Consider the following 57671-nt stretch of genomic DNA (forward strand, 5'->3'; position numbering starts at 1 on the left):
TATTGAAAAGGAAAATACACACCACAATTGGGATTAGTATTAGGAGATATAAATATTTTTTTTCGTCTAATTCCATTTTCTAATTCTAGTTTTCAGTCGCAATTTTCAGTCGCGGTTTTCAGTTGTAAACTGTAAACAGTGACTGCGACTAAAATATTAAATAAAGCTTCTATAAACCGTATTTCTTAATCCAACTTCTAATAACAACATTAACCCTGCAAACAAAACAAAAAATCTGTATTTTTCATCATAATCATAGAATTTCAGTTCTTCAATTTCTGTAGTTTCCAGTTTGTTGATTGAGTTGTATATTTCAGCTAATTTATCGTTGCTGGTTGCTCTAAAGTATGTACCGTCTGTTTTTTTAGCAATGCTTCTCATTAGCTTTTCGTCGATTTCAACTTTCTGCATTTTGAACATCAAACTTCCGTTTGGAGCGTATTGATATGGAGATTCTGCCATTCCATTTGTTCCAAGCCCGATTGTGTATACTTTAATTCCGTATTGTTTTGCAATGTCTGCAGCAGTTTCAGGTTCAATAAATCCAGCATTGTTTACACCATCGGTAAGAAGGATAATTACACGGCTTTTTGCTTTACTGTCTTTCAGACGATTTACAGCAGTTGCCAATCCCATTCCAATTCCAGTTCCGTCTTGTAATGTTGTATCGTATTTAATTCCTTTAATCGCTTCCAAAATAATCGCTTTGTCGCTCGTAACTGGAGTTTTGGTATACGCTTCAGAAGCATACAAAACCAATCCGATTCTATCGTTTGGTCTTTCTCCAACGAAATCGGCTGCTACTCTTTTTAAAGCTTCCATACGGTTTGGCTTTAAATCTCTTGCGAGCATAGATCCTGAAACGTCAATTGCCATTACAATATCGATTCCTTTTGTTGTTTTGGTCTGGTTGCTAATGTCTACCGTTCTTGGTCTTGCCAAGGCAATAATTAGTGAACATAAAGCAAGTATTCTGAAAACGTATAATGCAGGCTTTAATTTCGTAAGCAACGATTCGCTATTTTGGAAACCTGCTGTCGAACTCATTTTTAAAGTAGCCGACTGCTGATTGCGTTTCCAGAAAAACCAAATTATTGCAATCGGAATTAATAGAAACAACCAAAGAAATTCTGGATTTAAAAAACTGATATTACCCATTAGTTGTTTGCTCTTTGAAGTTCAACAGAATTTAAGATTCGAGTTGTAATCTCGTTAGCATAAGTATCGCCTTCTTCATGTAAAATCATAATTTGCTGTAAACCCTGATCTTGTTTGAAAAGTAATAATTCATAGTATGCTTTTGTACTCGTTTTAGTTGCTGGATTCAGAATAGTCATTGTTCCGTAACCTTTAACTCCTTGAATACCTTCATTTGTTTGAAAATCTTCTTGTTTTACAATAATATTTTGTGCTCCTTGAGCTTCCATTACTTTTAATGAACCTTCAAGTGCTTTTGCTAAATCAATATCTGTTGGCTGTTTGAATTTGGCTGTAGAAACAGTGATATAGAAATTATCAATCATACTGCCGTATACAAAAAGCTGCATTTCTTTAATCAAAGCCATAGTTTCTTTTGGAAGCACTTTTTCAGTGTCCATTCTTTTTAAAACTTTTGGCGTTTCAATAAGAACGGCTGGACTTCCATAAGCACTTTTTACCCATTCGCCTTCTAATAATTCTTTAGAAGGATGACCAATTACATTGTCTTTTACGTAGTTGAAACCTTTTGTAACGATAAAGAAAGTTGTTGTAGCAAATAATAAAAGAATTACAGCCGCGACAGAATATCCAATACGTGCATTTCGTTTTTTGCGAAGTTGTTCCTTAATTTGTTTTTGTCTTTGTGCTTCATTCAACAACTGATCTTCAATGTCTTCTGGAACTTCAGTTGGAATCGCATTATCAAGAGTTAAAATTACTTTCTGAATTTTATTTCTGTCTTCTGTAATTTCAAATTCAAGCGGTTTAGATTTCGCAAACTTTACCAAATCGGCTTGACGTAAAACGCGTTCTAGATTTTCAACCGTTTCGGGAGTCAGCGTCATTTTCTTTTTGGTAGAAGCTTCTCTAATTGCTGTAATTAACTCAGAAGTTGTGCTTTCCATTGCTGGAATATGAATGGCTTCTTCAATATAATTTCTCGCAATATCCGTTAATTCACTATAATATTCTTTGACTTCGCCTTTTTGAACAAGCTCTTTTTTCTCTAGGTTGTTTAGTAAACTGGTTGCTTTTTCGATAGGTGTTTTATAAACTTCTTCTTCGATTTTTTTCAGCTGACGTTTTTTGACATACCAATAAACGAAAGCTCCAATTCCGATAATCGCTAAAACAATTAAAACGTAAATCCACCAATTTCCCATTCCTTCATCTACCGAAGCAATATCTTTGATATCGTACATTTTTTGTTGTAAAGTATCCACTTTTACAGGAGCTACTTCAACTTTGATAGAATCGCTGTAAAAAGCTTTTTTATCAATTAAAATTTTAATGCTTGGAATTGTATAACGCCCAGAATCAAATTGCGTTAAACCATATTTTTTTACAAGTTCATAAGTACCGTCTTTCTTAACCGTATCAATTGGATAAGACTGAATTACTTCTAACGGACCAATATTTTTAAGTTTTGGAAATTCAACTTTCGCTGTTGAAGTCACCACTGTTTTAAGCGTCAGTTTGAACTCGGCACCAATCTTGTTTTTGGTCGTATCAATACTTGTTTCTACTTGTTTTTGAGCAAAAACAGTAGAAGTAAGTAAAAATAAAAATATATAAAACTTTAATTTCATTTGATTTGGATTTTAGATTTTAGTCTAAAATGATTGCTTTAATGGCATTAATTTGTCAGAATTTAATTCTCAATTTTAAAAAAATTAAAATCTAAAATCTGCAATCTAAAATTATATTTATCGTGATTTGAAATAGCCTAATAGTTTAGTAACGTAATTTTCGTCAACTCTGGTATTGACAACTCCGGCTCCTGATTTACGAAATGTATCTTTAAAATAATTCAACTTTTCCTGATAATGTTTTTCGTAATTCAGACGAACTGTTTTGGAATTAGTATCAACTAATTGAATTTTTCCTGTTTCAGCATCCAGCATTTGAACCATTCCTAAATTCGGAATCTTTTCTTCGCGCATATCATAAACACGAACACCTGTAATATCATGTTTTTTAGAAGCAATTTTTAAAGTTTGCTCATAAGAATCAGACATAAAATCGGAGATCATAAAAACGATGGCTTTCTTTTTTTGAGTTCCAGATAAAAACTTCAACGCCTGTGCGATGTCTGTTTTGTGACTTTTTGGTTCAAATTCGATCAATTCACGAATGATGCGAAGTACGTGTGAACGTCCTTTTTTTGGCGGAATATATAATTCTACTGTATCAGAAAATAAGATTAAACCAATTTTATCATTGTTTTGTGTAGCCGAAAAAGCCATCGTTGCCGCAATTTCGGTTACGATGTCTTTTTTGAATTGATTTTTAGAACCAAAGGATTCAGAACCCGAAATATCAACCATTAAAACCATGGTCAATTCGCGTTCTTCTTCAAATACTTTAACGTGAGCTTCGTTGTAGCGTGCGGTTACATTCCAATCGATGTTACGAATATCATCTCCGTATTGGTATTGACGCACCTCGCTAAACGTCATTCCTCGTCCTTTAAATGAAGAGTGGTATTCTCCCGAAAAGATATGATTGCTCAGTCTCTTCGTTTTGATTTCTATTTTCCGTACTTTTTTTAAAAGCTCTTTTGTATCCATTTTTTTAGTAATTAGTGATTAGTGGTTAGTGAATAGTAAAAGCAAAAGCTAATTACTAATCACTATTTACCATTCACTATTATGGTACCTCAATCTCGTTAACGATTTTGTTGATAATGTCTACAGAAGTAATGTTTTCTGCTTCTGCTTCGTAAGTAATTCCAACTCTGTGACGTAATACATCGTGAACAACTGCACGAACGTCTTCTGGAATTACATAACCACGACGTTTGATGAAAGCATAACATTTTGCGGCATTAGCCAAGTTGATACTTCCACGAGGAGAAGCTCCAAAACTGATAAGTGGTTTTAAATCGGCTAATTTGTATTTTTCTGGGTAACGTGTTGCGAAAATAATATCAAGGATATATTTCTCGATTTTTTCGTCCATATAAACCTCACGAACAGCTTCCTGAGCACGTAAAATCTGATCTACAGAAACTACAGGGTTTACTTTTTCGTAAGATCCTTTTAAGTTTTGACGAATTACAAAACGCTCTTCGTCAATTTTTGGATAATCAATAACAGTTTTCAACATAAAACGGTCAACCTGTGCTTCAGGAAGTGCATACGTTCCTTCTTGCTCAACTGGGTTTTGTGTTGCTAATACTAAAAACGGACGATCTAATTTGAATGTAGAATCACCAATAGTAACTTGTTTTTCCTGCATCGCCTCTAACAAAGCTGACTGAACCTTTGCAGGCGCACGGTTAATCTCATCGGCAAGTACGAAATTGGCGAAAATTGGTCCTTTTTTAATAGAGAACTCGTTTGCTTTAATATTGTAAATCATGGTTCCGATAACATCGGCAGGTAATAAATCCGGCGTAAACTGGATACGGCTGAAAGAACCTTGAACCGCTTGAGAAAGCGTATTAATTGCCAAAGTTTTTGCAAGACCTGGAACTCCTTCCAACAAAATATGCCCTTGTCCAAGCAATCCGATCAATAAACGCTCGACCATATGTTTCTGACCCACAATAACTTTGTTCATTTCCATTGTAAGAAGGTCTATAAAAGCACTTTCTCTTTCAATTTTTTCATTTATCGCTCTAATGTCTAAAGTCGTTGTATTTTCTTCCATATAAATATTTTTAAAACCTTGATTTTAACGCCTAATTTTTGAGAGTGCAAATTGACTATTTTTTAAGAAGTAAGATGTTAAAGAATGGTTAAAACTTCGACCAAAGACCTAATTTTAAGGACTAATTGTGAATCTATTTTTATATTTTTAAGAACTTTGATGATTATGTTTTATTAAAGCATAATTATTACCAAAAATAACGCATAACTATTATGAGCAAAACAGTCTTATCGCCTATTATTTCAGGCACTATGAATTGGGGATTTTGGGATAAAAACCTTACAACCAAAGAAATGGAAAACATGATACAAGTGAGTATCGAAAACAAAATTACGACTTTTGATCACGCGGATATTTACGGTTCGTATACGACCGAAGCCGATTTTGGAAAAGCCTTTCACGCTAGTAAAATTGATCGTGAAAAATTACAATTAATTACTAAGTGCGGTATTCAGATGATTGCTGATAAACGTCCTGAAAACAAAATCAAACATTACGATTATTCTAAAGACTATATTATTAAGTCGGTTGAAGGTTCTTTAAAGAATTTAAAAACAGATTATGTTGATGTTTTTTTACTACACAGACCAAGTCCATTAATGCAGGCTGACGAAATTGCTGAAGCTGTAGAAAAATTAAAAGGAGAAGGAAAAATCATTGATTTTGGACTTTCGAATTTTACAAGTTCACAAACGGAATTAATTCGTCAGAAAACAGAAGTTAGCTATAATCAAGTGCAATTTTCTGCGACACATTATGAAGCGATGACGGACGGAAGTTTAGATTATATGCAGACTCACGGAATTCGTCCGTTATCATGGAATCCTCTTGGAACTGTTTTTAGAGAAGATACCAAACAAACACGTCGTTTGAAAAAACTGTTTTCTACTTTATTAGAAAAATACCATTTAGGTGCAGATACACTTTTATTGTCTTGGATTTTAAAACATCCGGCAAAAGTAATTCCGATTGCAGGAACGGTTAACGTTGCAAGAATTCAATCTTTATCAAAAGCAATCGAATTGGAAATGGATAAAGAAGACTGGTTCGCGATCTGGACAGAAAGTATGGGCGACGATGTGCCTTAATTTTTAAGTATTCAGTCTCAGTTTTTAGTTTTCAGTTTTGTTCTGAAAAAATAAACACATAGAAACATAGATTTCTTATGCTTTTAAAGAGGTTTTTTTAGCGTTTCACTTTCACATAGCTATGTGAATTGATGCAAATGAAATGCCTTTTTAAGAAAGTAATACTATGTTTCTATGTGTTAAAACAAAATATTTACAATGAAAAAAACAGTTTTAATTACTGGTGCTACGAGCGGAATTGGAAAAGCAACCGCTCAGATTTTAGCAAAAAACAATTATAAAGTGGTGCTTTGCGGAAGACGTAAAGACCGTTTAGAAGAACTTCAAAAAGAACTTTCTGCTTTTACTGAAGTGCATTCTTTAGCATTTGATGTTCGTGATAAAAAAGAGGTTTTAGAACAAATTAATTCTTTGCCATCTGATTTTGCTAGTATCGACGTTTTAATTAATAATGCAGGAAATGCTCATGGTTTAGATCCAATTCAAAATGGAGATTTAGACGATTGGGATGCGATGATTGATATTAATGTGAAAGGACTTTTGTATGTTTCAAAAGCGATAATTCCGCAAATGGTGGAGAGACAATCTGGACATATCATAAATATTGGTTCAACTGCTGCAAAAGAAGTGTATCCGAACGGGAATGTGTATTGCGGTTCTAAACATGCTGTTGATGCCATTACTGCCGGAATGCGAATCGACTTAAATCCGTTTGGAATTAGAGTTGGCGGAATTCACCCAGGAATGGTGGCAACAGAATTCAGCGAAGTTCGTTTTAAGGGAGACGCAGAAAGAGCGGCAAATGTGTACAAAGGATTTGATCCGCTTCAAGCTGAAGATATTGCAGACATCATTCATTTTGTGGTTTCAAGACCGTATCATGTAAATATTGCCGATCTGGTTGTCATGAGCACTGCACAGGCGTCTTCGACCATTGTGAAGAAAAATAATTTATAGTTGCAAAGTGACAGAGAAACAAAGTTTCAAAGTTTACTTCGATTAGTTTTTTTTAACACATAGAGACATAGATTTTCTTTGTGTTTAAGGCATTTTATTTTGCATCAATTCACATTGCTATGTGTATTAAGTAAAAGTGAAACGCCTTTTTTACAGGTTTCAATGATCTATGATTCTATGTGTTTAAAAATAAATTAGTGAAAATTAGTGTAATTCGTGGCAAACTAAAAACGCAAAAATGATAAATAAGCGCCTTTTAATTAAGAATCTTCTCGCTCATAATGACGAAAGCAGTTTTTATGATAAGAAAAGGCAATTGAATCTTCATTCCAGAGAAGGAAAAGGCAAGTTTCTCAAACACATTTGTGCCTTGTCCAATTCCAACCCAAATAACAATTCTTATATTGTAGTTGGAGTAGAAGATCAGGATAACGAAATTGTCGGCGACGATTTTTTCGATGATAGCCGAATTCAGAATCTGGTCAATGCTTTTTTAGAAAATCCTCCAAAAATTCAATACGAAAACGTTCCTTTTCCGAATCTTCCAAAAGACAAAGTAATCGGTCTGGTTACAATCAAGCCTAAAAGCAAAATCTCTTACTTTAAAAAAGGAATTCATACTATTCTTGCGAATAGTGTCTTTGTTAGGCGTGGTAGTAATTCTATTCCGCTAGAAGAGCACGAGGAAGTTGAAAAAAACAATCAAAATACAGAAACGGTAATTGGGATTGAAAATAGTTCTCGAAACAGCATTCAATATACTTTAGACGGTGTTATCGATTTTATGAATTTCAGACATAAAGATATGTCTCCGAAATATCGTGTTTTCAAAGAGTTGTTTGTGATTTGTTGGGCTGGAGTTCCAAAAACAAATCGAGAAAAAACTTTCCTTTCAAGAGTTGATATTGAATTAATCAACGAACAAATTAAGCTTTTCTATTCGGCACAAGATGTTGTTACGATTGAGTATAATGATGATACTTTTACCATTACAGAATATGTGCCGCTTGGGTTAAATGACAAAACGAGTTATTATCCATTAGAAGAACAAACGATTCATTTCTTTGATAACGGTTATTATAAAATTGATCGTCAAATGCTTTTTCAGCCACCAGAATTCAACCGAAAAATGCTTCATCATATTTATAATTCAAATATAACTTTGCTTAGAAAATTAGAAAAAGAGATTTCTTTATCTGAACGCGAAATGAAAGATCTAGAAAATCTTCCGTCAACTTTTATGATTTGTTATTTGAATGGGTTTGAAGATGCCAGACAAAAATTGATTGATGCAAAAATGCTTTTAAAGCCTTATAAACATGTTTATTCTTCTTTTAAAGAGGCTTTGAGGGTTTTGCGTAAGATGAAGTATGATGTTCAGTAAAAGTTACAAAGGAGCAGAGTTACAAAGTGACAAAGTTTTTTTTGTAGAGACGAATTGCAGTTGGTGTAATTCTTGTTTTTATTGAAAATTCAAATACTGCTTTACTTCTTCATACGGAAATATAAGTTCTTTTGGGCCGTCGGCATACGAAGCGGCTTCATAGGAGTTGTAATATAAAAGTAAACCTTGTGACGTATAAAAAATGTTTTGTGGCAATTGAAATTTGTCGTTTTCAAACATTAAACCAGTGGCATTTATATTGGCAGTTTCTGGAATTTTGTATTTCGCTCTGAAAGCTTTTTCGGCAAAAGCTTTAAACTCTTTTTCATTTTTAAATAATTGCTTGTTGAAAATCGTTTTTCCAGTTGTGCGATTAAATAATAAAGAGCGATAACCTTGATAACCGTGAGCGCCACCAGTAAAGGTGTAATGATCAATTTTTAGGTTTAAAATCTGATCAGACTGAAATTCTACATTCCCAATAATTTTTGCTTCCCAGCCAAAAGTATCCTGTGGAAATTTTTGATGCATTTCTTCGTAGGAAGCAATAAACGATTTAGCCAATGATTTATAACCATCGACTTTTACTGAATCTTCTTCAAAAAACACAATCTCTTTAATAACAGCAAATACTTTTTTGTTAATGCTGTCTGATATTACTTTAAGATTTTTGGCAACTGGAACTTCTATTGTGATATTCGGACAATCGTTTTTGCACGGAATAGTAGATTTTTCTTCAAACGTTTCATTTTCAAATGAAAGCTCTTTTTTGCAACTTGTAAAAATCAAACACAAAAAGATTGTAAATATGTAATTTTTCATATCAAAAAGTGTTAATTATCTACAAAGATAAGCAGTTGTATCCCGATAAAATAAATTAAGCGGTAAATTTGTAAAAGAATTAAGGATTTAAAATTTATAACTATATGAAATTCAATACAAAAGTAATACATGGTGGACAGCATCATGATCCAAGTACAGGTGCCGTTATGCCGCCAGTGTATCAAACTTCAACATTTGTGCAGACAAGTCCGGGAAAACCTTTGGCAGATTACGAATATAGCCGAGCTTCAAATCCGACTCGTACGGCTTTAGAAGAGGCTTTGGCAAGTATTGAAAATGGAACTCGCGGTTTGGCATTTTCATCGGGTCTTGCAGCTACAGATTGTGTTTTGAGGTCTTTTAAAGCTGGAGACGAAATTATTGCCATGGACGATTTGTATGGAGGAACATATAGAATGTTTTCGAGAGTGTATAAAGATTCAGGTATTAAATTTCATTTTGTTGATATGACGAATATCGAAAAACTGAAAAGTTTGATCAATGAAAATACGAAATTAATCTGGGTAGAAACACCAACCAATCCGTTGATGAAATTGGCAGATATTCAAGAAATAGCAAAAATTACTCAGGAGAAAAAAATTCTTCTTGCTGTTGATAATACTTTCGCGACACCTTATTTACAAAAACCTTTAGATTTAGGAGCAGATATCGTAATGCACTCTGCAACAAAATACCTTGGAGGACATTCTGATGTTATTGCAGGAGCACTAATTGTAAAAGATAAAGCACTTGGAGAACAATTGCATTTTCAACAATTTGCAACTGGAGCAACTCTTGGTCCAATGGATAGTTTTTTGGTTTTAAGAGGAATTAAAACTTTAGCTTTAAGAGTTCAAAGACATTGTGAAAATGGAGAGAAAGTGGTTGAATACTTAAGTAATCATCCTAAAATTAAAACCGTTTATTATCCGGGTTTAAAAAATCATCCCTTTCACGAAATTGCTAAAAAACAAATGAAGGCTTTTGGAGGAATGGTTTCTTTTGATTTTAAATCAGGAAAAAAAGAAGATTCTATTGCGTTCTTGGAAAAACTAAAAGTGTTTACGTTGGCAGAATCTTTAGGTGGAGTAGAATCATTAGCGAATCATCCAGCTTTAATGACACACGCATCAATTCCTGCCGATAAAAGAGCAGAAGTTGGTATTACAGACGATTTAGTTCGATTAAGTGTTGGTATCGAAGATGCAGAAGATTTAATTGCAGATTTAGAACAGGCGCTTTCTTAAGGAAAGAAATTCCAATATAAAAAATCCCAAATTCCAACTTTAAATTGGAATTTGGGATTTTTTATATTGTAAATTTTAATAAAGGTTTAAAATTCTAAGTAATAAATATATCCGAAGTTAAACCAAACCTGCCAGTCGTTAGATTTGTTTTCTTTGTAAATGTCTTTATTAGGATTTAATCCGTCGATCCAGTCTGAATTGTACATCTGAAAACGAGTTTCAAACATTAAATCGCTCATGTCTGTTAGTTTGTAATGTACTCCAACAGCAGCTGTTGCTGATACAACTACGCCAGATTCTGTTGAAAATCCATGTGCACGTCCATCAGAAGGTGTTAAATATTTTACTGGAGTCACTGTTGGAAGTGTAATGTCTCCTAAATGAGAACCTACTTTTGTTGAATAATAACTTACCTGAAAACCTAAACTTCCATACGGGCTGAAGCTACCAATTGCGTTTTCGAAGTCATGAATTTTCATAAATGGAGAAAATTCCAATTGAGCACCTAAACCTAAAATGCTAGAAGTTGCATACATGTTTTTTAACTGCTGAGCAAATAATCCATCAGGTTTTCTTTCTACCCATTGTCCAAAATGTTTTAAAGAAGTTCTACTGAAAGAAAGGTCCGATCTTACTTTAAAATGCTCTGTAAAATAGCTTTCTCTGTTATTGTTCGCAGAGAAGTTAATAAAGTGCATGATTCCAACGCCAAAACCAGTGTTTCCTGCATTAGTTTTAAAGTTATGTCTTTCACCAAAATCAGACTGTAAAGTAACTGGTCCGGCATAGATTCCAATCTCTTGTGCTAGTCCTTGCGCTGATACTGCAGTTGATATGCCGAACAAGGCAAATAATGTGATAAATAGGTGTTTAGACATTTTCTAGGGCTTACAAATCACGGCAAATATATAAAAAACATGAACGATTCAAAATATTAAATTGATGTATTGAAAAATAAGTAGCAAAATACATAATTTACTAACTTTTAGTTGGCGATTTGCATGTAAAGACCTACATGTAAAATGTCTTTTTTAACAATGTTTGAAAAAAACACAAATCGATGCAAAAAAGTGAAAAATGTAACAGCGAATCATTATTTGATATATCTTTGTGTGTTTAAACGAAAACGTTTTCTTAAACTGTTTTCGCATTTAGAAAAAGCAAAATATAAATCAAATTATCTGAAAATTTATTTCAAATATGGAAGAAAAAATAAATGAATTTATGGCTCTAATTGAGTCAAAAAATCCAAACGAGCCAGAATTTCTTCAAGCGGTTAGAGAATTTGCAGAAACTGTAATTCCTTTTATTTCTGAGAAAAAAAAATATGATGGTAAGAACATTCTTTTAAGAATCGCTGAACCAGAACGTTCCATCATTTTTAGAGTTCCTTGGGTAGATGATAAAGGAGAAATTATCGTAAACAGAGGTTTTAGAATTCAAATGAACTCTGCAATCGGACCTTATAAAGGAGGAATCAGATTTCATCATTCTGTGAATTTGTCTGTTTTGAAATTTTTAGCTTTTGAACAAGTTTTCAAAAACAGTTTAACAACACTTCCAATGGGTGGTGGAAAAGGTGGTTCTGATTTTGATCCAGAAGGAAAATCTGATGGAGAAATTATGCGTTTCTGTCAATCATTTATGACAGAATTATGTCGTCATATTGGCCCAGATCTTGACGTCCCTGCTGGAGATATTGGTGTGGGAGCTAGAGAAATTGGATATTTATTCGGACAGTACAAAAGAATTAGAAATGAATTTACAGGAGTTTTAACTGGAAAAGGTTTGGCTTACGGTGGTTCATTAATCAGACCAGAAGCTACTGGATATGGAGTAGTTTATTTTACAGATCAAATGCTTCGTACAATTGGTCATGAAATTAAAGGTAAACGAGTGGCAATTTCAGGATTTGGAAATGTGGCTTGGGGTGTTGCTTTAAAAGTAAATGAACTTGGTGGAAAAGTAGTTACCATTTCTGGTCCTGACGGATATATCTATGATGAAGAAGGAATCTCAGGAGAAAAAATCGATCATATGCTTGAAATGAGAGCTACTGGAGATAATAGAGCAGAAAGATATTTAGAGAAATATCCAAACGCTGTTTTTCATAAAGGAAGAAGCCCTTGGGAAGTAAAAGTAGATATTGCTATTCCATGTGCGACTCAAAATGAATTAAATGGAGAAGATGCGCAAAAACTAATTGATAATGGTGTTTTATGTGTAACAGAAGCAGCAAATATGCCTTCTACATTAGATGCAATTAAACTTTTCTTGGATAATAAAGTTTTATTTGCTCCTGGTAAAGCGGCTAATGCTGGTGGTGTTGCAGCTTCTGGATTAGAAATGACTCAAAACTCAATTCGTTTAAACTGGACAAGTGAAGAGGTAGATTTGAGATTAAAGGAAATTATGGTTGGAATTCATAACCAATGTAAAAAATACGGTGCTGAAGAAGACGGATATGTGAACTACGTAAAAGGAGCAAACATTGCCGGATTTGTTAAAGTTGCCGATGCTATGCTTGCACAAGGTGTAGTGTAAAAATAAATTTTAGAATGATAAAAATGCCTTCGATCAAAAGTCGAGGGCATTTTTTATTAGTACCAAAAATTAAATATGCCGTTTGTAGTATATTTGTCTATCCGAATACATTCAATGATGAAAAAGCTAGTTTTCTGTGTTTTGTTTTTAATATTCATTCCATTTTGTCAGGCACAGAATAAATCGTCCTGGCAAGGTTATTTTTCATTTAATGAAATCAAGGATGTTTCAGAATCTTCAGTATCTGTTTTTGCAGCTTCAGAGAATGCTCTGTTTTCTAAAAATACTACGACAAATGTTTTAAAAACTATAACAACGGTTGACGGATTGTCTGGTCAGACGATTTCTGCGGTTTATTATAGCGAAGCATTCAAAAAAACTTTAGTTGGTTATGAAAATGGCTTAATGATTTTAATCAATGAAAGTGATGGAAAAATGATTAAAATTGTCGATATAATTAATAAACAGCTTCCAGCAAATGCAAAAAAAATCAATCATTTTATGGAGTATAATGGTTTGGTTTATGTTTCTTGCGATTTCGGAATAGTGCAGTTTAATTTGACAACTTCTCAATTTGGCGATACTTACTTTATAGGAGATAATGGTGCAGAAATCAGTGTTAAACAAACTACTTTGTATAATGGATTTATTTTCGCAGCAACTTCAAATGGCATCAGAAGAGCAAATAGTACAAACGCAAATTTGATCGATTACAATCAGTGGACGGTTGTAAGTGCGGGAAATTGGTCGAGTGTTGAAGCTTTGGATACAGACCTTATTGCAATAAATGATTCGGGAAATGTACAGCGTTACAATTCAACTACATTTATAAGTTTTTTTCAGTTGCCTCAGGCTTCTGTTGATATGCGGGCAAAAAATCACAATTTGTTTGTTACGACTGCAAATACAGTTTATGTATACAATAACCAAATGGTTTTAAATCGTCAGATTTCTAATTCGCAGGTTTTGGATAATACTTTAAATTTTACGTGTGCAACTGCAGTTGGCGATCGAATTTTTATTGGAACAAAAGAAAAAGGAATGTTTTTTTCTACGCTAAGCAACGCAACGACTTTTGAAAATAACACACCAGCCGGACCTGTAAAGAATAATATTTTTTCGATAGATGTAAGTCCGAATAATTTATGGGCAGTTTATGGTGATTACGATACGTCTTATGATCCGTATCCTTTAGATAGTTATGGAGTGAGTCATTATAGTTATAGTGTTTCCGGTTGGTTGAATATTCCATATACTGAAGTTTATGGTGCCAAATCCATAACTAGAGTATTGATCAATCCGAGTAATGAAAAGCAGGTTTATGCGAGTTCGTTTTTCTCTGGATTATTAAAGATTGAAAATGATGTACCTAATTTTTTATATAATGAAAAAAATAGTGGACTCGAATCGATTACAAATGCAGGAGCAGATTATATAGATGTTCGTATTAATGCAAATGCTTACGACAGGTCAGGAAATCTCTGGGTTACCAATAGCCGAATCAAAAACGGTTTGAAGGTTTTAAAAACAAATGAGCAATGGGGAAGTTATTCCATGACTCCAATTTTTGATATTGCAGAAAATATTAGTTATTCCAGTTTAGTTGTCGATCGAAATAATGTAAAATGGCTCGGAACGAATAGAGATGGCGTTGTAGGTTTTAATGAAACAACTAATACATTTAAAAAAATAACAGTCGGTGCGGATTTAGGAAACTTGCCAATTGCAGATGTTAGAGCAATTGCTTTGGATACAAGAAATCAGCTTTGGATTGGAACCACAAAAGGTTTGAGAGTATTGTCTAATGTTGGGAGTTTTCAGTCGGAAAACCAGTTGAAAGCCAATCCGATTATTATCATGGAAGATAATCTGGCACAGGAATTACTTTATGAGCAGTTTATTACGGCTATCGCGGTAGACGGCGCCAATAATAAATGGATTGGAACAGCAGATTCGGGTGTGTTTATGGTTTCTTCAAATGGTCAGGAAACCAAATATCATTTTACAATTAACAATTCTCCGTTGCCAGGTAATTATGTAAATGATATTAAAATAAACAGCAAAACAGGGGAAGTTTTTATTGTTACGAATAAAGGAATGGTTTCATTCAATGGAATTTCAACTGGAGCAAACGATAACCTTAATAATGTTTACGTTTATCCAAATCCAGTTCGTCCTACTTATTCAGGAACCGTAAAAGTTGCTGGATTAATTGATAAAGCCAATATCAAAATCACAGACATCGAAGGAAATTTGGTTTATGAAACAACATCAGAAGGAGGAACAATCGAATGGGATACCACTGCTTTTGGAAAATATAAAGTAGCTTCAGGTGTGTACATGGTTTTTATTTCTGCTCAAGATGGAGGTGAAACTAAAGTTAAAAAAGTTATGATTATTCGATAATTGTTCCGTCTTAGTCTCGGTCGCAGTTTTCAGTCTCAGTTAGTTTAGGATTCTTCAATCTAAAATCTTCAATCTAAAATTATTTCGTGCAAGTCAAAACAAAAGCCATAGTAATCTCATCATTAAAATTTCAGGAAAAAAGCCTGATTGTAAAATGTTTTACACTATCAAGCGGACTGAAATCTTACTTTGTGCGTGATGCTTTTTCAAGTCGAAAAGCAAGTCAGAAGATTGCTTATTTTCAGCCGTTTTCGATATTAGAAATTGAAGCCGTTCATAAAAATAAAGGCACTTTGGAAAATTTTAAAGAAATAAAAAGCGCCGTTCCGTTTCAGAGTATTCATACTGATATTGTGAAAAGTACAATGGTGATGTTTCTTTCAGAAATGTTGCATTATTCCATTCAAGAAGAAGAAAAAAACGAACAGCTTTTTTTGTTTTTAGAAACCGCTTTGACTTGGTTGGATCATCATGATGAAATTTCAAATTTTCATTTAATTCTACTTTTAGAAATCACAAAATATCTTGGGTTTTATCCAGAGCTTTCAGATAATAATCTTCCGTTTTTTGAAATGAATGAAGGTATTTTTACACTTTTTCAAAATGGAAATGTGCTGTCAGAACATGAGACGAATTTGTTTAAAAAACTATTGGAATTAAAATTCGACAACGACCAAAAAGTCTTTCATGTTGTGGAGAGACAAATCCTTCTGAAAATTATAATTGATTATTACAGTTTGCACTTAGAAGGATTCAAAAAACCTAAATCTTTGGATATTTTAAAAGAAGTTTTCTCTTAAATCAGTCAAAAGACCAATTATTGTTGCGGAATCTACTCAAAATTTCCTGAAATCGGTCTTTTTTCCTTCATCTTTTCTCTATTTCACTCAAAATTCCTTACTTTCGCACCTCGTTTAAGAAAAGGATAAAATGAGTACAAAATTTACTGAATACAAAGGACTTGACTTACCAACTGTAGCGTCTGAAGTTCTTGATTTTTGGAAGAAAGAAAATATATTTGAAAAGAGTGTAACAACTCGCGAAGGTGCTGAGCCTTTCGTATTTTTTGAAGGTCCGCCTTCAGCAAACGGATTGCCTGGAATTCACCACGTAATGGCACGTGCGATTAAAGATATTTTTTGCAGATATAAAACTCAAAAAGGTTTTCAAGTAAAAAGAAAAGCTGGATGGGATACTCACGGTTTGCCTGTTGAATTGGGTACCGAAAAAGAATTAGGAATTACAAAAGAAGATATTGGTAAAACGATTTCTATCGAAGAATATAACGAAGCGTGTAAGAAAACCGTTATGCGTTATACAGACGTATGGAATGATTTGACCGAAAAAATGGGATATTGGGTTGATATGGAAGATCCGTATGTGACTTATAAACCAAAATATATGGAGTCTGTTTGGTGGCTTTTGAAACAAATCTACGATAAAGGTTTGTTGTACAAAGGATATACAATTCAGCCATACTCTCCAAAAGCAGGAACTGGATTGTCTTCTCACGAAGTAAATCAGCCAGGAGCTTACCGTGATGTGACTGATACTACAATTGTAGCACAGTTTAAAACACTTCCAGAAACTTTGCCTTCATTTTTACAAGGTTTTGGAGATATCCACATTTTAGCTTGGACGACAACTCCTTGGACACTTCCGTCAAACACTGCTTTGACAGTAGGTCCAAAAATCGATTATGTTTTAGTTAAAACTTTCAATCAATATACTTTTGAGCCAATCAATGTTGTTTTGGCTAAAAACTTAGTAGGAAAACAATTCGGAAAAGGATTTTTCTTAAGTGAAGACGATGCTGATTTTGACAACGTGAAAAACGGCGACAAAAAACTTCCGTACAAAATCTTAACCGAAGCAAAAGGAGCAGATTTAGTAGAAATCCGTTACGAGCAATTATTGCCTTATGTATTGCCTTATGAAAATGCTGAAAACGCGTTTAGAGTAATCTCTGGTGATTTCGTTACAACCGAAGACGGAACTGGAATTGTACATACAGCTCCAACTTTTGGTGCAGATGATGCTAAAGTAGCAAAAGAAGCAAAACCAGAAGTTCCGCCAATGTTGGTGTTGGACGAGAACGGAACTCCGGTTCCATTAGTAGATTTACAAGGAAAATTCACTTCTCATTTAGGTGATTTAGCTGGTAAATACGTTAAAAACGAATATTATGATGCAGGACAAGCTCCAGAGAAATCTGTAGATGTTGAAATCGCTATTCGTTTAAAAGAAGAAAACAAAGCTTTTAAAGTTGAAAAATACGTGCACAGTTATCCACACAGCTGGAGAACAGACGAGCCGTTGTTATACTATCCTCTAGATTCATGGTTCATCAAAGTAACCGATGTAAAAGATAGAATGTTCGACCTGAACGAAACTATCAATTGGAAACCTAAATCTACTGGTGAAGGACGTTTTGGAAATTGGCTTAAAAATGCCAACGATTGGAACTTATCTCGTTCTAGATATTGGGGAATTCCGTTGCCAATTTGGAGAACAGAAGATAAAACGGAAGAAGTTATTATCGGTTCTGTTGAAGAATTGTACAATGCAATCGAAAAATCGATCGAAGCAGGTTTCCAAAAAGAAAATCCATTTAAAGGATTTGAAATCGGAAACATGTCTGAGGACAATTATGATTTAATCGATTTACACAAAAATGTGGTTGATGGACTTACTTTAGTTTCGGCTTCTGGGAAACCAATGAAGCGCGAAAGTGATCTAATCGACGTTTGGTTTGATTCTGGAGCAATGCCTTATGCACAATGGCATTATCCTTTTGAAAACAAAGAAAAAATTGATGACAACAAAGATTTTCCAGCAAATTTCATTGCAGAAGGAGTAGATCAGACTCGTGGATGGTTCTATACTTTACATGCAATCGGAACTTTGGTTTTTGATAAAATTGCTTACAAAAACGTAGTTTCAAACGGTCTTGTTTTGGATAAAAATGGAATTAAAATGTCTAAGAGTAAAGGAAATACGATAGACCCATTTAAAACCATTGCAGAAAACGGCCCAGATGCTACACGCTGGTATATGATTATGAATGCAAATCCGTGGGATAACTTGAAGTTTGACCTTGAAGGAATTGCTGAGGTTAAACGTAAATTCTTCGGAACACTTTACAATACCTATTCATTCTTCTCGTTATATGCTAACATCGACGGATTTAAATACGAAGAAGCTGAAATTCCGTTAAACGAAAGACCTGAAATCGATCAGTGGATTATTTCTGAATTACATTCGTTAATCAAATTTGTTGACGAATGCTACGAAGATTACGAGCCTACAAAAGCAACAAGAGCGATTTCTGACTTTGTTCAGGAGAATTTAAGTAACTGGTATGTTCGTTTATGCCGTCGTCGTTTCTGGAAAGGTGAATATGCTAAAGATAAAATTGCGGCTTACCAAACGCTTTATACTTGTTTGCTAACAATCAGTAAATTGAGCGCTCCAGTAGCTCCATTTTTTATGGATAAATTGTACCGCGATTTAACAACTTCTACGGGAACCGAGGATTTTGCTAGTGTTCACTTGGCAGAATTCCCAAAATTTGTCGAAAACTTTGTTAATAAAACGTTGGAAAGCAAAATGCAGAAGGCACAAACGATCTCTTCTTTGGTATTGTCGCTACGTAAAAAAGAAATGATTAAAGTTCGTCAACCTCTGCAAAAGGTAATGATTCCAGTACTTGACGAGAATCAGCGTGCTGAAATCGAAGCGATTTCTGACTTAGTAAAAGCGGAGGTGAATGTTAAAGAAATCGAACTTTTAGACGATGCTTCAGGCATTTTGGTAAAACAAATTAAGCCTAATTTTAAGGCGCTTGGACCACGTTTTGGAAAAGATATGGGCTTGATTTCTAAAGAGATACAAGGTTTTTCTGCAGAGCAAATCAATCAGCTGGATAAGCAAGGAACGCTAGATATTGTTATTGCAGGAAATAGTGTAACTTTATCATTAGAAGACGTCGAAATTACATCACAAGATATCGAAGGATGGTTGGTTGCAAATTCAAACGGAATTACCGTTGCGCTTGACATCACAATATCTGAAGAATTGAAAAATGAAGGTATCGCGAGAGAATTGGTAAATAGAATTCAGAATATCCGTAAAGATTCAGGATTTGAAGTTACTGATAAGATCAAAGTACAAATAAAAAGAGATGGCATTTTAGAAGATGCGGTTTCGAAAAATGAAGACTATATTAAGTCTGAAACATTAACTGATGACTTGGTTTTTGTGGATGCTTTAGAAAACGGCACAGAAATTGAGTTTGATGATATTAGAACAATGATATTAATTTCAAAATAAGTATAATACCATGATAGATGAAATTACAAGATACTCAGACGCTGACTTAGCGGAGTTCAAAGAAATAATTCAAGCAAAAATTAAAAAAGCGCAAGAAGATCTTGATCTAATCAAGAGTGCTTATATGAATGATTTAAATAACGGAACAGACGATACCTCTCCAACTTTCAAAGCTTTTGAGGAAGGAAGTGAAACAATGTCTAAAGAAGCAAACTCTCAATTGGCAATTCGTCAGGAGAAGTTTATCCGTGATTTAAAAAATGCGCTTTTCCGTGTAGAAAACAAAACTTACGGTATTTGCAAAGTAACAGGTAAATTAATCAGCAAAGAAAGGCTTAAAATCGTTCCTCATGCAACAATGAGCATCGAAGCTAAAAACTTGCAAAGATAAAAACACGTAGAAATACGTAAGAGAAAAACGCTCCTTTTAGGGGCGTTTTTTTTGTTTAATGTTTAGTTGTTTTGTGGATGCTTAATGAAATTAGGGTTTGAAAGAAATTATTTATATATAGTCAAAATAAGCTTAATTGATGTAGCTTGTTTTTGTAAGAAGAGACTAGAGCTAATGATTTGAGTTTTAATGATTAAATGATAATAAAAAAAACCGTCTTGTAAGGACGGTTTTTAAAATTTATAACTGATATAATTACGCTAGGTTTTTTTCAACTTCAGCTTTATGCTTTCTTAATATAGCTCTTGTCATACCTAAATTTGCTTTTGAAGCATCGGCAGCAAGGTAGATCATGAATTTTTTGTTAGGAGAAATGTCGATAATGTGAATTTGATTCGATAAAGTAATCAAAATATCTTCGATGTCCTGGTTTAAATTTAAAGCTTTTACTGCGCTTAATTTTGCTTTTACAACTTCTAAGTTATAAGCGGCGGCAAGTTCTGGGTCAAAACTTGGATCGATAGTTAAATTTCCAAAACTTAATCCGGATTCAATTTCTGTTACAGCAACAGCAATAAAGCCGTTAACGTTGGTTTTCATTTCATTTAAAAACACGTTTAAAAAATCATTACTCATAGTCATTTGGGTTTGTTTGTTAATAGATTTATGTTATTTCAATAGGGAATTTTTGCTTAATTCGGCAGATACTTCTTCTGTTGAACGCATCAATAATGCAAGATTGCTTCCTTCTTTAGAAAAAGCGACAATGAAATTTGAACCGCTGATTTTGTTTCCAACGATAACGCCTTCCGAACTTTTTAAGTACAATTGTTTTAAAGAGCCTTTTTCTAGATCAATTAAAAATTTTTCACTCATTGATAAGATGGCTGCACTCATTGCGGCGATACTGTCTCCGTAGTCAAGGTTTAAGGAAGTGATTAATTTTCCTTTTCCGTTTAAGATTAATGCTGCAGTAGATTTGGTGCTGACAAGAAAGTCATTTAGGGTAGTTGTAATTTCATTCATGATTTTGTAGGATTTAGGGAGGAATGTTAAATTTAGTTTGTTTTGGTGTTTGGTTTGAAAATTAATTTTGAATCTTGCTAAACAAGTGTTAATTTTTCTTAACAAATATAAATTAAATTATGTATCATTGTAATACCAAATCATTAATAATTTAAATTATTTACTGTAAAAAACTTACATTATGGCTAAAGTATTGAAATTCAAAGAAGTAAACTCTGATGTAGAGCGCAGAATGAAAGATTTTGAAAAGCTGCGTATCAAGTTCAAGGCTGATGTAAAAAAGGGTGAAGCGAAGAAGCTTGCTGCCGGAAAAGAAAGCAAAGGAATATTCAAGTCTATTTCAGATTTTTTCTCCGACAGTCCAAAAACACCAGCAAAAGCCGCTGTGAAAAAATAAACTATCTGGTTTAGATTAGCACTTAAAATCAGTTTAGTTTTATTAGAAAACAATTAACGCTCCCTTAGGAGCGTTTTTTTTGATTAAATTGTTATTTTTGCCCATCAAAAAATTATAAAATGTCATTACGAAAAGCGTATTTCCTTATATTTCTAGTTTTAATTGTTGATCAGCTTTCTAAAATCTATGTCAAAACCAATTTTGTTCTTGGAGAAGAAGTGGTAATTTTTGACTGGTTTAGAATTCATTTTATTGAAAATGAAGGAATGGCCTGGGGAACAAAAATTCCTGGAGAATATGGAAAACTAATATTGACTGTTTTTAGAATCTTTGCGGTTTTCGGAATTGGCTGGTGGCTTTCTGATGTGGTAAAAAAACGTCAGTCAACTTATTTAATAGTGGCTATTGCATTGATCTTTGCAGGTGCAGCAGGAAATATTATCGATTCTGTTTTCTATGGAGTTATTTTTGATGACAGTACTCATAATTTAGCAACTATCTTTTCTCCGGTTCCATACGGAACATGGTTTCACGGTTTGGTTGTAGATATGTTTTATTTTCCAATTTGGGAAGGTGAACTTCCAACTTGGCTTCCAGTTTTTGGAGGTAAACACTTCGCTTTTTTTAATGCTATTTTCAATGTTGCCGATATGGCGATCTCAACTGGAGTAGGAATACTTTTGGTTTTCAATAAAAAAGCATTTCCAAAACATTAATTTTAAAGATTTCTCATTTATTTTTGATTTTTTAGTGAATAGTGCTTTAGAAGTGCTATTTTTACGATACAAAAAATCAAACTATGCAAAGTCCGTCTTTCTCCATTTATGATGCTTCTGCAGGATCAGGAAAGACTTATACATTGGTTAAAGAGTATTTGAAAATTATTCTTTCCTCGCCAAAACACGATGCATACCGAAACATCTTAGCCATCACATTTACCAATAAGGCGGTTCATGAAATGAAAAGCCGTATTGTTGGTAATTTGTCTGAATTTGCAAAAGATGATCCTTCTTCAAAAGCGGTTGATTTAATGGAAGATTTGGCTCGGGAAACGGGGCTTTCAGTTATTAAAATTAAAACTAAATCACAGCAAATCATAAAGCACTTAATTCATAATTATGCGGCTTTTGATATTTCTACTATTGATAAATTTACTCATAAAGTTATTCGTGCCTTTGCTCATGATTTAAATCTTCCAATGACTTTTGAGGTTACTTTGGATACTGAAAATTTATTGGTTGAAGCGGTCGATGCTATTATTGCGCAAGCTGGTGAAGATGAAACATTGACCAAACTGCTCATCGATTTTACAATGGAAAAAACCGATGATGATAAAAGTTGGGATATTTCACGCGAGATCCTTGATACAGGAAGATTGGTTTTGAATGAAAATAACCGAAATGAAATTCTTCATTTTCAAGATAAAACGATTGGAGAGTTTGTTGAGATTAAAAAGAAAATGCAGGCGCTCTGTAAAGAGTTGGAAGATACAAATGCTGGATTGGCTGTTAAAGCAATTGAATTAATTGATAAAAACGGAATCGATCCAAAATCATTTTCGAGAGGAACTTTTCCCAATCATTTAGATAGTATTAGGGATGGAAAATTCAATCCTAAGAATAAAACTTTTCACGAATTCGAGGATATTGCGATTAATAAAACAGCAAAAGACCGAGCGTTAATTGAGAATATTATTCCAGAATTACTTCAAATCTTAAAAGAGGCGTATCAAAATTTTGAAAAAAGAGATTTTTACAAAGCCTTTTTAAAAAATATCACGCCACTTTCTTTGCTTAATACGGTAAGTAATGAATTGGCTAAAATTCAGTCTGAACAAAATATTTTGTCGATTTCTGAATTCAATGCTATTATTCACCGCGAAATTCAGAATCAGCCTGCGCCGTTTATTTATGAACGATTAGGAGAACGTTATCGTCATTTTTTTATTGATGAGTTTCAGGATACTTCAGAAATGCAATGGCAGAATTTGATTCCGCTTATAGATAATTCACTTTCAGGTTTAGATGATTTAGGAAATAAAGGGACGCTAATGATTGTTGGTGATCCCAAACAATCTATTTATCGTTGGCGTGGAGGGAAAGCAGAACAATTTATTGAATTAAGTAAAGATGAGGTTGCCTTTTTTCATCACGAAAAAAGGGTAAAGCACTTGGATACAAACTATAGGAGTTATAGTGAGGTTATTGAATTTAATAATGCTTTTTTTAAACTGATTTCGGCTGAATTTGCAAATGAGGATTATAAAGATTTGTATGAGAATCACAGTTTTCAAAATATCAACTCAAAAGAAGGTGGTTATGTGAATATTTCATTTCTTCCAATTGCAGATAAAAATGAAATTGCTGATGAAGAAGAAGGTGTGGAGAAATCAGATTTGTATGTACTGGCAACTTTAAATACTATTCAAGAAGTTTTAAAACAAGGATTTGAATATAAAGATATTGTAGTTCTAACTCGAAAAAGAGGGCAGGGAATTGCTATTGCTAATTATTTGACTGAACAAGGAATTCCGCTTTTGTCTTCAGAAACATTAATGGTTCAGAATGCTTCGGAGGTTCGATTGATTGTCCATCTGCTTCGGTATTTAAGTAATAGTGCTGATTTAGAATCAAAAGCAAATTTTCTTCATTTTTTGGCTTCAACAAAAGATTTGGCGATGCCGATTCATGACTTTATTGCAATGGGAATGGGGCATAGGTTGGAAAAAGAATTTGAAGATTGGCTTTTAACTTTTGATGTTTCGTTTTCTTTTAAAGATGTTCGAAAGAAATCGCTTTATGAAGCGGTTGAAATTGTAATTTCTAAATTTATTCTTCCTTCAGAAGGAAATGCTTATGTCCAGTTTTTCTTAGATATAGTTTTGGAAAGGGATATTAGAAATCAATCTGGAATAGCTGATTTTTTGATTTTCTGGGATAAAAATGCGGAGAAATTCAGTATTCCTTCACCCGAAGGAAATAATGCTGTTCGTATTATGACAATTCATAAATCAAAAGGATTGGAGTTTCCGGTAGTAATTATGCCTTTTGCGGATGAAGATTACAATCGAAAACCAAAAGATAAATTGTGGCTTGATACTGAAGAAGTCGATTTGGGAGTGCCAAAAGCATTGGTTGATAATAGTAGTATTGTGGAAAGTTTTGGTGAAAACGCATCGGCTGTATTTAATCTGAAGAAACAAGAAGAACTGCTGGATAATGTTAATGTTTTGTATGTGGCATTGACTCGTGCAGAAGAGCAGTTGTATGTGATTTCACAATCTCTTGAAGCAAGGAAAGATGGGGAATATCCAAATAACATGGCTTCGTTTTTTATTAAATTCCTAATTCATCAAGGAGTTTACGAAGAAGAGAAATTAGTTTACGAATTTGGAGCTAAAACCAGACTTTCAAAAGCTTCAAAAACTGTTGATTTGGTGAAGTCAATTCCGATTGTAAGAGAAGTTTTAAATCCGAAAAATATTAAAATTGCCCAACGTGAGGCTTTGATGTGGGGGACGCATCAGCAGGAAGCAATTTCTTATGGAAATATAGTACACGAAATTTTGGCTTTTGTAAAAGATAAATCAGATATCGATCTGGCTGTAACAAAAGCACTTGAAAACGGATTAATAATTTATGATCAGGTTGATCAAGTTCTACAGACTCTGAGAGAAATTGTAAATCATCCCGAACTAGAAGTTTGTTTTGATGGAAGTCATACTGTTTTAAATGAACAAACCATTGTGCAAAAACAAGGAAGGATTTTAAAACCGGACAGGGTTGTTTTTTTAGAAAATAAAGAAGCTTTTCTATTGGATTATAAAACAGGTGTTGTAAATGCAAAATATCAGCAACAAATTCAAGAATATCAGGATGCGATTGAGGATTTAGGGTACAAAGTGTTAAAAAAGGCTCTGGTGTATATAGGAGCGGAAATTGAAGTGGTAAATTTGTGAAAAAATTAATCAGATGTTAAAGAAATAACGAAGCTTTATTATTGTTAAGTTGTTAATTTTTAACGTTTTAAATAAATGAAAAAATGTACGGTAAAATAAGAGAACATCTGCAGAGTGAGTTGCAGACAATCGAAGAAAATGGAATTTTTAAAAAGGAGAGAATTATAACGTCTCCACAAGGTGCTGAGATTAAAATTTCGACAGGAGAAACTGTTTTGAACTTTTGTGCTAATAACTACTTAGGGCTTTCATCACATCCAGAAGTGGTACAGGCGGCAAAAGATGCTTTAGATACACATGGTTTTGGAATGTCGTCTGTTCGTTTTATCTGCGGAACTCAGGATATTCATAAAACACTAGAAAAAAAGATTGCTGATTTTTATGGTACGGAAGATACGATTTTGTACGCGGCAGCTTTTGATGCAAATGGAGGAGTTTTCGAGCCTTTACTTGGTGAAAATGATGCAATTATTTCGGACAGTTTGAATCATGCTTCTATTATTGATGGAGTTCGTTTGTGTAAAGCAGCACGCTATCGCTACGAAAATAACAATATGGAAGATCTGGAGCAGCAATTAATTAAAGCAAATGAAGCGGGAGCTCGTTTTAAATTAATTGTAACAGATGGTGTGTTTTCAATGGATGGTTTGGTTGCGCCTTTAGATAAAATCTGTGACCTTGCTGATAAATACGATGCAATGGTAATGGTGGATGAATGTCATGCAGCTGGTTTTATTGGAGCTACAGGAAAAGGAACTCTTGAAGCTAAAGGAGTGATGGGAAGAGTAGATATTATTACAGGAACTCTTGGTAAAGCTTTAGGTGGTGCAATGGGTGGTTATACTACTGCTAAGAAAGAAATAATAGAATTACTTCGTCAGAGATCAAGACCTTATTTGTTCTCAAATTCTTTGGCGCCTTCAATTGTTGGGGCTTCGATAAAAGTGTTTGAATTACTAGAAAAAGATACAACATTACGTGATAAATTAGAATGGAATACCAATTACTTTAAAGAAGGTATGAAAAAAGCTGGTTTCGATATTATAGATGGAGATTCGGCTATTGTTCCAGTTATGTTGTATGATGCAAAGCTGTCGCAGACAATGGCGAATGAACTTTTAAAAGAAGGAATTTATGTTATTGGGTTTTTCTTTCCGGTAGTTCCAAAAGATAAAGCCAGAATACGAGTTCAGCTGTCTGCGGCACACGAAAAAGAGCACTTAGATAAGGCTATAAATGCGTTCACGGTTGTCGGTAAAATGTTAAAAGTTATATAATTACCACTTTGGTCAAATTTTTGTAGGTTTTTTTTAACATTTCATTTTGTATTTAAAAAATTTGGTGTTACTTTTGCTTGTAATTAACTAAATTGTAATTAAAAAAATTAAGTATGAAACATCTTAACAAACTTTTAGTTGCTGTTTTGATGGCGATGGGTTTAAATGCTCACGCGCAAGATAGCAACAATCCATGGGCGATCTCTTTTGGGGTTAATGCTGTGGATACAAGAACAAGTTCAGGTTCAGGAAGTGGATTTTTTGATCAGCACTTTTCTCAGCCATTCGCAGTAAAAGACAACTGGAATATCCTTCCTTCTCTATCTTACATTGGTGTAAATAGATATGTTGGTAGTGGTTTCTCTGTTGGTTTGCAGGGGTCTGTAAACAAAATTGATAAATTGGTTACTTTCAATCCAGCTGCTCCAGATCATGATTCAAGAGGAAACGTTGTAACAAATCCTGGAGATTTAATGTACTACGGAATTGATGCTACTATCAAATACAGCTTCCAAGAATTAATCAAATCTAAAGTGATTGATCCTTCGTTATCTGTTGGTGGAGGCTATACTTTCTTCGGAGATAACAGTTTTGGAACTGTTAACCCAGGTGCAGGTGTTACTTTCTGGTTTACAGATGCTATTGGTCTTGAGTTAGCTACAAGATACAAATGGGCTGTAGCTGCTAATGACGATAAACCTCTTGATAGATCAGTTTTCCAACACACAGCAGGTTTAGTTTTCAAATTCGGAGGTAAAGATACTGACGGAGACGGAATCTACGATAAAGATGATGCTTGTCCAGATGTTGCAGGTTTAAAACAATTCAACGGATGTCCTGATACTGACGGTGACGGAATCGTTGATGCTTCTGACGCTTGTCCAGATGTATTTGGTTTAGCTGCTTTAAACGGATGTCCTGATACAGACGGAGACGGAATTGCTGATAAAGATGACGCTTGTCCAGATGTTGCTGGTTTAGCTGCTTTAAAAGGTTGTCCTGATACTGACGGTGACGGAATTGCTGATAAAGACGATAAATGTCCTACAGTTGCTGGTCCTAAAGAAAACGGTGGTTGTCCATTCTTAGACGCTGATAAAGACGGTGTTGCTGATAAAGATGATGACTGTCCTACAGTTCCAGGTCCTGCAAGTAACAGAGGATGTCCAGAAGTAACTTCTGCTGCATTAGAAGATCTTAAAGTTCAAGCTAGAGCAATCTACTTCAACTCAGGAAAAGCTACTTTCAAAACTGGTGACAAAGAAACTCCAGCTAGATTAGATGCTATTAAAGAAATCCTTAAAAACTATCCAAACGCGAAATTCTCTATTGAAGGACACACAGATAGTACGGGTTCTGCTAAAATCAACCAAAAACTTTCTGAAGATAGAGCTAACGCTGTATTGAACGCTTTAGTTGAAAGAGGTGTAAGCCCAGACAACTTAGAAGCTAAAGGATTTGGTGCTTCTCAACCAGTTGCAAGTAACAAAACTGCTGCAGGTAAAGCTCAAAACAGAAGAACTGAAATTAGACACATTGGTTCTAAATACCAAGGTAAACTATAATTAGTTTTCTAAATAAATATGAAAAGCCATTCTTAATTGAATGGCTTTTTTTATTTTTATACTATGATAAATACTTCTTTTCTACAAAAAATTGCTGGTGTCGTAATTCAAGATTATGCTGAGAAACTTTCTCAAATAACTATAATTCTTCCTAATAAAAGAGCAAAAGTTTTTTTGATTGAAGCGCTTAAAAATGAAACGGATAAAACTATTATTGCTCCGGAAATTACAAGTATTGAAGATTTTGTGCAAGACGTTGCCTCGATTCGTTCTATAGATTCAATTGAGCTTTTATTTGAGTTTTATGAAGTATATTTGTCTATTACAGAAAAGAAAAATCAGCAGTCGTTTGAATTGTTTGCAAATTGGGCCAAAACACTTTTGCAGGATTTTAATGAAATTGATCGTTATCTTTTAGATCCGTCTCATGTTCTTTCGTATTTAAAAGATATTGAGGATATCAAAAAATGGGGTTTAGAAGTTGATCAAAAAACTAAGCTTCTCGAAAATTATATTGACTTTTGGAAGTTGCTCCCTTTGTACTACGAGTCGCTTTATAATCATTTGTTATTTAAATCGATCGGTTACCAGGGATTGGTGTATCGTGAGGCGGTAAACAATCTAAATCATTTCTCTAATACTATCGGGAATCGCATTTTTATTTTTGCGGGATTTAATGCTTTAAATGCTGCTGAGGAAAAAATAGTGCAGCATTTGCTCGCGCTTGATCAGGCTAGGATTTATTGGGATGCAGATCAGGTTTTTTTAAATGATCCCTATCATGATGCAGGGCTTTTTTTAAGGCGTTTTAAAGAAAGTTGGAAGCATTATAAAGGACAACCTTTTGAATGGATTGTGGATGATTTTTCTCAGTCAAAAAACATTCAAATTATTGGAACTCCGAAAACAATTGGGCAGGCAAAATTAGCAGGGAGTATTATTGAGAATTTGATAAATCAGGATCCGGGTGCTTCTTTGGATAAAGTGGCTGTTGTCTTGGGAGAAGAGAATTTATTGGTTCCGGTTTTGTATTCACTTCCTTCTTCTGTTGGTGCATTGAATATAACGATGGGGTATTCGGGCAAAAATAATCCCTCCCAGATTTTAATTGCTAAATTGTTTAAAATGCATACAAATGCGCTTTCACGAAAGGGAAGCAGCTATGTTTTGTATTATAAAGATGTTTTGGATATTTTAACGCATCCTTTGGTTGAGCCTTATGCAAATGCTCAGTCATTGGTTAGAATTATTAAAGAGAATAATTATACGTTTATCACGCATCAAAAAATTCTGGAGCTTCATCCGAATCAATCGAAATTTTTTAATCTTTTGTTTGAAAAGTGGGAGAATGGTTCTGTTGCTGTTTTGAATACTATTTCGGCTTTATTGATTGCGGTTAAAGAACATTTTAGCAACGATAATGAAGAGGAGAAAATTGCTAAAGCATTTGTTTATGGGGTTTTTAAGGTAATTAATAAACTCATAAACTACTATTCTAAACATAATCATATTGACAATATTGATACGCTTCATGCGATTTATAAGCAAATTATAGATTTGGCAGAAGTGTCTTTTGAAGGAGAGCCCTTGCGTGGTCTGCAGATTATGGGGGTTTTGGAAAGTCGTGTTCTCGATTTTGAGACGGTTATTATAACTTCAATGAATGAAGGGAAATTTCCTGCTGGTAAATCGCAAAATTCATTTATTCCGTATGATGTAAAGCGGGAATTGGGTCTTCCGACTTTTAAAGAGAAAGATGCCATTTATACCTATCATTTTTATCATTTATTGCAGAGAGCAAAAAACATCTATCTGATTTACAATACTGAAAATGATGGTTTAGATGCGGGGGAAAGAAGTCGTTTTATTACGCAGCTTGAAGTTGAAAAGCAAAGAAACCATAATATTACTTTTGATATTTATAATCCTGTTTTGCCTAATACGGCTTATGAGCCTCTTTCTGTTCCGAAATCTGATATGGTGATGGAGCGTTTGAAGGAAATTGCGACAACAGGTTTTTCGCCATCAGCATTGACGAGTTATATTCGAAATCCGATTGAATTTTACTTTCAAAAAATATTGAGAATTCGCGAAGTTGAAGAAGTGGAGGAAAATATTGCATTAAATACTCTGGGAACGATTATTCACGAAACATTAAAGGCTTTGTATGAGCCTTTTATCGGAAAATTTATTTCTGAAAATGATCTTTTAAATTGTTTCAAACTGCTGGATGAAGAGGTTTTGAAACAGTTTAAATTGGTGTATAAAGAAGGTGAAATTAAAAAAGGTCGAAATCTTTTGGCTTTTGAAGTGGCGAAACGAAATGTGTCGAACTTTTTAAGAATGGAACTGGATGCTGTCAAAAATAACGAAGCGATTCAAATTGTTGCTTTGGAGCAAACTTTTGAACGTGAATTTGTTCATCCGAAATTGCCTTTCCCTGTTTTAATTAAAGGAAATGTGGATAGGATCGAACGTCGTGATGGAAAAATCAGAATTATCGATTATAAGACGGGAAAAGTAGAAAAGTCTAATGTAGTATTGAAATCATGGAACGGATTGACACAAGAGCTTAAAAACGATAAAATCATCCAGGTTTTGGCTTACGCCTTTATGTTTGAGAAAGAAGCTGGCAATCTGCCAATTGAAGTGGGGATTATTTCTTTTAAAAATTTGAAATCAGGATTTTTACCTTTTGGTTATAAAGAAGAAAAAGAATTAACTACTTTGGTGACATCTGAAATAATGAATTCTTATTTGGATGAAATTGCTAATTTGCTGAGCGAAATTCTGGATATAAATATTCCTTTTGAGGAAAAAGTATAAAGCTGCTTTGTGAGAAAAATAAATAACATATTTGAATTTTATAAAACGACACTGATGGTGAACTTTTCATGTTCTTTGTTCGGATTGTTTTTAGGGAGTTTTAGTGGTTTTTTATTTATGTTGGCTACAATCGGTTTTCTTTTTAGTATTTTTTTTAAAGAGCGATACCGTAAAAATGAATATTTATTTTATTCGAATAACGGAATTTCAAAGAATAGATTGATATTTTTCAGTTTTTTATTGAATCTTTTTGTGGTTTTAATCTTGGCTCTATTAGCCGCATTTATTCTGAAATTATTTTGAAAACACATGTAATTGAAGTTAGTGGTATTCGAAAAATGTTTGGCTCAAAAGCAATACTTTCAGATGTTTATTTGAAAATTGAAGTGGGTGAAATAATTGGTTTGTTTGGGAGAAATGGTTCAGGAAAATCAACCTTGCTAAAAAGCATATGTGGTCTTTTGCCTGTTTCTGATAAAAGTGTTTTTATTGACGGTGTCTCAAAGAATAAATCTTCCAATTTAATAAATGAAATTGCTTATCTGCATCAAGATCAATTCATTCCGAATCATTTGTCCGTAATTAGGACAATTCATTTGGGTATCGATAAACAAAAAACAGCTTTATTTTGTGAAGATGTTTTTATAAAACCTCTTTTAAATAGAAAAATTAGAAATCTTTCTGTTGGGGAATTAAGATATTTGCAGATAAAACTTGTTCTTTTTAATACATCAAAATTTGTTCTGCTTGATGAGCCTTTTAATGGCTTGTCTCCTAAAATGATCGAGGTCGTAACTGAATTAATTGAAGAAAATTCTAAAGAAAAAGGAATTCTGATTACAGATCATAACTATGAAAATGTTTTGAAAATTTCTACAGGTCTGCGATTGTTGAAAGAAGGTAAGTTGCAGATAATCAAAAACAAAGCCGAACTTTTTGAAAATGGTTATCTTGTAAGTCCGGCTGTTTTTTAAGAGCTTTTAGCTGAATATTTTTTTGAAGAAACCCTTTTTAGATTTTTCTCCAGAAGTCGTATTATTGATGTGTCCGTTTTCAATACGAAATCTTCTAAACTTCTCCAGTTTTACATTGAGGTCAAAGCGTAATTCGTCAACAGTTTTCATTTGGATGATTTTTTTGCAAAGCTATATAAAAACTTTTTGCAAATGCAACTTTCTGCAAATGTTAATTTTATAAATGAATTTTATGAAGCGAAATGTTACGATTTTAATGCAATATGTTTTTTATGTTAATTTTTTTTAAATATTTTCTTCAAAAAAATACGATTAATTAGATGATAAATAAAAGTCAGTCAGGAGGTTATATGTCTTCTTTTTTTAACAAGTGTTTATCGAGCAATTGCTATTATTGAAATATCTTTGCCGCTTCCAAAACATGACAAATAAAAGAATATGATTGATTTACAAACACTAGTAGAAGAGACTGGAGCAGAATCTGGCTTGAGTTTTAATATTGATGGAATCTTAAACGAGTCTGTTAATTTAGAATACGACGGGAATGTTGCAGCAATGATCGGTATGATCTTAAAGATGTGCCTTGAAATGTCTGAAGACGTAAATAACGGTGATCTTAAACAAGTTATGATCAAAAACAACGACGGAATTGTTGTTGCGACCAAAAGCGAAGATGATAACTGTATTGCGTTACTTTCTAAGGATTTAAGTAAAATGGGGTTGTTACTTCGTAAGATGGACTCTGTTTTTAATAATTAATTTTAAAACCAAACATTTAATAAACATGTCAGATTTTTTACAAAATTTTCAAAACGATTTAAAGGAAAATGTTAACGGATTTATCGCTGTTTCTGTTACTGAAGTTGAAACAGGAATGTCTTATTGCTCATTAACTGTAAGACCTGATTTTGATCCGGAATTGGCTTCTGCTTATAATTTAGAAGTAGTAAAAGCTAAATTGAATGCGCTTAGAGCTTTAGGGTTAAATCAAAAAATTAATGATATTTTAATTACATTGACAGATCAAATTCATATTATTGATGTTTCTGAAGATGGAAGATATTTTATCTATCTAGCTGTAGATTCTACAAAAGCTAATCTTGGTTTAACAAGAGCGACTTTGTCTAAATATAAAAAAGATATTACTTCAAAGTTATAACAATATTTTGCCCCCAACAATGAGAAAAAGGCTATTTCAACTTCGGTTAGAAATGGCCTTTTTCGATTTTTTGAATGTTAGACTTTATTCGAAGAAATCTAATAAAATGGTTTTTAAAGCTTCTTTGTTTTCAATATGACTCATATGGCCATCTTCAAAAGAAACTAATTCGACTGTTGTGTCTTCAATTTGTGAAAGACTTTCTTGGTAGTTTAAAACCGGATCTTTTTTGCCTAAAATCAATAAAACTGGAAAACGGTTTTCTTGTAAAAGCCATTCTCTGTCTTTTCTTATTTTCATTCCTTCCAAAGAAGCAACAATTCCCTGTAAAGGTGTTTTTAAAGCTTCGGTTTTTACTTTTTCAATTTCTTCGGATAATCTTTCTCTGTTGTTTTCACTGAATAAATTGGCAATCGCCAAACTAACAAATGTCACGTAATTTTGTTTTACCGCTTTAATGGCGCGTGTTCTGTTTAGTTTTTTCTCGGCGCTGTCTTCTTTTGAAGTGGAATTTTGTAAAACTAATTTCTGGATTTTTTTCGGATGTAATTCGGCGAAAGCCAAACCTACATAACCGCCCATAGAATGTCCAAGAATGATGGCTCTTTCGATTTTTAGATGTTCTAAAACCTGATTGACAGCATTAGCGTTTTCTTCCATTTCGTGAATATAGCCTAAAGATTCCGATTCGCCGTGTCCTAATAAATCGATGGTTACAACGCGATATTTTTCTGAAAACAAATTGGCATATTCTGTCCACATTTTTTTGTTTTCAAGAAAGCCGTGAAGTAAAACTATTGCAGTTCCTTTTCCGGTATCGGAATAGGATATTTTGGTGTTTTTGTAAAGTATGTGATTCAAAATGGAAATTTTATATAGCAAAAATACGCTATTTTATTAGCCATATGAAATAGAGAATGAAATTTAAAGCAGCATTATTTTGTGATTCTCTTAAAGAAGCATAAGCTCTTTTCATTTGTGTTTTGACTGTATTTATGGAGATATTTTGGTCTTCGGCTATTTCAGCATAACTCAATCCCTCCACAACGTGCGACATGAAAATTTCTCTTCTAGCTTGAGGAATTTTTTCTATTAAAGTTTGAATTTTAGGTTTCTTGTTTTCTTCAGTGTTTTCGAAAATAATTTGCTCTTCAGATTTTTGAAGGGCCATTTTTTTTGTCTTTAAACTAATAGTTTTATGTTTTTCCAAATGTTGCAGACTCAAATTTTTGATGGCTTTTGTTCCATAAGCTTTAAATGAAATGGTGAAGTTTAGAGTTTCTTCTTTTTCCCAGAGATAAGTGAAAAAATCCTGAACAATATCTTTCGCTACATCTTTATCCTTCACAATGTTAAAGGACACCAAAGAAAAAAACACAAAATGCTCTTTGTATAAGGCTTCAAATATTTTCAAATCTTTATAATTCAACATCTTCAAATACCATTTATTCGTTTGTAATGGATTACATAGTGCCAAATGTAAAATAAAAAGTTAGTTTTTTTTAATAATCTGTAAAAAAAATCAAAATTTTTTAGTTTGTTGTCACCCTAAAAATCTTTTTCTCTAACATAATAGAAACCACTAGATAAAAAACAATGATTCAAAATTCAAAATTGATTAATATCCTTAGGAAAATTAGGTCTGAAGGAAAGATTGATGATACTAAAATAGCCTCCTTATCTGCTGAAGAACAGGAATTAATAAAAAACCTTCAGAGTAATGGTTTGCTAGAAGAAGCATTATCGTATGCAGAATCGATAGATACCGATGAGAACTGGGAAGAATTAAAAGAAAAATTAAATGTAGATAAAAAGACAGTCGTAATTAATTGGCGAAATATTTTTCAATATGCCGCAGTTTTGTTTTGCCTGTTGGGTTTAGTTTATCTTTTTCAATATAAAAATGGTAAACAAAATACGATAGAAGTTCCTTCAGATGCCATTCAGTTGGTTTTAGAAAATGGAGATATTCAAGTTTTAAGTCCAAACGGAGAGCAGCAAATAATTAAAAAAGACGGAGAAGTAGTTGCATCTCAAAAAAATAATGAAATCAATTATCATTCAGATAAATCAGAGCATAAACTGGTTTACAACGAAATTAAAATTCCATACGGAAAAACTTTTAAAGTAACGCTTTCTGATGGTACAATGGTCAATCTGAATGCAGGTTCTTCTTTAAAATATCCTGTTCAGTTTATTAAAGGAAATAAGAGAGAAGTAGTTTTAGACGGAGAAGCTTTTTTTGATGTTGCCAAAGACAAAGCGCATCCTTTTGTTGTGAAAACAAGAGGGGTTGATGTAAAAGTTTTAGGAACAAAGTTTAATGTGAGTTCCTATAAAGAGGATGCTGATATTAATACGGTATTGATTGAAGGTTCTGTTAAGTTGTGTGACGCTAATGATGCAAATAAGAAAACGATGTTGGTTCCAGGTGAAAAGGGAACTTGGAATAGTAATAATAATGACATCGCTGTAAATCAGGTTGATACTCGTTTTTATACGGAATGGATCAATGGGGAAATTGTTTTTAGAAAAACAGCTTTTAGAGATATTATCATTAAACTCGAAAGAACTTATAATGTTACTATTGAAAATAATAGAGAAGATATTTTAGATAAAAAATTCAATGCCAGCTTTAATAAAAATATCGAAAGTATAGAAAAGGTATTGGAAACAATGGGTAAAATTCAGGGCTTTACTTTTAAGAAAGAAGGGAAGCTTATAAAAATAAACTAACTAACTAATTTATTAACCAACTAAAAACCAATTTATGAAGTGAAGGTGTAATTCTTTAAAGAAATACAAGAAAAGAAAATCGGAAAATAGTACCAGTATTTCCCGATTTAGTATTGTGTTTTAAACGACGTATCGAAATTAAATCATTTAAAATCAATCCAAAATTATGAAAAATATAATTAAGAGGAATTGGCTTAGTCCTTATTTGCCTAAAATTAGTCTAAAAATGAAACTAACCACGCTATTATTGATGCTTTCTTTGATGAGAATTCAAGCTGGTGTCTATTCGCAAAATACAAAGTTGACCTTAGATATAAAGAATGCTCCGGTCGAAAAGCTGTTTAACAAAGTCGAATCTGTTTCGGAATATCGATTTCTTTTTGAAAGCAGTGTAATAGATCTAAACAGAAAGGTCTCGATTAACGTTAAGAAACAAGGAATAGCTGAAATACTGGATGAAGTATTTAAAAATACCGACATTTCTTATAGTATAAATGATCGTCAAATTCTATTAGTAAAGAAAAAACAAAAGCTAAATCTGACGGAAAAAACTACGGCTCCTAAGGTGATAGTGGAGCAAGGTATTGAAATTACAGGAGTAGTAACAGACTCCAAAAATATGCCGATACCAGGAGCTAATGTCATAGAAAAAGGAACCTCTAATGGAGTGTCGTCCGATTTAGATGGAAAGTTTACTATTCGCGTAGGCGGATCAAACAGTGTTTTGGTCTTTTCTTTTATTGGATTTGAAAATAAAGAGGTAACAGTTGGTCAAAGTAAATCTTTGAGCGTAATGTTAAATGAGCAAAATTCAGCATTAAATGAAGTTGTAATTGTTGGATATGGAGCCGTAAAAAAGAAAGATTTGACAGGAGCTGTTGCAACGGTTAAATCATCTGATATTGTATTAAGTCCAGTTTCTAGTCCGATGGAAGCACTTCAGGGAAGGGTTTCAGGTCTGGATATTCAACGTCCATCAGGAAGAGCAGGAACCTCTCCAAAAGTTTTACTTAGAGGAAACAGATCTTTGACGGCTAGTCAGGATCCGTTATATATTGTTGATGGAATTCCTTCAAGTATTGATAATTTGAATCCAAATGATATTGAAACAATTGATGTTTTAAAAGACGCTTCATCTACTGCAATATATGGTTCTTCGGGAGCTAATGGAGTTATTATTGTAACGACTAAAAAAGCAAAAGCGGGAAAAACACAAATAGACTTCAACAGTTATTTCGGATTAAATGGTTTCTCTTCTTTTCCCGCACCGCTTACAGGTGAGAAATGGTTAAATTACAAACGTGACCGATTTTATCTGGACAATGGTTATCAAGCAACAAGTTTGACAGATTTAGGTTTGAATGCCTCAGCTGTAGCTGCAATTCAAAATGGACAATATGTAAATTGGATTGATGAAACTTTACAAGTTGGAACACAGCAAAACCACAACCTTTTTATGAGAGGTGGATCTGAAAAAGTACAAGGATATTTCTCTTTAGGATATGTAGGTGAAGAAGGAATTTATAAAAATGATAAAAGCAATAAATTCAATTCAAGAGGAGGAATTGATTTAAAATTCAGCGATAAATTCAAAACGGGTTTCCAATTGATTTTAAATTACAATACAGGAAGTTCTACAAACAGTAGAATTAACAAAGCATACAGCGTTTATCCTTTAGGAGTTCCATTTGATGAAAACGGAGTTGTAAATCTATATCCGATAGAAGGAGATCCAAACAATATTAGCATTTTGGCGAATAATTATCCAGGAGCTTTTGCGAATGAATCTATAGGTTACAACATACAATTCAATCCTTATGTGGAGATTGAATTTGCTAAAAATTTGAAACTAAGATCGAATTTAGGAACAAGATTTTCTGGAAATAGAGCAGGTACTTTTCAAAGCAAAAACTCATACAATTTGCTGACAGAAGGAAGAACTGCAAGTGAAGCTACTTACAATATAACTTTAGGCTACAGTTATATTTGGGAAAACATATTGAACTACAATTTTAAACTAGGCAAAGATCATGATTTTGGTTTAACAGGTATTACGTCGTGGGCTGACAGCAGATCTGAAGGTTCCTATTTAGGTGGAAATGGTATTGATTATGATGATTTCTTATTTTATAACATGGGAGCTGTAAAAAATCTTACTACAAGAATGAATACCTACAGTCAGTTTAACAGAATGTCGTTTGCAGGGCGTTTTAACTATAGTTTCAAAGGAAGATATTTATTTCAGTTAACCAATAGATGGGATGGGGTTTCTCCTTTGGCAGAAGGTAATAAATGGTCGGCTTTCCCATCTGCATCGGTGGCTTGGCGTATTAGCGACGAAAGTTTTATGGAGGGAACAAGCTCATGGTTGAATAACTTAAAACTTAGACTTGGTTACGGAATTTCAGGATCGGCAAACATTGATCCGTATTCTAGTTTGACTCGTACTTCGACTAAAGCAAGCAGTCTTTCTCTTGGTGGCGGAACGGCATTACCTATGTATGTGCCAACAGAACATATCTCAAATCCTGATTTAACATGGGAACGTTCTACTAATACGAATTTAGGTTTAGATGTATCTGTTTTGAAAAATAGAATAGATCTTGTAGCTGAATATTACTGGACTGAGACAGATGGTATTTTATGGGATCGTCGCCTACCAACCAGTTCAGGAGGTTATGATGCGAAAACACCTTATAAAAAGACTTCGAATATTGCTACTTCGCAAAATAGAGGTTTTGAGTTAGCTATCAATACTAAAAATATTGAGACAGAAAACTTTAAATGGAATACTTCATTCACTTACACACATGCAAAAGAAAAACTAACCAATATTGATTTAGGAAATCTGAGTGTTAGTCAATTAATTTCGGAAGGTTTATTCATTGGAGAAACTCCGGCTGCGGGAGGTGTATTCTATGATTACAAAAAAATAGGAATCTGGCAATTAGGTCAGGAAGCAGAAGCAGCTTTATATGGTGCAAAACCTGGAGATATTAAATTACAAACTGTAGAGCAATTTGATGCTAATGGAGTATCGGATAATGGGGTGCACGTTTATTCTACAAAAGACAGAATGATTGTTGGAAATAATGTTCCAGATTACTTTTTTGGTTTTCAGAATACATTTAAGTACAAGAATTTTGATTTCACAGTGTTTGTAAACGGAAGGTATGGCGGTATGATGCGTGCTCAGGTATTAGGATATTGGAATAAAGAGGCGCAACCGGATACTTATAGTTACTGGACACAAGACAATCCGACAAATGATTTTCCAAGACCAGGAGGAACTTTTAATACACAATTCCAGTCGGCATTAGAGCTTGTAGATGCCTCTTATATCAAAATCAAGAATATTACAATTGGCTATTCTATGCCGGAAGATTTTCTTAAAAAAAGCGGTTTGAATTCTTTAAGACTGTATGCGACAGCTTATAATCCTTTTGTTTTTAGTAGAAGTCATTTATTGAAAGACGTTGATCCAGAGAACGGAGGATCAGATTCGTTCCCGTTATTTAAACAAGTTATTTTTGGTCTTAATTTATCATTATAGTAGTATGAAAAAGTATATAAATATAAAAACAGTCATCTTAATGTTTTGTCTGGTTGGTTTGACTCAATCATGCAGTTTAGATGAAAAAAACTTAACCACTATTTCTTTGGATAAATCCTATGGTGAAAGAGCAGGATTCGAAGGATTGATTAATAGTTGTTATGAGAATTTGTATTTCCTTCATGGAAAAGTAGATTATATAGCACCAACAGAAGCAGGAACAGATTCTTGGGAAAATATTGGTACTAGCGGAATTGGTTACACACAATATACAAGCCAGTTGAATCCTGACGATGGAAATGTTAAAGTAATCTGGGGTACAACTTATGCGACGATAAATCTTTGCAACACGGCAATTTATTATTCAAAAGATGTTAAAGGATATTCATCAACAGAGGAAATGAATGCTAAATTGGCAGAGGCTTATTTTCTAAGAGCATTTAGCAATTTTATACTCGTTGAGCAATTTGGAGGTGTGGTTTTAAGAACAAAATCTTCTATTGTTGAAGGAGCAGATAACGCGCCTGTTCGTAGTTCTGAAAAAGAATTTTACGATTTAATTATTGAAGATTTAAAATTTGCCTGTACATACCTTCCAACTACTCAGACTTTGCAGGGAAGAGTAGCTAAAAAAGCAGCTTATGGTTTGTTGGCTAAAGTGTATTTGCAAAGAACACGATTAGGAGATGTTGCAGCGTATTCTAAACTAGCTTTAGATACTGCAGAAGAATTAATCAATAATGCAGCGAAATACAATACAGCTCTTTATGTAAGCGATAATACAGCTTCAGGATTTAAAAAACTTTGGGACGGTAACAACAATAAGAAAAACACCGAATTTTTGTTCACTCAAGGAATCGATCCAGGAGGATTAAATCCTGAAGGATTCAACAGAGGAAGAACCAGACAATATTATTTACCGGATTTAGCAACTAGAGGAGCTGAGTGGGGAGCTGGAGCAACCAGTATTTTGTATGGAAGAGCCAACAGCCGTATGCTAAAGCCAAGTAAATATTTGTTGACAGAAATATTTGCTCCAGTACCATCGCCTGCAGATACACGTTTTGCAGAAACATTTACATTTAAATTTTATGCTGCTGCCAATAAAACGATTACTCAGGCAATGGCTACAGCTTATAAAAAAGATGCTTCGGTAGTAGGATATACGATTAAAAATACTTTGGCTCAGGCACTTCCAGCGGTTAATTTTTATTCTCAAAGAATAGAAGAGCAAATCAATATGAATAATGATGAAGGTTTAGCCGTTTTTACTCCTAACTGGAATATCGATCCTGTTGTGAAAAGTAAAATGCCAATGCTTGTTGCTGATCCAAGTGATATTTTTGAACCAGGAACCAACAAATACAAAGATCCAACCATGTATCCAAACGATCCGAATTTGATCAATATGTTTCCGGCGATGAGAAAATTCTCTGCGGCATTGTATTGTCAAAGTAATCAGTATTGGTTGGGAGATATTCCGATTATTCGTTTAGGAGAAATTTATCTGGTTGCAGCAGAAGCCGCTATTTTAAATGATAATCCAACGAAAGCATTGGGTTACGTAAACACTTTGAGAAAAAGAGCCGCTTTAACATCAAGAGAAAACGAAATGTTAGTGACAAGCGGAGATATGAATATTGATTTTATTTTAAAAGAAAGAGCGAGAGAGTTGTCTGGTGAACATACAAGATGGACAGACCTAAAACGTACTGGAAGATTAAATAAAACATATTTAGATCAGACGAATCCAATTGCAGGAGCAAATTTTATTAATGAAAAACATATAGTTAGACCTATTCCGAGATCATTTTTGGATGCCATTTCAAATGCCAAAGATTTTGGAACTAATGGATATTAAAGAGTTTGGTTAGTAGTTAGGTTAGGGCAGGCTGAAAGGTCTGCCTTTACTTTTTATGGGAAAAAATGGATTCTACTAAGGAAATTTCTAAACTTAAATCAGACTATCAACGCTTTAAAATAGGAGTGTTTTGGTCTTTTTATCACATTTTTAAAAATATAATTGCAGTTTGTTATTTTAAATTAGTCTTAATTATGTGTATAATTGTTCTAAATTACATATTTTTGCACCGTTAATAATTTTATCAGAATGGCATTAGTTAGCGATTTGACCAACAAAATATTGTTTGAAACCGAAAAAGGATACAGTTACCAATGTGATTTGACCAATAGTATCATTATCAATTTTGTTGATACAGTGTCAAGTTATAAGATTCAAGATTTTTTGATTTTTCAAAGAAAGGTGAATAACGTTGACATTCTTAATATGCTTTACGACCTGTCTGATCAGTCAGATGCACAGTTGATTGAAACTACCAAAAGAAACTTTTCCAGAAATCTTACTATCTGTGAAATTGTGCAATTAAGAGAATTATTAAACGGAACTAAATTCACGCTCAGTTTACATTCTATGCTTTGTAATATTGTAAATGTAGAGCTTATTTAGATTCTTACTTAGATTAAATCCAAATTTTCAGACATTTAGGGCTCCTTTGTTAAGTTTTTGTAATTTTACATTATAAAAATTAAAGGTTATGAAAGATTTACTAAGAACAAGCACGTCATTAACTGAAGGCGTAGAAAATATATTGAATTTACAAGCAAAATTAGAAAGCGATGCTTCTAACAAATATTTAGCTATGGCAGCATGGTTGGATAGAAACGGTTTTGCAAATACAGCAGAGTATTTATACAAGCAAGCTGAAGAAGAAAGAGAGCACTTTCTAAAAATTTTCAAATTCATTACAGATATGGGAGGGATTGCAATTACGCCATCTGTTCCTGAAGTACAGCAAGAATTTGCTTCTTTTAGAGAAGTATTTGAAATTGCTTTACAAAACGAAATTGCAGTTACTCAAGCAATTAATAAAGTAATCGCAAAATGTAGACTTGAAAACGATTATGCTACAGAAGATTTTATGATGTGGTATGTAGCTGAGCAAAGAGAAGAAGAGAAAAACGCAAGAAGAGCATTAGAACTTTTCGAATTAATCAACGGAAACGAAGCTGACGGTAAATTCCAATTGGATGTTCAGATTTCAAAAATCGGATAATTAGAAACTGATTTATAATATTTAAAAAGCCCTTAATAATCATTATTAAGGGCTTTTTTGTTAGTTTCAGATTGGTAAATAGTTTTCAAAGTTAAATATTAAGTCTTCTATAAATCAGCTTCAGAGAAGCGAAATGTTTATAGAATTTTATATGTTGTTGGTATCAAAGCTCCAGCGGAGCGACATATTTTTTTATAACGCTATTATATTTCGCTCCGCTGAAGCTCTTTTGCATCCGCATGATTAAATTTCTATAAATATTTTTCCACGCTGGGGCTTAAAAAAGAAACACTGATATAAAAAAAAAGCTATCCGAAAAATTAGTGGACAGCTTTTATTTTATTTACTCATTCATCAAAGTTTCGATTTCTTCAACTTCAAGCGGAATATTACGCATCAAGTTAAAAGGTTCTCCTTTTTCTTGAACCACAACGTTATCTTCTAAACGGATTCCGAATTTTTCTGCTGGAATGTAGATTCCTGGTTCAACTGTGAAAACCATATTCGCTTTCAATGGTTCGTGAAGCAATCCGTAATCGTGTGTGTCTAATCCCATGTGGTGAGAAGTTCCGTGCATGAAATATTTTTTGTAAGCTGGCCATTCTGGGTTTTCGTTCTGAACATCGGCTTTGTCTAATAAACCTAAACCAAGTAATTCAGAAGTCATAATTTTACCCACTTCAATATGGTATTGTTTCCAAAGTGTTCCTGGAGTCAACATTTTAGTTGCTTCGTTTTTCACTTTTAAAACTGCATTGTAAACTGCTTTTTGGCGATCTGTAAAACGTCCTGAAACAGGAATTGTTCTGGTCATATCGCTTGAATAATTAGCATATTCTGCAGCAACGTCTAACAAAATCAAATCTCCTTCTTTACATTGCTGATTGTTTTCGATATAATGTAAAACATTGGCATTGTTTCCAGAAGCGATAATTGGCGTATAAGCAAAACCTTTAGAGCGGTTACGAATGAATTCGTGAGCCAGTTCCGCTTCGATTTCGTATTCGGTAACATTTGGTTTTACGAATCCTAACAATCTACGGAAGCCTTTTTCTGTAATATCACAAGCATGCTGAATCAAATCGATCTCTTCGCTTTCTTTTACAGAGCGAAGTCTTTGTAAAATTGGGTTGCTTTTTGCCACATTGTGAGCAGGATAACGTTCTTTCCACCATTTTACAAAACGAGCCTCACGAGTTTCTGTTTCCACAGAAGCGCGGTAATGTTCGTTGGTATTGATGTACATCGTATCTGCATACGTCATCATTTCGTTCAAAACTTTATGAAAATCTTGTAACCAATAAACGGTTCTAATTCCAGAAACCTGAAAAGCACGTTCTTTAGTCAATTTTTCACCTTCCCAAACTGCGATATGATCGTTGGTTTCTCTCAAGAAAAGCATTTCTCTCTGATTTTCATAAGGAGCATCTGGAAACAAAAGCAAAACACTTTCTTCCTGATCTACACCACTTAGATAAAAAATATCTCTGTGTTGAGCAAAAGGTAAAGTACTGTCTGCACTAACTGGGTAAATGTCATTTGAATTGAACACGGCAACCGAATTCGGTTTCATTTCTGCCATGAATTTTCTGCGGTTTTTTACAAAAAGAGCGCTGTTTATTTGATGATATTTCATAATAACTGAGTTTTTGAACTTCGAATTTCAAAATTACGTATTTTAAATATATTGGGTGAAATAGAATTCTTAAAGTTTTGCTATTTATTGTTTTTGCCACGAAGGCGCGAAGGCGCAAAGTTTTTTACCCAATTTTATCATTCTGAGGAACGAAGAATCACACTAGAAATTCCGTGAAGCAAATCGTCAATTTTGTCATTTTAGACTAAGGATAAATACAATTTTTCTGATTATCTAATTGGTTTTAAATTGAGAATTGTGTAATCTTGAAGTGACAAAGTCTGTTTTAAAAATATGAATACAGAAAATATAAAACTGCTACGAAGTAAAATCTCAATTCCTTTGAATGAAGCAATTCAGCTTCTTAAAATAAATAATGAGGATGTTGTTCTTTCTGAGCAGTATTTTCATGATCAAAACATTAGCGAAATCTGTAAAAGAACAGAATGCGATAAAGAAACTGCAAGTAAGGAGTATCAGATTTGTATTTTTGATGTTGCTAAAACTATTGAAAGGATTAATCAAAAACCAGTTGTAATTTCTACAGGTAATGCTGATTCAAAAATTGGTTTTATTTTATGGCCAGAAGATGCGGAGGGAGAATTCTATAAAACAGAAAAGCGAAATGATGTATTTATTTCAACAGAAGATTTTGAGATTGTTTTGAAGGAATTTGAGTCTGTTTTTCCAATAAAAAATCCTTGGAACGGAACTATTGAAGATGAATTTGATAAAATTGGTAGTAACTTCTTTGATAATGCAACTAGCAGACTAATTGTAGAAAAAATAAGCAGTATTGAAACAAATAATGAAAAAGAAAAAGTTTTCTTGCATGAAATAATAAACTGGATCAATGATAAATTAGCATATGCCGATTACATTGTGGTTTATGGTAATTTATAAGATATGAACTCTAGATAAATAACCACAAAGTTTGTCATTCCGAGGAACGAGGAATCGCACTCGAAACTCCGCAAAGTAAATCGTCAATCTTTGTTGAATTACTAGTGTGATTCCTCGTTCCTCGGAATGACAAAAAATGAGAGACTTAACCATAGAAAATGAACAAACTAAATCCATCCATAAAACATCATTTAATAATTGCGAGTTTTATAAGCTTGTGGCTTTTTGTATTTGCTTTTATCATAAAACCTTTTGATGATGGAACTATAAACTTTCAATCGTGGCTTTTAATCAGCATCGGTTTTAGCGGATTGGCTTTTGTTTGTTATGCCATTCTGGCTTTTATTCAAAAAAAGACTTACGATAAAAAGCAAAAGTGGAATGTAAAACTTGAACTTTTGAGTCTTCTCTTTTATTATTCGATTTATTTAATTGGAGTTTATTGCTATTATAAAAGCCCAATTTTAAACGGAGGTTATACTTTTGGGCAATTTTTCAATATCATATTTGTCAAAGTCGCTTTGATTTTAACGCCTTTGCTTATTCTAGCGAGAACTTATTTAATAAAACTAATTCCTGTAAAAGAAGATATTCTAATAATTAAAGGCGAAAACAAATTAGATGTTTTAAAAATCAAAAAAGCCGATTTGGTTTGTATTTCGAATGCACAGAATTATGTGGAAATTTTTTATCTCGAAAATGAAAAACTCAGATCAAAACTAATTCGTTCTTCTCTTAAAAAAGTGCAGGATGATTTTGGGTTTTTAATGCAAATTCATCGTTCCCATTTAATCAATCCGTTGCATTTTAAATCTTGGAGAAATTCAAATACGATTGTTTTGACTCAAATCGAACTTCCGGTTTCTAAAAATTATAAAGAAGTTTTATTAGCGTTGTAAATTCCGTACCTAAAACAATGCATTTCGTACCCAAGTCAATAAAATTAGGGTTTTAGAAAATCTTTCATTTTAGTTTTGCTTCATCAATTTTAAAACAAATTATGAAAACAAAACATTTTTGCATGACTGGAGTAGTGCTTTTTTTAGTTAGTTATTTATTTTTTTCAGGCCTTATACCAAGTTTAAGCGAATCGATAGATTTTGCACATTGGTTTAATTTAATTGGAGCTTGTTTTTTACTTTCTTTTAATGATGTTTTTCCTAAAACAAAAATCAATAAAGTTGCTTCTGCATTGACAACTTTAGGTGTAATTGCGCATATTGGTCTTTGCACAATCGATCTTATAATGTCAAGTTACGGAAACAACGAAATTGCAAAAGAGGCATTAAGTCATCAAATCACCATTTCGCCAATGATTTTTTATCCGTTTATTGCCGTTGGACCATCTTTTCTTTTTCTTGGTTTGGCGTTGCACGCATTCACTTTTATAAAAACGGAAAGGTTAAAATCTTTGATGGTAATTGTAGGCTCGGTTGCTATTGGGATTTCTTTTTTCGTTTTTAGAAATGGAATTTGGATGCTTTTGAGTTGTGTAGTTTTTCTTTTGGGATTAGTATTGCTGATTTTAGACAAGAAAAATATTAAAAGTTAATTCGTAATTAAAAACAAAGAACTAATATTGTAAAGAAATACTTCGCAACTAGAATAGATTTGAAAAACCACTTAAAATACCTCATTTCCCTTTTTGTGGCGTTAGTCGTAATGGCGGGCGATGGTGTTTTATATTCGCAATCTAGTTCTCCTGAGTACTATCAGTCTTCTTTCGTTGTTTCAAGAAAAGAAAAAGATCTTAAAAATCTTCGTGTTTACGTTTTTAATCAAGTTAAAAGATCTGGAAAAACTTTATTTCCGATACTTTTAAAGTATTTCAGATTAAAAAAAGTTTTGAGTTCTCAAACTCAAATAGTTTTTCAATTACATAAAAATCTGCATCAAAATATAATTTCATTTATAAACCAATCGGTTTTTATAAATGAAATAAGTATTTCAGGTAACTTCAAGAAAAGTTTATACATAGCTTAAGAAAGTTCTTTTCTAAGCATTATGCTATTTCATGGCATAAGATGATTCACAATGTCTAATCATTTATCATTTTAAAATGTATAAACAAACTCATAAAAAAGGTTTAGAGCAATCTAAGCCACGACTTCATTGGATAAAACGAAAATTAATTCTAATCATGACCGCTTTCATGCTCGGAATGGCAAACGAAATGCATACCGAAGATACTAGAATTAAAGGCAATCAAAATTATACGGAGCAGCATAATAAGGATTAAGTTTAATTAGATAATGTGACAATTTGATAATTAGAAAATTCTTAATACTTGAAACTATACGGTTCACCTTTGTCAAATTTTAAAACTTTGACAAAGGTTTTTTTGCGCTCAGTTGTCATTTCTCCTTCATCGAAATGACAAACTGTGTGGGTAATAAATGAAAAAACCGAAGCAATTTTGCTTCGGTTTTTTATTTAGGCTAAAATTTATATTTTAAAATACTGCTTATTTCCCAGCAATTTTTTCTTCTAAATAAAGAATTTCCTTCTTCATACTTTCAATAGTCTCTTTTCTGGCTTCTGCCAATTCTTTATAATTGATGTTTTGTTCTGAAGCAATTGAATCAAAATCGCTGTTTGCATTATTTTTTCGAATCATTGGCCCTTCACTTTTTATCAACCACTCGCAACTATATTGGGGATAATTTTCAACTATTTTTAAAATCCATTTTGCTTGTATGTCGCTATTTTTTGCAATTGCACGCGATAAAACTCCTTTGCTGGCTCCAATCGTCTGTTCAAGTTTTGTTATGCCAATGCCTTCATTTAAGGCTAGTTGTTTTATGTTTTCGAGAATATTACTCATACATGTAGGAAATTATCTTCAATTTTGTTTGAATGTTGAAAATTATCATCTATATTTGTTTCGATTTTTAAAACAAACTAAACAATGGGTAAAAGTAAAACAAAAAATTACAAATCCTATGATTCTGCGGTGTTAGAAGCCTTGTTTTTAAAATATAAGGTTTCAAAATATTATATCAGGCAATGTATTAACGGGACAGTAAGTGGTGTAAAACCTGATTGCATAAAAAAGGATTATGTAATAATGGAAAAAGCAAATCGGGATACGGTTATGAATTTGGTAAGAAAAACGATGCCCTAAAATTTAAACTGTCAGATAAAAACCATTCTGAAAGATTTGGTAAAGATTAAACATTCAAACAAAAAAACATGAAAAAGTATTTTAAAATGGCTCTATTTTGCTGGGGCCTAGGGCTGACTTGTTCTAATGCACAGGTTGGTATGCCAACAAATAATCCAAATAAAGATGCGGTTTTGGATTTAAACAGGACTGATGGTACAAGTGCAAAAGGATTATTGTTGCCTAAAGTAGTATTAACAGGTTTGGCAAATGCGACTCCTATGACGGCGCATGTGGCAGGAATGCATGTCTGGAATACGGCAACAGGAGGATCTGGTGCTACAGCATTTTCTCCGGGTGAATATTTTAATAATGGTTCCAAGTGGGTTCGTGTGTCATCTGCGGCAGATTCTTGGATTCAGGATGGAAATTATAATGGAGTTATCAAAGCAATTGGTACAAATGATAATTTTGATTTACCAATTGAAACGAATGGTACGGAAAAACTACGTGTAACTTCAGGAGGACAGTTATTAATTAATACAACAACATCCTTAGCGGGAGGTACTAATGCAAAACTCCAGATTAATAGCGCAACAAGTGGAGCGTTGCAGATTAAAGATGGTACGCAGGCTTTGAACAAAATTTTAACCTCTGATGCAAATGGATTGGCGACCTGGCAGTTGCCTGCAATGGATATTTATACAGGAGTTCTTGCGGGGCCTAGTGGAATTACGATTTATGCAAACGATCTTAATTTTACAAATACAGGAAATTATGTTGATTTGCCACCCGGAAAATGGATGATTAATGTCAATTTTCTTATTTATACTTCTAATGGTTTTACTGCAGCTGATGAATCTTGGCATATTAGAAGTTCTTTTACAGAAAAAACAAGTATGGTAAGGAATTCAATAACTACTAGTGATTTTAGTGCTAATATTGTAGGAGGGGCTTTAATTACAGGAGAAATTGGAGCCTGTAGTATTTATGGACATGTACGAGGTTCGATTATAATTAATAATCCAGGAAGTGTTTCGAAAAGGTATTATTATATTGCAGGAAGTCCACAGTGCAGAGGTGTTTCGGTTTCTAGTAATTCAATTAAAAATTTTGCCGCAGATACTACGGTTTATTCAGATGGAGTAATCTCGTATCAAAAAATGAATTAATAATGACCGCTTTCATGCTCGAAATGACAAAACTCTATGTAAATAAAAAAACCGAAGCAACAGCTTCGGTTTTTTAAGTTTTGGAATTTGGTCCCGATAGCTATCGGGATGGAATTTAATTAGTCAATCCATTTATAGTAACGAGCTCCAATTAAAACAGGAATCTCTTTTTCGATTCTGTCTAAAACCCATTCGTTTTTCGGAGTTCTGATACTTGTTTTTTGTTCTTTTTTATGAAGACTTTCGTAAGTGTTGAAATCAATTTCTACGCTTTCCGCTAAGTTTTCAAAAAGCTTTACATTTGCCAAGGCAGATTGCCATTCTGGCTGAATTGTTCCTTCAAAAACTTTAGATTTCGATCCGCTTCCGTAAGCTAGGAAACCAAATTTAGTTCCTGCAATTTCTTTTTTAGTATCATAGAAATGAGCCAAAGTTGACAATAATCCCATGAAAATAGAACCTGTGTAAAGGTTTCCTATTAATGAAGAAGCTAATTCTGCAGGCTGTAATTTCTCGGTTACAAATGTTTTGTAATCATCGGATTTTGCAACTTCTTTAATTTTTGTCTGATAATCTGCAGGCGCAATATCATCAGCAATAATTTTTTCAGCACTGTCTAAAGCATAAATTTCAGATAACATTCTTCTTCCTTGGAAGGAATATGGCAAGTGCATAATAATGCTAGTCCAAGTATTATATAAAGTCTCGGTAGTGTTTTTTAATTTCTTGAATGAAAAGTAAGCATTGCGCGTACGATCCATATAACATTGGTTGGAATACTGACCGTCAAAAACCGGTTGGTCTTTGTGAATTTCGATTTCGGCTTCTAAATTATCAAACCAAGAATCGTTGTTAGCGTTTTTGGTAATTTCTTCTTTAGAAATAGTTCTGTACGGTTTAAAGAAATCAAAAACACCTTTTGTGCTTGTTGCCCAATTATCATCAAAAGCAATGATTTTTGGGTTTGCCGTGATCAACATCGCAACAGCTCCGGCACCTTGGGTGTATTCTCCACCAGAGTTTAAATCGTATTTAGCAAAATCAGAAGTAACAACGATTGCTTTTTTCGTTGGATTCAATTTTACGAAATCCAAACAGTTTTGCATCGCGTCTACGCCGCCAATACAAGCAAAAGTGAAATCTACAACGTCGCATTCAGCTAAAACATCTTCGCCAAATTTTTGCTCCATTAAACTAATTAAATAAGAAGCAATTGGTTTCGAGCTGTCAACACCGCTTTCGGTACCAACATAGATTCGGCTTATTTCGTTGAGGTTGATTTTGTTTTCGGTAATAAGTTTGGTTAAAGCGTTTGCTCCAAAAACTACCGCATCTTGGTGAACATCTGGAAAGGTCATTTTTAGTAATCCAAGACCTTTTTCTAATTTTTCAGGTTCAATATTTCTGGCGATTGCCAAAGTTTTTATGGGTAAATGTATGTTTGCTACATCAAATGAAATAGCATCAATTCCTGTTTTCATTCTTTATTTTTTGAGCGGCTAAAGGTAAAACTATGTTGTGGAATGACAATTTTTTACTTAGACAAAATTTAGGTGCAGTGAAACTTTTAAAGAAAACAAATCAAAACTTTGAATAAAATAACAATATCATAAATTTTTGGTAATCTACTTAGAATTGAATTTTGGCTCTAAAGCTTAGAAAGCAATGATTTGAGGTTTTCTATAGTGAATTATTTTTTATTTGCTTTCTTTTTGTACGTAAAAATACGTAGAATCCTGCTATTTTAAAATCATTATAAATAACAGCGAAATGGTTGTAGTTCTTTTGTAATTGAGTTATTTTTGTCTAATTTTTTAAAACAAACTACTTAAACACTTATGGCACAATCTGCACAGTTGAATGCTTCCATCTTAAAGAAAGTAGCTATGGCTCTTTCGGGAATATTCTTAATCACGTTTTTAGCGCTGCATGTTTCCTTAAATTTTATTTCTATTTTAAGTAAAGATGTCTTCAATGAGGCTTCTCACTTTATGGGATACAATCCGCTGATTCAGTATGTAATGCAGCCAGTTTTGGCATTTGGAGTAATTTTCCACTTCGTAATGGGATTTGTTCTTACGGCACAAAACAGCGCAGCACGACCAATTGCATACGCTAAATACAACGGAGCTGCAAACGCTTCTTGGAGTTCTAGAAATATGATTATTTCTGGATTGGTTATTTTGGCTTTCTTAGGATTGCACTTTTATGATTTCTGGTTTCCTGAAGTAAGCTACAAATATATAGCTGGAACAGCACCAGATGCTACAAGATATTATGGTGAGTTAGTTCACAAATTTCATGACCCAATCCGTACAGCGTTATACTGTATTTCTTTTATCCTTTTAGGATTTCACTTATGGCACGGGTTTGCATCTTCTCTTCAATCTGTAGGGATGCACAACAAATACTCTAGATTTTTATCAAAAGTAGGTTACTGGTTTGCAGTTGTAGTACCAGCAGCTTTTGTAATTATCGCTTTATTTCATCATTTCAACCAATAATTAATATCAATTATAATGGCATTAGATTCAAAAATTCCAAATGGTCCTATAGCGGACAAATGGACAAATTATAAAGATCATATTAATTTAGTAAACCCAGCTAACAAACGTAATTTAGATATTATCGTTGTTGGTACAGGTTTGGCTGGAGGTTCGGCTGCGGCTACTCTAGCAGAGTTAGGATATAACGTAAAAGCATTTTGCTTTCAAGATTCTCCACGTCGTGCGCACTCTATCGCTGCACAAGGAGGTATCAACGCGGCAAAAAACTATAAAGGAGACGGTGACTCGATCTACAGATTATTTTATGATACTGTAAAAGGTGGAGATTACCGTGCTCGTGAGGCAAACGTTTACCGTTTGGCTGAGGTTTCAGGAAATATCATTGACCAATGTGTGGCTCAAGGGGTGCCATTGGCTCGTGAATACGGCGGATTATTAGATAACCGTTCTTTTGGAGGAACTTTGGTTTCTCGTACATTTTACGCGCAAGGACAAACAGGACAACAATTATTGTTAGGAGCTTATTCTGCAATGAACCGTCAAATTGGTCGTGGTAAAATTAAAATGTACAACCGTCACGAAATGCTAGACTTAGTAATCGTGAACGGAAAAGCGAGAGGTATTATCGCTCGTAACTTAATCACAGGAGAAATCGAAAGACATTCTGCTCACGCGGTAGTAATTGGTTCTGGAGGATACGGAAACGTATTTTTCCTTTCTACAAATGCTATGGGAAGTAACGCAACAGCAGCTTGGAAAATTCATAAAAAAGGAGCTTTTTTCGCAAATCCTTGTTATACACAAATTCACCCAACATGTATTCCAGTTTCTGGAGATCACCAGTCTAAATTGACTTTGATGTCTGAATCTTTACGTAATGATGGTCGTATTTGGGTTCCTAAAAACTTGGAAGATGCAAAAGCAATCCGTGAAGGAAAGAAAAAAGCAACTGATTTATCTGAAGACGAAAGAGATTATTTCTTAGAAAGAAGATATCCAGCTTTTGGTAACTTAGTACCTCGTGACGTTGCGTCTCGTGCGGCTAAAGAAAGATGTGATGCTGGTTTTGGAGTTAACAAAACTGGAGAAGCAGTTTACTTGGATTTCGCAGCAGCAATCAAACGTTACGGAACGGAAGATGCTTATGTAAAAGGTTTAGATGATAAAGATGCTGCTTTGGTAACTAAATTAGGAGCTGCAATCGTGAAAAGTAAATACGGAAACTTATTCCAGATGTACTACAAAATCGTTGATGAGGATCCTTACACTACACCAATGATGATTTACCCAGCGGTTCACTACACAATGGGTGGAACTTGGGTTGACTATAACTTAATGACTACAATTCCAGGATGTTTCTCAATTGGAGAATCTAACTTCTCTGATCACGGAGCAAACAGACTTGGAGCTTCTGCTTTAATGCAAGGTTTAGCTGATGGATATTTCGTATTACCTTATACTATCGGAGATTATTTAGCTCCAGATATTAAAATGGGTGAAATTTCTACAGATTTACCAGAATTCATTGAAGCTGAAAAAGCGGTTAAAGATCAAATCGAGAAATTTATCAATAATAACGGTAAACATTCTGTAGATTACTTCCACAAAAAATTAGGAAAAATTATGTGGAATAAAGTAGGTATGGCTCGTAATGCTAAAGGATTGGCTGAAGCTATCGAAGAAATTGCTGCTTTACGTGAAGAGTTTTATAAAGATGTAAAAGTTCCTGGAAATGCTAACGAATTTAATCAGGAATTAGAAAAAGCGACTCGTGTTGCCGATTTCTTAGAATTAGGAGAATTGTTCGCGAAAGATGCTTTACACCGTAACGAATCTTGTGGAGGTCACTTCCGTGAGGAATACCAAACAGAAGAAGGAGAAGCACTTCGTGACGACGAGAACTTTGCATACGTTGCAGCTTGGGAATACAAAGGAAAACCAAGTGATGCAGTATTACACAAAGAACCTCTTAATTACGAAAACATTAAATTAGTTCAAAGAAGTTATAAATAAGAATTTGGTCGAAAGCCCAAAGTCTTAAAGTCAAAAGGCAAAATGTGCCAAGCGACTTTCGACTTTCGACTTTATGACTTTCAAACGAAAAAGGTTATGAAACTTACATTAAAAATATGGCGTCAAAAAAACGCACAAGATAAAGGAGGGATTGTAGAATATCCTATTGATGGAATTGAACCAGACATGTCTTTCCTTGAAATGTTAGATGTTCTTAACGAAGATCTAATCAACAAAGGAGATGAGCCTGTAGCATTTGACCACGATTGTCGTGAGGGAATCTGCGGAATGTGTTCTTTATTCATCAACGGAGAAGCACACGGACCAGACAGAGGAGTTACAACTTGTCAGTTACACATGCGTATGTTTAAAGATGGAGATACGATTTTTATCGAGCCATTTAGAGCAAAAGCTTTCCCAGTAATTAAAGATTTAGTAGTTGATAGAAGTTCTTTCGACAGAATTCAACACGCAGGAGGATTTATCTCTGTAAATACTTCAGGAAATACAATCGATGCGAATACTATTCCAGTTCCAAAAGACGATGCAGACAAATCATTTGATGCTGCTGCTTGTATTGGTTGTGGAGCTTGTGTTGCAACTTGTAAAAACTCTTCAGCAATGTTATTCGTTTCTGCAAAAGTTTCTCAATATGCATTATTGCCACAAGGTAAAGTTGAAGCAACAGACCGTGTTTTACACATGGTTCACCAAATGGATTTAGAAGGTTTCGGTAACTGTACTAACACAGGAGCTTGTGAAATTGAATGTCCAAAAGGAATCTCGCTTGAAAATATTGCACGTATGAACCGTGAGTATTTAGCAGCGAGCTTGAAAGGATAATACACAATTTAGTATAATTAAAAAACGCATACATTAATTTGAATGCGTTTTTTTTTATTTAGGTAAAAGTTGGGATTCTCTGTTGGATTTGCAATAAAATTTTACCCATTTTTTTGTTGTGACAAAATGGAATTTTTAAATCAAAATTTACTTTTGATAGTAAATGAAATAGGTAATTTATTCGTTTGATTAAAACTTAATAAAACATGAAAAGACTAATTACAATTTGGCTTATAATGACAATATCATTTGCTGTAAGAGCCCAAAAGTTTTTTGAAATGAAAACTTACGAAGAAAATGGAAAAATTGGCCTATTGGATGAGAACGGAAAAAAAATTACGTCTGCAAAATATGATAAACTTTGGCTGGATTCAGATGGAAAAACGGTTATTGCTGAATTCCAGGCTGCATTTTATGATGGTCTTTGTAGTGCTTCTATGAACCAAAAGATCGGTTTCATAAATAAAAAAGGAGATGAAATTGTTCCTTTTCAATTTTCCAGAGTTCGTGAATTTAACGTTGAAGGGTTAGCTGCTGTTTCAAAGGATGGTAAATGGGGCTTTATAAATAAAAGAGGAAAAGAAGTAATACCTATTATTTATGATAAAGTTTTTGATTTTGAAAATGGTAAAGCTCTTGTAGTAGAAGGTCAATCAGTTTTTTTTATTGACACTAAAGGAAAAGAAACTAACTCACATTATAGTTTGACAGATAGATATGAGGAGGGTAAGCTGTTGATAATTAAAAATAATATTGGTAAATACGGGTTTATGAAAAAGGATGTGATTTACCCTGCTTTTTATGATTTTGCTCAATTTATTCCTAATGAAGATTATTTAATTGTACAATTGGGAGGGAAAATTGGAATTGTTAATAACGCGGCAAAAGAAATTATTTCTCCAATTTATGATAAGTACAGTTATTTTGATGGAAAGTATTTTTATTTATGGAAAAGAACAGAGTGGGATCTTAAACAGGGCATTATTGATAATAATGGTAAAATAATTAGTCCTTTTGTATACGGATCTTTGGACTATTTTATAGATGGTCTGTCCCGAGTTAAACTTGATTTAGTTTTTGCACCTGAAAAAAATAAGGTTTACGATGAAAAATATGGTTTTATTGATGAAACAGGCAAAGAAGTTATTCCTCGTATTTATGATTTTGCATGGAATTTTAAAAAAGGTAGAGCTAAAGTAAGAGTTGCAGGTCGTGAATTTTACATAGATAAAACTGGTAAAGAAATTGAAGAATGATGCTAACTGCATATAACAATTCATAATCAAAAAATGGTTGAATAAAAAGCATTCCGTCTTGATGGGATGCTTTTTTTTATGTCTTATTCGTAATATAAATTTGATTCACTAATTTCCTGTTTTTCTTTTCCTTCTTGTTGTATAAAACAATTCAAAATCGTGCCGCCCGTTAAATCAAAATAACTGATATTGAGTTTGTGAAATCCTTTTTCCAGTTTAACTGCTCCATAAGCTTCATTTGCCCAATGAATACCATCATTGTTTACGATAAGTTCATTATCGATAGCAAGCTTCGATCCGTCGTCTGAAAGCGTCGAAAAAGTATAATTTCCTGTTTCTGGAATAAAGAGATATCCATTGAATTTTAAACCGATATAACGCTCTAATTTTGTTTTCCATTTTTCAGCGCTTATTTTACCTTCTAAAATGCCTGAATTTTTGGGTTTTGAAAGTTCTAAATCTTGAATTTGATTAAAGTTTCCAGTAAAATAGTCATATTTCAAACCATTTTTTTTGGGTTGAATTGCCAAAGCAGGTTTTAAATCGGGATTTCGAACAATGATTTTATTGATAGAACTTCTTTTGCCGCTTTCGCTGATTTGAATTGTTTTGATAATTCTGTATTCCCCTTTTGGAATATTTATCGTGACAGGATTTTGATATAAGTTGGCTGTTTCATCAGGATTATAACCATTAATCGTGTAGAATATTTTTCCGTTTTTGATAGTTGGTTTTAAATCTAAAATATATTTGGATGTTATTAAAGCCGTTTCATCTGCACCAAAAGGTGTTGGGACTTTATACAATCGATTTTGTAATTCCAGTTTTTCTAAATGATACGGCAATTGATTTTGAAGAAAATGACTGTAATTTTTGTTTTGAGGTTCCGTCCATGCAATTTCTGCCAAAGCAAACATTCTCGGATAAAGCATATAATTCAATTTCGCTGGACTTGTCAAATATTCCGACCAAAGATTCGCCTGAACGCCAATAATATATTTTTGTTCTTCAATTGATAAACTGTCAACTGGAGTTGGATTATAGTCGTACACTTTTTCTAAAGTGCTCAATCTTCCAACCGTAAGCGGTTCGTTTGGTGAATAACCTTGATTGTAATCAAAATAAACCGTTCCTTCTGGTGTCATTACAACGGGATGTTTCAGTTTTGCGGCATGAATACCGCCCGATTCTCCTCGCCAAGACATAACAGCTGCGTTTGGCGCCAATCCGCCTTCTAGGATTTCGTCCCATCCAAAAATTTGTCTTCCGTTGGCATTTAAGAATTTCTCGATTCTTTTGATGAAATAACTCTGTAATTCATGTTCGTCTTTCAAACCTAAAGCAGAGATTCTTTTTTGACAATTCGGACAAACTTTCCATCTTGTTTTTGGGCATTCATCTCCACCAACATGAATGTTTTTACTTGGAAATAACGCCATAACTTCTGTCAAAACATCTTCTAGAAAAGTAAAAGTTTCGTCTTTTCCAGCGCAAAAAACATTTTCAAAAACGCCCCAAGATTCTACTACTTTATAATTTCGATCTGGAAAACAAGCTAAATTTGGATAAGCTGTAACGGCTGCAGAAGCATGTCCCGGCATTTCGATTTCTGGAATTATATTTACATAATGAGCTTCGGCAAATTTGACCACTTCCTTGATTTCTTCT

General features: G+C 33.5%; 50 protein-coding genes (2 of these 50 cut by a window edge). 34 read left to right on the forward strand and 16 right to left on the reverse strand.

Features of this window, described 5'->3' with window-relative positions; genetic code table 11:
- The 5 genes from NQQ59_RS18410 to NQQ59_RS18430 all read right to left on the reverse strand — a co-directional run.
- Positions 1-76: the start of a vWA domain-containing protein gene (locus NQQ59_RS18410; protein WP_144216974.1), read on the reverse strand. The gene continues 959 nt to the left of window position 1, outside the view; 76 of the gene's 1035 nt are visible here — the first part of the coding sequence; its start codon is at positions 74-76; the stop codon falls past the left edge of the window.
- Positions 77-156: 80 nt separating this feature from the next.
- The gene (locus NQQ59_RS18415) at positions 157-1158 is read right to left on the reverse strand and encodes a vWA domain-containing protein (RefSeq protein ID WP_144216977.1); all 1002 of its coding nucleotides are present in this window, start codon (positions 1156-1158) and stop codon (positions 157-159) included.
- Positions 1158-2789, reverse strand: a complete 1632-nt coding sequence (locus NQQ59_RS18420; RefSeq protein WP_144216979.1) for a DUF2207 domain-containing protein — start codon at positions 2787-2789, stop codon at positions 1158-1160. Before NQQ59_RS18420 ends, NQQ59_RS18415 begins: the two co-directional genes overlap by 1 nt.
- Before the next feature lie 117 nt (positions 2790-2906).
- Positions 2907-3770 (reverse strand): DUF58 domain-containing protein, encoded by an 864-nt coding sequence (locus tag NQQ59_RS18425; RefSeq protein WP_144216982.1) that lies wholly within the window; start codon positions 3768-3770, stop codon positions 2907-2909.
- 79 nt (positions 3771-3849) lie between these two features.
- The gene (locus NQQ59_RS18430; RefSeq protein WP_012022804.1) at positions 3850-4854 is read right to left on the reverse strand and encodes an AAA family ATPase; all 1005 of its coding nucleotides are present in this window, start codon (positions 4852-4854) and stop codon (positions 3850-3852) included.
- A gap of 212 nt (positions 4855-5066) precedes the next feature.
- On the opposite strand from NQQ59_RS18430, the gene NQQ59_RS18435 reads away from it, so the two are divergent.
- The 3 genes from NQQ59_RS18435 to NQQ59_RS18445 all read left to right on the forward strand — a co-directional run bounded on the left by NQQ59_RS18435 (position 5067) and on the right by NQQ59_RS18445 (position 8283).
- On the forward strand, positions 5067-5942 hold the full coding sequence (locus NQQ59_RS18435) for an aldo/keto reductase (protein WP_144216985.1): 876 nt from the start codon (positions 5067-5069) through the stop codon (positions 5940-5942).
- Between the two features lie 198 nt (positions 5943-6140).
- The gene (locus tag NQQ59_RS18440) at positions 6141-6899 is read left to right on the forward strand and encodes an SDR family NAD(P)-dependent oxidoreductase (protein ID WP_144216987.1); all 759 of its coding nucleotides are present in this window, start codon (positions 6141-6143) and stop codon (positions 6897-6899) included.
- A 238-nt stretch (positions 6900-7137) separates the two neighbouring features.
- Positions 7138-8283: an ATP-binding protein gene (locus NQQ59_RS18445; RefSeq protein WP_144216991.1), complete on the forward strand. Its 1146-nt coding sequence runs from the start codon at positions 7138-7140 to the stop codon at positions 8281-8283.
- Between the two features lie 78 nt (positions 8284-8361).
- Here the strand turns inward: NQQ59_RS18445 and NQQ59_RS18450 are convergent, their stop codons facing one another.
- Positions 8362-9105, reverse strand: a complete 744-nt coding sequence (locus NQQ59_RS18450; RefSeq protein WP_144216993.1) for a DUF3298 and DUF4163 domain-containing protein — start codon at positions 9103-9105, stop codon at positions 8362-8364.
- Positions 9106-9209: 104 nt separating this feature from the next.
- Between NQQ59_RS18450 and NQQ59_RS18455 the strand changes: the two genes are divergently transcribed.
- Entirely contained in the window at positions 9210-10352 is a 1143-nt protein-coding gene (locus tag NQQ59_RS18455) for a cystathionine gamma-synthase (RefSeq protein WP_144216996.1), read from the forward strand.
- Between the two features lie 86 nt (positions 10353-10438).
- On the opposite strand, the gene NQQ59_RS18460 is transcribed toward NQQ59_RS18455, so the two are convergent.
- Entirely contained in the window at positions 10439-11230 is a 792-nt protein-coding gene (locus NQQ59_RS18460; protein WP_144216999.1) for a THC0290_0291 family protein, read from the reverse strand.
- 322 nt (positions 11231-11552) lie between these two features.
- Between NQQ59_RS18460 and gdhA the strand changes: the two genes are divergently transcribed.
- The 5 genes from gdhA to NQQ59_RS18485 all read left to right on the forward strand — a co-directional run bounded on the left by gdhA (position 11553) and on the right by NQQ59_RS18485 (position 20025).
- Positions 11553-12896 (forward strand): NADP-specific glutamate dehydrogenase, encoded by a 1344-nt coding sequence (gdhA, locus tag NQQ59_RS18465; protein ID WP_144217003.1) that lies wholly within the window; start codon positions 11553-11555, stop codon positions 12894-12896.
- A 117-nt stretch (positions 12897-13013) separates the two neighbouring features.
- Complete coding sequence (gene porZ, locus NQQ59_RS18470) at positions 13014-15302, forward strand: type IX secretion system anionic LPS delivery protein PorZ (RefSeq protein ID WP_144217005.1); 2289 nt, start codon at positions 13014-13016, stop codon at positions 15300-15302.
- 86 nt (positions 15303-15388) lie between these two features.
- Entirely contained in the window at positions 15389-16102 is a 714-nt protein-coding gene (recO, locus tag NQQ59_RS18475) for a DNA repair protein RecO (RefSeq protein WP_144217008.1), read from the forward strand.
- Between the two features lie 130 nt (positions 16103-16232).
- Positions 16233-19634: an isoleucine--tRNA ligase gene (gene ileS, locus NQQ59_RS18480; protein WP_144217011.1), complete on the forward strand. Its 3402-nt coding sequence runs from the start codon at positions 16233-16235 to the stop codon at positions 19632-19634.
- Between the two features lie 10 nt (positions 19635-19644).
- Positions 19645-20025, forward strand: a complete 381-nt coding sequence (locus NQQ59_RS18485; RefSeq protein WP_012022792.1) for a TraR/DksA family transcriptional regulator — start codon at positions 19645-19647, stop codon at positions 20023-20025.
- Between the two features lie 255 nt (positions 20026-20280).
- Here the strand turns inward: NQQ59_RS18485 and NQQ59_RS18490 are convergent, their stop codons facing one another.
- Positions 20281-20661 carry a hypothetical protein gene (locus NQQ59_RS18490; protein WP_057115205.1) on the reverse strand — a complete coding sequence of 127 codons (381 nt, stop codon included), beginning with the start codon at positions 20659-20661 and terminating at the stop codon, positions 20281-20283.
- Positions 20662-20694: 33 nt separating this feature from the next.
- Positions 20695-21051 (reverse strand): roadblock/LC7 domain-containing protein, encoded by a 357-nt coding sequence (locus NQQ59_RS18495; protein WP_144217014.1) that lies wholly within the window; start codon positions 21049-21051, stop codon positions 20695-20697.
- Between the two features lie 181 nt (positions 21052-21232).
- Here NQQ59_RS18495 and NQQ59_RS18500 point away from each other — a divergent pair, with 181 nt between their 5' ends.
- The 7 genes from NQQ59_RS18500 to NQQ59_RS18530 all read left to right on the forward strand — a co-directional run bounded on the left by NQQ59_RS18500 (position 21233) and on the right by NQQ59_RS18530 (position 32048).
- Positions 21233-21448 (forward strand): hypothetical protein, encoded by a 216-nt coding sequence (locus tag NQQ59_RS18500; protein ID WP_144217016.1) that lies wholly within the window; start codon positions 21233-21235, stop codon positions 21446-21448.
- Positions 21449-21567: 119 nt separating this feature from the next.
- Positions 21568-22164, forward strand: a complete 597-nt coding sequence (locus NQQ59_RS18505; protein WP_144217018.1) for a lipoprotein signal peptidase — start codon at positions 21568-21570, stop codon at positions 22162-22164.
- Between the two features lie 83 nt (positions 22165-22247).
- A complete protein-coding gene (locus NQQ59_RS18510; RefSeq protein WP_144217019.1) occupies positions 22248-25406 on the forward strand; it encodes a UvrD-helicase domain-containing protein in 3159 nt (1052 codons plus the stop codon).
- A gap of 83 nt (positions 25407-25489) precedes the next feature.
- Positions 25490-26683 carry a glycine C-acetyltransferase gene (gene kbl / locus NQQ59_RS18515; protein WP_144217021.1) on the forward strand — a complete coding sequence of 398 codons (1194 nt, stop codon included), beginning with the start codon at positions 25490-25492 and terminating at the stop codon, positions 26681-26683.
- A 113-nt stretch (positions 26684-26796) separates the two neighbouring features.
- Entirely contained in the window at positions 26797-28248 is a 1452-nt protein-coding gene (locus NQQ59_RS18520) for an OmpA family protein (RefSeq protein ID WP_144217023.1), read from the forward strand.
- Between the two features lie 63 nt (positions 28249-28311).
- Positions 28312-31074, forward strand: a complete 2763-nt coding sequence (locus NQQ59_RS18525) for a PD-(D/E)XK nuclease family protein (RefSeq protein WP_144217025.1) — start codon at positions 28312-28314, stop codon at positions 31072-31074.
- 299 nt (positions 31075-31373) lie between these two features.
- Complete coding sequence (locus NQQ59_RS18530; RefSeq protein WP_144217027.1) at positions 31374-32048, forward strand: ATP-binding cassette domain-containing protein; 675 nt, start codon at positions 31374-31376, stop codon at positions 32046-32048.
- 6 nt (positions 32049-32054) lie between these two features.
- On the opposite strand, the gene NQQ59_RS18535 is transcribed toward NQQ59_RS18530, so the two are convergent.
- Positions 32055-32198, reverse strand: coding sequence for a hypothetical protein (locus tag NQQ59_RS18535; RefSeq protein WP_186296610.1), 144 nt, complete (start codon positions 32196-32198; stop codon positions 32055-32057).
- Positions 32199-32486: 288 nt separating this feature from the next.
- On the opposite strand from NQQ59_RS18535, the gene NQQ59_RS18540 reads away from it, so the two are divergent.
- Positions 32487-32807, forward strand: a complete 321-nt coding sequence (locus NQQ59_RS18540; RefSeq protein ID WP_144217030.1) for a roadblock/LC7 domain-containing protein — start codon at positions 32487-32489, stop codon at positions 32805-32807.
- Positions 32808-32832: 25 nt separating this feature from the next.
- Positions 32833-33207 carry a hypothetical protein gene (locus NQQ59_RS18545; protein ID WP_144217032.1) on the forward strand — a complete coding sequence of 125 codons (375 nt, stop codon included), beginning with the start codon at positions 32833-32835 and terminating at the stop codon, positions 33205-33207.
- Positions 33208-33291: 84 nt separating this feature from the next.
- Here the strand turns inward: NQQ59_RS18545 and NQQ59_RS18550 are convergent, their stop codons facing one another.
- Both NQQ59_RS18550 and NQQ59_RS18555 read right to left on the reverse strand, forming a co-directional pair.
- The gene (locus tag NQQ59_RS18550; RefSeq protein WP_144217034.1) at positions 33292-34068 is read right to left on the reverse strand and encodes an alpha/beta fold hydrolase; all 777 of its coding nucleotides are present in this window, start codon (positions 34066-34068) and stop codon (positions 33292-33294) included.
- A 28-nt stretch (positions 34069-34096) separates the two neighbouring features.
- Positions 34097-34639: a sigma-70 family RNA polymerase sigma factor gene (locus NQQ59_RS18555; protein WP_144217036.1), complete on the reverse strand. Its 543-nt coding sequence runs from the start codon at positions 34637-34639 to the stop codon at positions 34097-34099.
- A gap of 164 nt (positions 34640-34803) precedes the next feature.
- Here NQQ59_RS18555 and NQQ59_RS18560 point away from each other — a divergent pair, with 164 nt between their 5' ends.
- The 5 genes from NQQ59_RS18560 to NQQ59_RS18580 all read left to right on the forward strand — a co-directional run bounded on the left by NQQ59_RS18560 (position 34804) and on the right by NQQ59_RS18580 (position 42570).
- The gene (locus NQQ59_RS18560) at positions 34804-35943 is read left to right on the forward strand and encodes a FecR family protein (protein ID WP_144217040.1); all 1140 of its coding nucleotides are present in this window, start codon (positions 34804-34806) and stop codon (positions 35941-35943) included.
- 226 nt (positions 35944-36169) lie between these two features.
- Positions 36170-39496 (forward strand): TonB-dependent receptor, encoded by a 3327-nt coding sequence (locus tag NQQ59_RS18565; protein ID WP_186296611.1) that lies wholly within the window; start codon positions 36170-36172, stop codon positions 39494-39496.
- 4 nt (positions 39497-39500) lie between these two features.
- Positions 39501-41357: a RagB/SusD family nutrient uptake outer membrane protein gene (locus NQQ59_RS18570; RefSeq protein WP_144217045.1), complete on the forward strand. Its 1857-nt coding sequence runs from the start codon at positions 39501-39503 to the stop codon at positions 41355-41357.
- A 249-nt stretch (positions 41358-41606) separates the two neighbouring features.
- On the forward strand, positions 41607-41963 hold the full coding sequence (locus NQQ59_RS18575) for a hypothetical protein (protein ID WP_144217048.1): 357 nt from the start codon (positions 41607-41609) through the stop codon (positions 41961-41963).
- Between the two features lie 88 nt (positions 41964-42051).
- The gene (locus tag NQQ59_RS18580) at positions 42052-42570 is read left to right on the forward strand and encodes a ferritin (protein WP_144217050.1); all 519 of its coding nucleotides are present in this window, start codon (positions 42052-42054) and stop codon (positions 42568-42570) included.
- 343 nt (positions 42571-42913) lie between these two features.
- Here the strand turns inward: NQQ59_RS18580 and NQQ59_RS18585 are convergent, their stop codons facing one another.
- Entirely contained in the window at positions 42914-44206 is a 1293-nt protein-coding gene (locus NQQ59_RS18585) for an aminopeptidase P family protein (RefSeq protein ID WP_144217052.1), read from the reverse strand.
- 294 nt (positions 44207-44500) lie between these two features.
- Here NQQ59_RS18585 and NQQ59_RS18590 point away from each other — a divergent pair, with 294 nt between their 5' ends.
- The 5 genes from NQQ59_RS18590 to NQQ59_RS18610 all read left to right on the forward strand — a co-directional run bounded on the left by NQQ59_RS18590 (position 44501) and on the right by NQQ59_RS18610 (position 47348).
- Positions 44501-45109: a hypothetical protein gene (locus NQQ59_RS18590; protein ID WP_144217054.1), complete on the forward strand. Its 609-nt coding sequence runs from the start codon at positions 44501-44503 to the stop codon at positions 45107-45109.
- Positions 45110-45267: 158 nt separating this feature from the next.
- Positions 45268-46008 carry a LytTR family DNA-binding domain-containing protein gene (locus NQQ59_RS18595; RefSeq protein ID WP_144217057.1) on the forward strand — a complete coding sequence of 247 codons (741 nt, stop codon included), beginning with the start codon at positions 45268-45270 and terminating at the stop codon, positions 46006-46008.
- Between the two features lie 101 nt (positions 46009-46109).
- Positions 46110-46661: a hypothetical protein gene (locus NQQ59_RS18600; RefSeq protein ID WP_144217059.1), complete on the forward strand. Its 552-nt coding sequence runs from the start codon at positions 46110-46112 to the stop codon at positions 46659-46661.
- Between the two features lie 59 nt (positions 46662-46720).
- The gene (locus NQQ59_RS18605; protein WP_144221553.1) at positions 46721-47092 is read left to right on the forward strand and encodes a hypothetical protein; all 372 of its coding nucleotides are present in this window, start codon (positions 46721-46723) and stop codon (positions 47090-47092) included.
- A gap of 76 nt (positions 47093-47168) precedes the next feature.
- Complete coding sequence (locus tag NQQ59_RS18610) at positions 47169-47348, forward strand: hypothetical protein (protein WP_144217061.1); 180 nt, start codon at positions 47169-47171, stop codon at positions 47346-47348.
- A gap of 225 nt (positions 47349-47573) precedes the next feature.
- Here NQQ59_RS18610 and NQQ59_RS18615 read toward each other — a convergent pair whose 3' ends face one another.
- The gene (locus NQQ59_RS18615) at positions 47574-47933 is read right to left on the reverse strand and encodes a hypothetical protein (protein WP_144217063.1); all 360 of its coding nucleotides are present in this window, start codon (positions 47931-47933) and stop codon (positions 47574-47576) included.
- An 84-nt stretch (positions 47934-48017) separates the two neighbouring features.
- Here NQQ59_RS18615 and NQQ59_RS18620 point away from each other — a divergent pair, with 84 nt between their 5' ends.
- Positions 48018-48233 (forward strand): hypothetical protein, encoded by a 216-nt coding sequence (locus NQQ59_RS18620; RefSeq protein WP_144217066.1) that lies wholly within the window; start codon positions 48018-48020, stop codon positions 48231-48233.
- 68 nt (positions 48234-48301) lie between these two features.
- On the forward strand, positions 48302-49384 hold the full coding sequence (locus NQQ59_RS18625; RefSeq protein WP_144217068.1) for a hypothetical protein: 1083 nt from the start codon (positions 48302-48304) through the stop codon (positions 49382-49384).
- A 119-nt stretch (positions 49385-49503) separates the two neighbouring features.
- Here NQQ59_RS18625 and NQQ59_RS18630 read toward each other — a convergent pair whose 3' ends face one another.
- Entirely contained in the window at positions 49504-50865 is a 1362-nt protein-coding gene (locus NQQ59_RS18630; RefSeq protein ID WP_144217071.1) for a hydroxymethylglutaryl-CoA synthase family protein, read from the reverse strand.
- 357 nt (positions 50866-51222) lie between these two features.
- On the opposite strand from NQQ59_RS18630, the gene NQQ59_RS18635 reads away from it, so the two are divergent.
- The 4 genes from NQQ59_RS18635 to NQQ59_RS18650 all read left to right on the forward strand — a co-directional run bounded on the left by NQQ59_RS18635 (position 51223) and on the right by NQQ59_RS18650 (position 56003).
- Positions 51223-51888: a succinate dehydrogenase cytochrome b subunit gene (locus NQQ59_RS18635; RefSeq protein WP_144217074.1), complete on the forward strand. Its 666-nt coding sequence runs from the start codon at positions 51223-51225 to the stop codon at positions 51886-51888.
- Positions 51889-51903: 15 nt separating this feature from the next.
- The gene (locus tag NQQ59_RS18640; protein WP_144217076.1) at positions 51904-53904 is read left to right on the forward strand and encodes a fumarate reductase/succinate dehydrogenase flavoprotein subunit; all 2001 of its coding nucleotides are present in this window, start codon (positions 51904-51906) and stop codon (positions 53902-53904) included.
- 96 nt (positions 53905-54000) lie between these two features.
- Entirely contained in the window at positions 54001-54747 is a 747-nt protein-coding gene (locus NQQ59_RS18645) for a succinate dehydrogenase/fumarate reductase iron-sulfur subunit (RefSeq protein ID WP_144217078.1), read from the forward strand.
- A gap of 206 nt (positions 54748-54953) precedes the next feature.
- Positions 54954-56003, forward strand: a complete 1050-nt coding sequence (locus tag NQQ59_RS18650; RefSeq protein WP_144217080.1) for a WG repeat-containing protein — start codon at positions 54954-54956, stop codon at positions 56001-56003.
- Between the two features lie 83 nt (positions 56004-56086).
- Here NQQ59_RS18650 and NQQ59_RS18655 read toward each other — a convergent pair whose 3' ends face one another.
- Positions 56087-57671, reverse strand: the 3' portion of a protein-coding gene (locus NQQ59_RS18655; protein WP_144217082.1) for a family 20 glycosylhydrolase. Its footprint extends 707 nt past the window's final position; only the last 1585 of its 2292 coding nucleotides appear in the window; its start codon lies beyond the right edge, outside the window; its stop codon occupies positions 56087-56089.

The sequence above is a fragment of the Flavobacterium panacis genome (genome assembly GCF_024649945.1).
Taxonomy (GTDB): Bacteria; Bacteroidota; Bacteroidia; order Flavobacteriales; family Flavobacteriaceae; genus Flavobacterium; species Flavobacterium panacis.

Excerpts from the sequence above, each read along its gene's own strand:
- NQQ59_RS18415 (WP_144216977.1), bottom strand. The coding sequence starts at position 1,158 with ATGGGTAATATCAGTTTTTTAAATCCAGAATTTCTTTGGTTGTTTCTA.
- NQQ59_RS18420 (WP_144216979.1), bottom strand. The coding sequence starts at position 2,789 with ATGAAATTAAAGTTTTATATATTTTTATTTTTACTTACTTCTACTGTT.
- NQQ59_RS18425 (WP_144216982.1), bottom strand. The coding sequence starts at position 3,770 with ATGGATACAAAAGAGCTTTTAAAAAAAGTACGGAAAATAGAAATCAAA.
- NQQ59_RS18430 (WP_012022804.1), bottom strand. The coding sequence starts at position 4,854 with ATGGAAGAAAATACAACGACTTTAGACATTAGAGCGATAAATGAAAAA.
- NQQ59_RS18435 (WP_144216985.1), top strand. The coding sequence starts at position 5,067 with ATGAGCAAAACAGTCTTATCGCCTATTATTTCAGGCACTATGAATTGG.
- NQQ59_RS18440 (WP_144216987.1), top strand. The coding sequence starts at position 6,141 with ATGAAAAAAACAGTTTTAATTACTGGTGCTACGAGCGGAATTGGAAAA.
- NQQ59_RS18445 (WP_144216991.1), top strand. The coding sequence starts at position 7,138 with ATGATAAATAAGCGCCTTTTAATTAAGAATCTTCTCGCTCATAATGAC.
- NQQ59_RS18450 (WP_144216993.1), bottom strand. The coding sequence starts at position 9,105 with ATGAAAAATTACATATTTACAATCTTTTTGTGTTTGATTTTTACAAGT.
- NQQ59_RS18455 (WP_144216996.1), top strand. The coding sequence starts at position 9,210 with ATGAAATTCAATACAAAAGTAATACATGGTGGACAGCATCATGATCCA.
- NQQ59_RS18460 (WP_144216999.1), bottom strand. The coding sequence starts at position 11,230 with ATGTCTAAACACCTATTTATCACATTATTTGCCTTGTTCGGCATATCA.
- gdhA (WP_144217003.1), top strand. The coding sequence starts at position 11,553 with ATGGAAGAAAAAATAAATGAATTTATGGCTCTAATTGAGTCAAAAAAT.
- porZ (WP_144217005.1), top strand. The coding sequence starts at position 13,014 with ATGAAAAAGCTAGTTTTCTGTGTTTTGTTTTTAATATTCATTCCATTT.
- ileS (WP_144217011.1), top strand. The coding sequence starts at position 16,233 with ATGAGTACAAAATTTACTGAATACAAAGGACTTGACTTACCAACTGTA.
- NQQ59_RS18485 (WP_012022792.1), top strand. The coding sequence starts at position 19,645 with ATGATAGATGAAATTACAAGATACTCAGACGCTGACTTAGCGGAGTTC.
- NQQ59_RS18490 (WP_057115205.1), bottom strand. The coding sequence starts at position 20,661 with ATGAGTAATGATTTTTTAAACGTGTTTTTAAATGAAATGAAAACCAAC.
- NQQ59_RS18495 (WP_144217014.1), bottom strand. The coding sequence starts at position 21,051 with ATGAATGAAATTACAACTACCCTAAATGACTTTCTTGTCAGCACCAAA.
- NQQ59_RS18500 (WP_144217016.1), top strand. The coding sequence starts at position 21,233 with ATGGCTAAAGTATTGAAATTCAAAGAAGTAAACTCTGATGTAGAGCGC.
- NQQ59_RS18505 (WP_144217018.1), top strand. The coding sequence starts at position 21,568 with ATGTCATTACGAAAAGCGTATTTCCTTATATTTCTAGTTTTAATTGTT.
- NQQ59_RS18510 (WP_144217019.1), top strand. The coding sequence starts at position 22,248 with ATGCAAAGTCCGTCTTTCTCCATTTATGATGCTTCTGCAGGATCAGGA.
- kbl (WP_144217021.1), top strand. The coding sequence starts at position 25,490 with ATGTACGGTAAAATAAGAGAACATCTGCAGAGTGAGTTGCAGACAATC.
- NQQ59_RS18520 (WP_144217023.1), top strand. The coding sequence starts at position 26,797 with ATGAAACATCTTAACAAACTTTTAGTTGCTGTTTTGATGGCGATGGGT.
- NQQ59_RS18525 (WP_144217025.1), top strand. The coding sequence starts at position 28,312 with ATGATAAATACTTCTTTTCTACAAAAAATTGCTGGTGTCGTAATTCAA.
- NQQ59_RS18535 (WP_186296610.1), bottom strand. The coding sequence starts at position 32,198 with ATGAAAACTGTTGACGAATTACGCTTTGACCTCAATGTAAAACTGGAG.
- NQQ59_RS18540 (WP_144217030.1), top strand. The coding sequence starts at position 32,487 with ATGATTGATTTACAAACACTAGTAGAAGAGACTGGAGCAGAATCTGGC.
- NQQ59_RS18545 (WP_144217032.1), top strand. The coding sequence starts at position 32,833 with ATGTCAGATTTTTTACAAAATTTTCAAAACGATTTAAAGGAAAATGTT.
- NQQ59_RS18555 (WP_144217036.1), bottom strand. The coding sequence starts at position 34,639 with ATGTTGAATTATAAAGATTTGAAAATATTTGAAGCCTTATACAAAGAG.
- NQQ59_RS18560 (WP_144217040.1), top strand. The coding sequence starts at position 34,804 with ATGATTCAAAATTCAAAATTGATTAATATCCTTAGGAAAATTAGGTCT.
- NQQ59_RS18565 (WP_186296611.1), top strand. The coding sequence starts at position 36,170 with ATGAAACTAACCACGCTATTATTGATGCTTTCTTTGATGAGAATTCAA.
- NQQ59_RS18570 (WP_144217045.1), top strand. The coding sequence starts at position 39,501 with ATGAAAAAGTATATAAATATAAAAACAGTCATCTTAATGTTTTGTCTG.
- NQQ59_RS18575 (WP_144217048.1), top strand. The coding sequence starts at position 41,607 with ATGGCATTAGTTAGCGATTTGACCAACAAAATATTGTTTGAAACCGAA.
- NQQ59_RS18580 (WP_144217050.1), top strand. The coding sequence starts at position 42,052 with ATGAAAGATTTACTAAGAACAAGCACGTCATTAACTGAAGGCGTAGAA.
- NQQ59_RS18585 (WP_144217052.1), bottom strand. The coding sequence starts at position 44,206 with ATGAAATATCATCAAATAAACAGCGCTCTTTTTGTAAAAAACCGCAGA.
- NQQ59_RS18590 (WP_144217054.1), top strand. The coding sequence starts at position 44,501 with ATGAATACAGAAAATATAAAACTGCTACGAAGTAAAATCTCAATTCCT.
- NQQ59_RS18595 (WP_144217057.1), top strand. The coding sequence starts at position 45,268 with ATGAACAAACTAAATCCATCCATAAAACATCATTTAATAATTGCGAGT.
- NQQ59_RS18600 (WP_144217059.1), top strand. The coding sequence starts at position 46,110 with ATGAAAACAAAACATTTTTGCATGACTGGAGTAGTGCTTTTTTTAGTT.
- NQQ59_RS18610 (WP_144217061.1), top strand. The coding sequence starts at position 47,169 with ATGTATAAACAAACTCATAAAAAAGGTTTAGAGCAATCTAAGCCACGA.
- NQQ59_RS18615 (WP_144217063.1), bottom strand. The coding sequence starts at position 47,933 with ATGAGTAATATTCTCGAAAACATAAAACAACTAGCCTTAAATGAAGGC.
- NQQ59_RS18620 (WP_144217066.1), top strand. The coding sequence starts at position 48,018 with ATGGGTAAAAGTAAAACAAAAAATTACAAATCCTATGATTCTGCGGTG.
- NQQ59_RS18625 (WP_144217068.1), top strand. The coding sequence starts at position 48,302 with ATGAAAAAGTATTTTAAAATGGCTCTATTTTGCTGGGGCCTAGGGCTG.
- NQQ59_RS18630 (WP_144217071.1), bottom strand. The coding sequence starts at position 50,865 with ATGAAAACAGGAATTGATGCTATTTCATTTGATGTAGCAAACATACAT.
- NQQ59_RS18635 (WP_144217074.1), top strand. The coding sequence starts at position 51,223 with ATGGCACAATCTGCACAGTTGAATGCTTCCATCTTAAAGAAAGTAGCT.
- NQQ59_RS18640 (WP_144217076.1), top strand. The coding sequence starts at position 51,904 with ATGGCATTAGATTCAAAAATTCCAAATGGTCCTATAGCGGACAAATGG.
- NQQ59_RS18645 (WP_144217078.1), top strand. The coding sequence starts at position 54,001 with ATGAAACTTACATTAAAAATATGGCGTCAAAAAAACGCACAAGATAAA.
- NQQ59_RS18650 (WP_144217080.1), top strand. The coding sequence starts at position 54,954 with ATGAAAAGACTAATTACAATTTGGCTTATAATGACAATATCATTTGCT.